The organism is Roseateles sp. GW821-FHT09H10 (assembly GCF_059415865.1).
On sequence record NZ_JBWKOB010000002.1, the window covers coordinates 56049 to 112115 of the forward strand.

Below are 56067 nucleotides of genomic sequence, written 5' to 3' on the forward strand. Positions count from 1 at the left end.
GGGCCGGCTGGCCGTCGCTTTCGAGCGCCAGGCCGATGGGCACCTTGCGGATGTCCAGCGACACCGCATAGGCGAACAGGAAGAGCAGCACGACGGGCAGCACGAAGGCCACCAGCAGCGTGGACGGGTCGCGCAGCACCTGGCGGCTCTCCTTGGCCACGATGGCGGCCAGCCGATTGACGTTCATGCGGCCTCCTTGAGGGGCTGCTCGCCGGGTTCGTCGAAGCGGCGGATCAGCTCGATGAAGGCCTCCTCCATCGTCGGCTCGTGCGCCGGGCCGCTGGCGACGCGGCGCTTGAGCGCGTCCGGCGTGTCCAGCGCGATGAGCTGCGAGCGGTACATCAGCGCGACGCGGTCGCAGTACTCGGCCTCGTCCATGAAGTGGGTCGTCACCATGACGGTGACGCCCTTGCGCACCAGGCCGTTGATGTGGGTCCAGAACTCGCGCCGCGTGATCGGGTCCACGCCCGAGGTCGGCTCGTCGAGGAAGAGCACGGACGGCCGGTGCATCAGCGCGCAGGCCAGCGCCAGGCGCTGCTTGTAGCCCAGCGACAGCGAGTCCGGCGCCGTGTCGAGGAAGTCATCGAGCTCGAAGGTCTCGATCATCTCGGCCACGCGCTGGGCCTTCAGCGCGCCCGACAGGCCGTAGACGCCGGCCGAGAACTCCAGGTTCTGGCGCACCGACAGCAGGCCGTAGAGCGAGAACTTCTGCGCCATATAGCCCAGGCGGTTCTTGGCCTGGCTGGCGGCCCGCGCCAAGTCCAGCCCGACGACCTGGGCCTGGCCCTCGCTGGGCTTGAGCAGGCCGCACAACATCTTGAAGGTGGTGGACTTGCCGGCGCCGTTGGGGCCGAGCAGGCCGAAGATCTCGCCCTTGCGCACGTCGAAGCTGACGCGGTCGGTGGCCGTGAAGTCGCCGAAGCGCTTGGTCAGCTCGCGGCAGGAGACGGCCACGTCGCTGTCCAGCCGCACCGGGTCCATGCGCTCGGCGATGGCGGAGCGGCCGCCGGGGCCACCACCCAGCAGGTCCACGAAGGCATCCTCGAAGCGCGGCGCCACGGCGCGCAGCTCGCCGCCGCTTTGGAGCGCGGCAGCTTCGAGTGCGGCGCGGCCGGCGGCGGCGTCCTGCTCGCGCAGCACCAGGCGCAGCGCGCTGCCGTGAATGACGCCGTCACCCACCTGGGGCAGGTCCAGCAGCGTCGCCAACAGCTGACGGCGGTCGCCCTGCGGATGCTCGAGCAGGAAGCTGCGAGCGGCCAGGCGCTCACTCAAGCGCGCCGGCGGGCCCTCGAACCGGAGCTGGCCGTGGTCCAGCAGCAGCACCGTCTCGCACTGCTCGGCCTCGTCCAGGTAGGCGGTGGACCAGACGACGGCCATGCCCTCGCCGGTCAGCGCGCCCACCATGCGCCACAGGTCCTGGCGGCTGACGGGGTCGACGCCGACGCCGGGCTCGTCCAGCAGCAGCACCTGCGGCCGCGCCATCAGCGCGCAGGCCAGGCCGAGCTTCTGCTTCATGCCGCCGGACAGCTTGCCCGCCAGCCGCTCGGTGAAGGGCCCCAGGCGCGTGAACTCCAGCAGCTGGTCGAAGATGCGCTTGGTCTCGGCGGCCGGCAGCGAACGCAGCCGCGCATACAGGCGCAGGTTCTCGAGGACCGTCAGGTCTTCATACAGGCCGAAGCGCTGCGGCATGTAGCCGGTCAGCTGGGCGAGCTCGGCCTGCTGCCTGACCGTGTCGCGGCCGAGCACGGAGATGCGGCCTTCATCGGGCTTGAGCAGCCCGGCCATCAGGCGCATCAGCGTCGTCTTGCCGGCGCCGTCGGGGCCGACGAGGCCGGTCAGCCGGCCCGGCTGGATGGCGGCGCTCAGGCCCTGCAGCGCCGTGACGCCGCCGGGGAAGCGCTTGATGACGCCGTCGATGACGACGCTGGCGGAGGAAGTGGCTGGCATGGTGAGCGCCTTCAGGACTTGGCGGCGGGTTCGGCCAGCTCCACCGTCACCGGCATGCCCTGGCGCAGCACCTGGGCGGCGCCGGGCACGGCGATGCGCAGGCGATAGACCAGCTCGGTGCGCAGTTCGGTCGTCTCCACCGACTTGGGCGTGAACTCGGCCTTGGACGCGATGAAGCCGACGGTGCCGCTGAAGGTCTTGTCGCTGCCATCGGCCTTGACGCGCACGGCGCGGCCGGGCTGCAGCTGGGCCAGCTGCGCGGCGCTGGCGTAGGCGCGCACGTAGACGGGGTCCTGCAGCGACAGCGTCAGCACCGTCTGCCCGGCATTCACCATGCTGCCGGCCTCGCGCACGCGGGCCGACACCAGGCCGTCGGCCGGGGCCAGCAGGCGGGCGTCGGCCAGGGCCGTCTCGGCCTGGGCGACCTGGGCCTCGGCCAGCGCAAAGCGTGCCTGGGCCACGGCGATGTCCTCGCGCCGGCTGCCTTCCAGCTTCAGCGACAGCCCCTCGCGAGCGCTGCCGAGGGCGGCATGAGCCTGATCGCGCGCGCTGCGAGACGACTCCATGGCCCGCTCGCTGATGGCGCCGCTGTCCAGCAACTCGGCCTGGCGCCGGTACTGGCGTTCGGTCTCGGCCACCACGGCCTCGACCTGGTGGACGGCTTCGCGGGCCTGGGCGATCTCCTGCTTGCGGCTGCCGCGGCGCAGCTTCTCCAGCTCGGCCAGCGCCATGCCGCGGTTGGCCATGGCGGCGGCCAGCGCGTCGCGCAGACTCTTGGCATCCAGTTCGGCCAGTGCATCGCCGGCCTTCACGAGGCTGCCCTCGTCCACGGCCAGGCGCAGGATGCGGCCTGGTTGGCGGAAGCCCATGTCGACCTCGCGGATGTCGACATTGCCGAACAGCTGCAGGGGGCGGGCGTCGGCGGGGCCGCGGTCCCACCAGGCGTAGGCGGCACTGCCGAGCGCGAGACTCAACAGGACGACGGGGGCGATCTTCTTGCGGTTCATCGAGCGGTCCTTGGCATGCAGCGGGGGCGGTGGCGGGCCGCATCGCGCTGCACTGCGCGGCCCTGCGTTCTCATGCCGCTCATTGCAAGGCCCGGGCGCAACCGGCGCGTTTCAGCGCCCGGCGCCGTTGTTTCCGTTGAAACACGGTGGGTCGCCCGAGGCTCGGTTTCATTTGTAATTCGCGGACATCGCCGGTTAACCGCCAAGCGGCGGCAGCAAAGCGACACTGGATCGACACCGACTTCCACCCCCGCCCGTGTCCAGCTCAACCCCCACCGCCACGCGCCATGCGCAGTTCGTCGACGTCGGCCGCGACACGGCGGAGCTGTTGACGCTCTGGCTGGCCGAGGCCGGCCTGCAGGTCGGCGCCGGGCAGCCGCCGCAACTGGTGTTCGCCGAACGCGCCTATCTCAAGCATGGCGAGCGCGACTGGCTGCACGCCATCACCGCGCGCTGGCCGGGCGTGCCCGTCGTGCTGCTGTCGCCCACCCTCTTTCCCAGCGTGCCGGCGCGGGGCGACGTGGCGCGCGAGCTGGGCGTGGCCGCCGTGCTCGCCACGCCACTGGGCCGCGAGCAGCTGCTGCAGACCGTGCGCGAGCTGTTGGCCGCGTCATGAAGCGCATCTCGCCCTCCGTGAGGCAACTGGCCTGGGCCGGCGGCCTCGTCATCGCCGCGCTGGCGGGCCAGGCGGTCTACGAGATCTGGCAGGGCTACAACGAGGCGCTGCGCTGGACGGAGCGCGAGCTGTCGGCCCAGGCCCGCGTGGTGGCCGAGCAGACGGCGCGCAGCGTGCAGGCCATGGACGTGACGCTGCGCAACATCGCCGAGCGCATCGTCGAGCGCCCGGCGCTGATGCAGGACACGGCCACCATGCAGCGCCTGCTGCAGGACAAGGCGCAGGGCCTGGTGCAGTCCGACGGCCTGGTGCTGATCGACCCGCAGGGCAATCTGAAGAACGTGTCGCAGGCCAAGCCCGAGGCGATCAGCCATTTCAACGTGGCCCATCTGTCGCCGTTCAACCAGTTGAGTGTCCGGCCGGGCGGCGAGCTGCTGATCGACCAGGTGCGGGCCAGCCCCGGCACCGGGCGCTGGGTCTTCCCCATCGGCCTGCGCATCGAGGCGCCGGACGGCCGCTTCCTCGGCGTCGTCGGCGCCCAGGCCAAGGTCGACTACTTCCAGGACTTCTACCGCGAGGGTTTCGGCACCCAGCGCATGCGCATCGCCCTCGTGCACCGCAACGGCTGGCTGCTGGCCCGCAACCCGCCCGCGCCGCAAAGCCTGGGCAAGAGCCTGGACGTCGTGCACCGCCTGCTGCCAAGGGACGCTGCCATGCAGTCGGCTTTCGAGCGCCTGCCCAGCCCGGTGGACGGCGACGACCATTTCGCCGCCCTGCACCGCGTGCCCGACTACCCCCTCATCGTCGTCGCCGCGCGGGACTACACGACCGCGCTGGAGCCCTGGCGCAAAGGCGCCGTCGTCACGGCCCAGCGCACCGCCGCGCTGTGCCTGCTGGCCAGCCTGCTGCTGTGGCTGGCGCTGCGCCAGCTCTCCCGGGCTCAGCGCGCGCGGCAGGCGCTGCAGGTGTCGGAGCAGCGCTATGCCCTGGCCGCCGCCGGCTCCGACATGGGCCTGTGGGATTGGGACCTGGACAGCGGCACCGCCTTCGTGTCGCGCCGCGCACGCCAGCTGCTGGGACTGGCGCTGTCGCCCGAGCTGGAGCCCATGGCCGACGTGCGCGACCGCCTGGCCATCCACGCCCAGGACCGCGCCGCCTTCGACGCCAGCCTGGAGGCGCATCTGCGCGGCCACAGCCCCGCCTTCGACATCGAGTACCGCGTGCCCGAAGCCGAAGGCGAGGCCTACCGCTGGGTGCATGTGCGGGCGCTGTGCACCCGCGGCATCGATGGTCGCGCGCAGCGCCTGGCCGGCTCGGTCAGCGACATCGACCAGCGCAAGCGCGCCGAGCAGGCCCTGCAGCAGAGCGAGGAGCGCTATGCCCTGGCCATGGCCGGCTCGCGCGCCGGCCACTGGGTGTGGAATGTCGCCAGCGACGAGCTCTTCGTCTCCGAGCAGTACCACGAGCTGGTGGGCCTGCCGCCCGACAGCGCGGTGCGCTCGCGCGATGACTTCTTCGCAGCGGTGGACGCCGCGCCCGAGGACATCGCCCGCGTGCGCGAGCTCAGCATCGAGCTGGTGGCGGGCAGCCGCGAACAGGCCGACCACGAGTTCTGCATCCGCACGCCGCAGGGAGAGCGCTGGGTGCTGACGCGCGCCAAGCGCTTTGCCGATGCCGCCGGTGGCCTGCGCGTGGCCGGCGTCAGCGTCGACGTGACCGAGCGCAAGCTGGCCGAGCTGGAGCACCAGCGCCTGGAGGAGCAGCTGCGCCAGGCGCAGAAGCTGGAAGCCATCGGCACGCTGGCCGGCGGCATCGCCCACGACTTCAACAACATCCTGGCCGGCATCCTCGGCTACGGCGAGATGGCGCAGAAGGAGGCGCCGCCGGACAGCCGCCTGCGCCGCCACATCGACGCCGCCCTGGCCGCCGGCCTGAGGGCGCGGTCGCTGGTCGAGCGCATCCTGGCCTTCAGCCGCAGCGGCCTGGGGCAGCGCGTGCCGGTGCATGTGCAGTCGGTCGTGCGCGAGGCCCTGGATGCGCTGGAGACCTCGCTGCCCGCCGGCGTGCGGCTGCAGGCTCGGCTCGAAGCCGGCGACGCCGGCGTGATGGGCGACCCGACGCAGATCCACCAGGTCGTCATGAACCTGTGCCTGAACGCGGCCCAGGCCATGAAGGCGGGCGGCAGCGTGAACGTGGGGCTGGACGTCATCACGCGCGGCGAGCCGCTGGCCGTGGCCACCGCGCGGCTGGCGCCGGGCGACTACCTGCGCCTGAGCGTGGAGGACAGCGGCGCCGGCATGCCCGCCACGCTGCTGGAACGCATCTTCGACCCCTTCTTCACGACCAAGGAGATCGGCGTCGGCACGGGCCTGGGCCTGTCGCTGGTGCATGGCATCGTCGGCGACCTCGGCGGCGGCATTGACGTCAGCAGCCGGCTTGGCGAGGGCAGCTGCTTTACGGTCTACTTGCCACTGCGCGCGGAGGGCGGCGTGGCCCGCCCAGCGCCACGGGCCGCGGCCGTCGAGCCGGGCCAGGGCGAATGCGTGATGGTGGTCGACGATGAGGAGACCCTGGTGCGGCTGGCGGAGGAAATGCTCGCGGAACTCGGCTACGAGCCGGTCGGCTTCACGTCGGCCCAGGCCGCGCTCGACGGGCTGCGCGCCGACTCCACGCGCTTCGATCTGCTGCTCAGCGACGAGGCCATGCCCGGCATGACCGGCACCCAGCTGATCGCCCAGGCGCGCGAGCTGGCGCCGGACCTGCGCGTGCTGATGATGAGCGGCTTTGTCACGCCGGGCCTGCAGCAGCGCGCGCGGGAGCTGGGCGTGCTGCAGGTGCTGAACAAGCCGTTGCTGGCCGCAGAGATCGCCGCCGCGCTGGCGGCAGCCTTGCGCGCGAGCCGCAGGAGGACGAATGAACGGCAGCCCTGATACCGCCCGGCCGCTGATCGCCGCGGTCGACGACGACCCGACGGTGCGCGACCTGCTGGTCGACTACCTCAGCGACAACGAGCTGCGCGTGCGCGTGTTCGAGAGCGGCGCCGGCCTCTACGATCTGATCGAGCGCGACACCGTCGACCTGGTGGTGCTGGACGTGCGCCTGCCCGGCGAGGACGGCATGCAGATCGCCCGCCGCCTTCGCGAGCAGCTGCCCACCCTGCCCATCCTGATGCTGACCGGCCGCGTCGACGAGGCCGACCGCGTCATGGGCCTGGAGCTGGGCGCCGACGACTACCTGACCAAGCCCTTCTCGCCGCGCGAGCTGCTGGCGCGCATCCGCGCGCTGCTGCGCCGCGCCCAGGCCCAGGCCAGCGTGGCCGACCAGATGAACCGCGTGCGCGGCTACCGCTTCGCCGGCTGGGAACTCAGCACCGGCCTGCGCCGGCTGAAGGACCCGCAAGGCCAGGACGTGGAGCTGACCAACGGCGAGTTCAGCCTGCTCGTCGCCTTCCTCAGCGCGCCGCGGCGCACGCTCACGCGCGACCAGCTGCTGGACCTCTCGCGCCTGCACAACGCCGAGGTCTACGGCCGCTCCATCGACGTGCAGATCCTGCGGCTGCGCCGCAAGATCGAGCCCGACCCCAGCCACCCGGCCTTCATCGTCACGCAGCGTGGCGAAGGCTATGTGTTCAACGCCGACGTCGGCCTGATCCGCTGAGGGCAGGCGCCGCGCGGGCGGCGCTTCTGTTGCAAACGCAATCGGCCGCGGCGGCGGCGAAACCTGGCATCAACCGGGGCGCGCGGAAATGAGGGCCTCGAAGCCCTCAACGTGCCAGGAGCCCCGATGCGATCCGCCCCCCGACCGACCCTGAGCGCCCTGGCGCTGTCACTGGTCCTGCTCACCGGCTGCGCCACCACCGTGACGCCCCCCGCACCGGCCGTGCAGGCCGAGCAGCAGGCACTGCCCATCGCCCCCTGGTGGCTGGGCCTGGACGATGCGCTGCTGGCCGCCCGCATCGAGCTGGCCCTGCGCCGCAACGCCGACCTCGCCGTGGCCGCCGCGCGGCTGCGCGAGGCACGCGCGCAATTGCAGGAAGCCGGCGCGGCGCGGCTGCCGCAGCTGTCGCTGGAGGTAGCGGCGGGCCGCAGCCGCGGCGCCGACGTGCCGCCCATGCCCGGCACGCAGACGCGGTTGAGCGCGGGGCTCGTCGCCGGCTATGAGCTCGACCTTTGGGGGCGGCTGGATGCAGGCGATGCCGCCGCCCGCGCGCGCCTGGCCTCCGAGGGTTGGGCGCGCGCCGCCATGGCCTGGAGCGTCAGCACCCAGGTCGCCGAACTGCACACCAGCCTGGGCGCGCTGCAGCGCCAGCTCGAGATCGGCGCTGCCGTCGTCGACGGGCGCCGCCGCACGCTGGCCCTGCGCGAACGCGAACTCCGCGCCGGCGCCGGCAGCGAGTTCGAGCTGCGCCGCGCCGAGGCCGAGCTGGCCGTTGCCGAGTCGACGCTGGCCACGCTGAAACGCCAGCAGCTCGCGCGCAGCGGCGCCCTGGCCCTGCTGCTGGGCGATGCCGCCGCCGACCTCAGAACGCCGGCCCTGCCTGCCAGTGTCGCCGTCGCCCCGCTGCCGAGCGGCGAGTTGAGCGATCTGCTGGCCCGCCGGCCCGACGTGCAACAGGCCGAGGCGCTGCTGACGGCCAGCGCGGCCGAAATCCAGGCCGCGCGCGCCGGCCTGCTGCCCTCGGTGCGCCTGAGCGGGCGGCTGGGGTCGGACGCCCACGAGCTGTCGCAATGGTTCAGCGGCCCCGGCCTGGCCTGGTCGCTGGCCGGCAGCCTGGTGCAGTCGCTGTTCGATGGCGGCCGCAACGCCGCCCGCGTCGAGCAGGCCGAGGCAAGGGGTGATGCCCAACGCGCCCGCCATGCCCAGGTCCTGCGCCAAGCCGCCGTCGAAGCCAGCGAGGCCCTGGCGGCGCTGGCGGTGCAGCAGCAGTCGCTGGAGGCCGGACAGCGCCGCAGCCAGGCCATGGCCCGCGCGCTGCAGCTCGCCCAGCGCGGCCGCGAGGCCGGCGCCTTGAGCCAGCTCGATGCACTGGACGCCGAGCGCCAGCATTTCCAGGCCCAGCTCGATGAAGTCGAGGCGCTGCGCGCCCGGCGCGTCGGGGAGCTGGTCGTCTTCAAGGCACTGGCTGCCTCCGGAGGTGAAGCATGACGCCGCGATCCTCCCGGCTGACGCTGCCCGGCGGCCGCCAGCTGGGCTATGCCATCTACGGTGCGCCCCATGGCCGCCCGGTCTATTTCTTCCACGGCTTCCCCGGCAGCCATGAGCAGGCCGCGCTGGTGCACGAGCAGGCCGCCGCGGCCGGCATCGCGCTGGTGGCCTTCGACCGCCCGGGCTTCGGCGACTCCAGCCCCGCGCCGGACGCCGAGGTCGAGGACATCGTGGCCGACGTGGACGCGCTGTCCCGCCATCTCGGCCATGGGCGCTTCGCGGCGCTGGGCATCTCCTGCGGCGGTCCCTACGCGCTGGCCACGGCGCGCCTGCTGCCCGAGCGCGTCGCCGGCGTGGGGCTGCTGGCCGGCATCGCGCCGATGGACCGGCCGGAGCTGATCGCAGGCCAGCACCCGATGCTGCGCCTGATGTTCCGCCTGGCCCGGCACTCGCCCTGGCTGATCAGTCCCCTGCTCGGCCTGGACTGGCTGATGTTCCGCACCCGGCCCGAACGCGCCGTGAAGGCCCTGGCCGGCATGCTGACGCCACCCGACCGCGCGCTGCTGGCGGCGGATGCGGTCGTGGGCCGGCGCTTCGGCGTCAGCCTGTCCCGCGCCTACGCCCAGGGCATCGCCGGCGCCATGCACGAGGCCAGACGCATCGCGCGGCTGCGCAGCGATTCGCTGGATGGCATCAGCGCGCCCGTGCATGTCTTCCAGAGCGGCCACGACCGCAACGTGCCGCCCGCCATGGGCGCCTGGCAGGCCCAGCGCCTGGCGCTGGCGCAGCTGCATGCCTGCCCCGAGGACGGCCATCTGAGCATCGTCGTCAACCGCTTTGCGGAGTGCATGGCCCGGCTGCTGCGCCGCGACATGCTGCGCATGGAGTCCTGGCGGTGAAGCCCTGGCTGCAGGGCTTGCGCGGCACGGCCACGTCGGTCGCGCTGGCCCTGTTCTCCCTGGCCGTCGTGGCCCTGCTGCTGAGCCGCAGCCGCCGGCTGTTGTTCAGCCTGCTGCCGGCCCTGCTGCTGGCCGGCCTGGCTCAGGTCTGGCTGGCGCGGCAGCGCACGCCGCTGCCCGTGGCCGAGCCGGCGCAGGCGGCCTCCCATGTGCTGCTGGCCGCGCAATTGCCACGGGTGGCGGAAGAAGTGCTGGGGCGCGGCTGGGATGTGCTGCCGGCCCTCCACGGCGATGCGCCCATGGGCCCGGCCGCCTTCCTGGGTGTGCATGTGCTGCTGTACGCAGCCGGCGCGCTCGCCTGCCACGGGGTCTTCGAGCGGCGCTGGCGCTCGGCCCTGCTGCCCCTGCTTTTCCTCGTGCTGGCGGGCGGCTGGGGCAGCGTGCTGCTGCACAGCTTCTGGGCCTGGCGCACGGGCAGCCATGTGCCGGGCCTGCTGTCGGCACAGCTGCAATGGCTGCTCGCGCCCTGGGCACTGCGCCAGCTCTGCGGCTCCAGCGTGGCAGCTCTGCGCCTGGCAGCACTGTGCACGGTGGCCTATCTGCCGGCGATGCTGTTCATGGCCTGAGCCCGATCCGCCTTCGGCGACTCAGGGGAAGTGAGTCACCGTCGGCGTGCCCGCCGCGTTGCAGCTGGTCTGGCCGCCTGTGTTGTTGATCGGGTGGACGATGCCCCCGTTCGACCCCAGGCAGACCGAGATGATGCTGTGGAAACGCACATTCGGATTGACCGGCGTCTCGACCGCGCGCTCCAGGAAGATGTTGGGGTTGGTGAACACGCTGTAGACCCCCAGGCCCCAGGCCTCGTGGCTGGTGACCCAGTCGGACACCTTGTAGGAGGCGTAGCCGCGGCCGGTGGCGCTGTTCCAGCCGGCCTGGCTGGGCGGGTCGTAGGGGATCTCGGACTGGTAGAAGTAGACCCGGCCGCCGTTGCCGTTCCAGACCACCTGGTGGTTCTGGAAATGCTCGACGAAGAGGCCGTAGATGGTCACGTTGTTGCCATTGACCCAGAGGCCATGGGCCGACGGGTTGGTGCCCCAGCCCACGCCCGCGCCATGGTCGGCGCGCCACAGCCAGGTGTGGTCGACGATGGTGTTGTGGGCATTGATGCTCAGGCCGAAGGCCGCCCGGCCCGCCGCCGCGCCGCCGACGCGGAAGAACAGGTCGTGCAGCACGATGGGGTTGGCCGCATGGCTGGCGCTGGCGCCGTTGGGGCCGACCTCCATCAGCACGCCGGATTCGGCCGCACCCGCATCCAGGAACAGGCCCGAGATGGTGAGCCCGTCAACGTCAGCCGTCTTGATGAGGGGCTGGCCGTTGTCCGAGCGCAGCGTCGGGAAGCCGATGCCCAGCACCACGGTGTTGGGGTTGTTGACCTGCAGGGTCTGCGTCAGCACATAGATGCCGGGCGTGAAGAGGAGGTGCCGGCCGGCGGCGAGCTGGGCGTTGATCGTGGCCGCGCTGTCCGTCGGCTTGGCGATGAAGAACTGGCTGATGGGCAGGGTCGTGCCCGGCGTGGTCGCACCGTTGGACCAGGTGATGCCCGCGCTGTTGGTGCGCAGCGAGGGCACCCGCACGGCATAGCCGCCATTGCTGTCGATGAAGAGATAGGGCTTCTCGCGCACTACCGGGGTCTCGTTGACCTTGGTGTAGCGCTGGCCCTGGGTCGGGAAGTTGCCGGCCGGCGCATTGGGCACGCCGACGAAGACCATGTTCCAGCCCGAACCCGTCCAGCTGCCCCACTGGCTGTTGCGCGAGATCCATTGCTGCTGGCTGGCCGAGTTCACCTGGCCGTCGACCAGCACCTCGGAGAACCAGCCGCCGCTGGACCAGCCATTGTTCTGGTTCAGCTTGATGTTGCCGCGCACATGCATGCGCCGGAAGGGAATGGCCTGGGACACGGCCCATTGCATGGTGTTGTTGCCGATGCCGAGGCTGGGCGTGACGGAGAAGTTCTCGGCGCCGCGCCAGAAGTTCTGGGTCGCGTTGTCGCCGCCCAGGAAGGCATCAGAGCGCAGGTCGCCGTTGACATGCACCTGGTCCGGGTGGCTGCCCAGGCCCAGCACCTGGGTGTAGAAGCCCACCGGGATGCGCAGGCCGTTGTAGGTGCCCGGCGTCAGCAGGATGGCGTCGCGGCGATCGCCGAAATGGTTGCCCTGCTGGGCGTTGTAGACCTCGTTGATGAGGCCCTGCAGATTGGGTGTCGACGGATTGACGATGCGGACGTTGGGCCCGAAATCGGGCGCCGGCCCGGGACCGGGATTGGCGATGACGAACTGCTCCCAGGCGCCGACGGTCTGGCGGTTCGCCACCAGCGCGCCGCCGATGTTCAGGTCGGCGCTGACATAGAGATTGTTGGCCGCCGCACGCAGCGCAACCGTGCCATTGGATTGGGGCACCAGCGTGAACTGCTCCCAGCCGCCGATGCTGCCGCGGTTGGCGATCAGCCGGGCCGCATTGGGCGCAGCCAGGCCGATGTCTGCCGCCACGAAGTTGCCGCTGGCGGTTGCCCGCAGGGAGACGGTGCCGTTGGCGTTGCTGACGATCTCGAACTGCTCCCAGGCATTCGCGGCAGGTGCCGTCGCCGTCAGATAGGACGTGCCCGTCGCCGTCGCGCTGACGAAGCTGTTGTTGGCGACGGCCTGCAGCGTCGCCGCGTCGGCCAGGGTCAGGCTGCTCAGCAGCGCGGCCAGCATGCCGCCCTGCAGGATTCGCCCGAGGGCGGTCTGTCTCATCCCGATCATTGCTTGTCTCCTGTTGTTTGGCGGTTCCGCCATGGCGGGCGCCCTGTTGTCGCCATGTAGACCGGCGGAAAACTGGAACCGGTTCCACAGACAGGCGCGAGTTGAGCATTTCCGGGCCGGGGATGGCCTAGGGTTAGCCCGCCGACAGCGCGATCGGTCGCGCGGCCACGCCGGCGATGTGTCGCCGGAACATGTGTCAGCCTGCGCATCGGAGGCGACGCCATCGACGGCGAGCCCGCCTCCTACACGGCCTCCCAGGTCACGGTCTGACACTCATCGCATAGCAACTGAATCGGGCGGTGTCCCATGAGCATCGTCGTCAATGCCCTCATCGGCGGCCTGCTGGCTACCGCCCTCGCCGCCGCTGCCCAGCCGGTCGCTCCGGCCTCGGCGCCGGCTTCCGCACCCGTGCCGGCGACGGCCGCCTCCCGGGCCATGCCGGCACGCAGTCCAGCCATCGTGGCGGCCGAGAACGCCAAGGAGCCCGGCGTGCAGCGGCCCGAGGAAAGGGTGATTCCCCAGGTCTCGATTCCGCTGAAGTCCAGGAAGAGCGTTGTGCCGGTCGCCGCGGCCAGCGCCACCGTCCCCGGTGGTGTCAACGAGGCGGCGGCGCGCTGCAAGGCCGCCGAGGACCGCGCCGCCTGCGAAGCCGTGAAGCGTTGACCGATCAGTTGGGTTGCGGGAAAGCCACCCACTGCCCCATGGACGCCACCGCGCGCTCGACGAAGCGCACGCCGCGCACGCCATCCTCGACGCGCGGGTAGTCGCCAGCCCGCGTACCGGCCCGCAGATCGGCCGCCAGCTCGGTATAGAGATTGGCGAAGGCCTCGATGAAGCCCTCGGGATGGCCGGGCGGCAGGCGGCAGGCGCGGCGAGCGGCTTCGCTGAGATTCGCCGAACCGCGCGTGAGCCGGCGCGGTGCCTCGTCCAGCGGTGAGTGGATCAGCACATTGGGATCTTCCTGGCGCCAGTCCAGGCTGCCACGATCGCCGAAGACGCGCAGGCGCAGGTCGTTCTCGTGGCCGACGGCCATTTGCGAGGCCAGCAGCACGCCGCGCGCGCCGCCGGCGAGGCGCAGCAGGACGCTGGCGTCGTCGTCCAGTTGCCGTCCCGGGCCGAAGCTGCTGAGTTCGGCGCAGAGTTCGTCGATGGCCAGGCCGGTGACCGTGTGCAGCAGGTTCTCGGCATGCGTGCCGATGTCACCCAGGGCACCGCCGGGGCCGCTCTGTGCAGGATCGAGGCGCCAGCTCGACTGCTTGTTGCTCGTGCTCTCCAGCGCGCCGGCCAGCCAGCCCTGGTGGTACTCGACGATGACCTTGCGGACCCGGCCGATGACGCCGGCGCGCACCAGCTCGCGGGCCTCGCGCACCAGGGGATAGCCGGTGTAGTTGTAGGTGACGGCAAAGGCGGTACCGCGCGCCTGGACCAGCGCCGCCAACTCCTCCGCCTGGGCGACGCTGTGCACCAGCGGCTTGTCGCAGGCGACATGAAAGCCCGCGTCAACGAAAGCGCGAGCCACATCGAAGTGCATGTGGTTGGGCGTGACGATGACGATCAGGTCCACCCGCTGCTCGGGCGGACGGCGCTGTTCATCGGCCAGCAGCGCGCGCCAGTCGGCGTGGATGCGGTCTTCGGCCAGACCCAGGTCACGGCCCGAGGCCAGGGCCTTGTCGGGCGTGGACGACAGCGCGCCAGCCACCAGCTCGTAGCGGCCGTCCAGCGCCATCGCATGGCGATGCACGGCGCCGATGAAGGCGTCGCGGCCGCCGCCCACCATGGCGACTCTGAGCTTTCTGTTCATCCCGCCATGCCTTTCGAGAAGGCCGCGTCGAAGGCGCCGTGCGCGGGCGGAAAGTCCAGGCGGCGGCAGAAGGCCGCGCTCTCCGTCGCGCCATGCACGCGGTCCATGCGGCTGTCCTCCCATTCGACGGACAGCGGGCCCTGATAGCCCACGTCGTTCAGCGCGACGATGATGGATTCGAAGTCGATCATGCCGCGGCCGACGCTGCGGAAGTCCCAGCCGCGCTTAGGATCGCCGAAGCTGGTGTTGCCGCCGAAGGTGCCCACCGTGCCGTCGCCACGGCCCCACCAGACGTCCTTCATGTGGACGTGGAAGATGCGCGGGCCGAACTGGCGGATGAAGCGCACATAGTCCACGCCCTGGTAGGCCAGGTGGCTGGGGTCGAAGTTGAAGCCGAAGCGCGGATGGCCATTCAGCGCTTCGATGGCGCGCTCCGAAGTCGCGATGTCGAAGGCGATCTCGGTGGGATGCACTTCGAGCGCGAAGTTGACGTCCTGTTCCCCGAACACATCGAGGATGGGCGTGAAGCGGCGGGCGAAGTCGGCAAAGCCGGCGTCCCAATAGGCCTGCGACGTCGGCGGGAAGGCATAGGCGGCATGCCAGATGGAGGAGCCGGTGAAGCCGGTCACGCGCTGCACGCCGAGCAGCTTGGCCGCGCGCGCCGTGTCGGCCAGCTCGGCGGCGGCGCGCCGGCGCACGCCCTCGGGCTCGCCATCGCCCCACACATGCGCTGGCAGGATGGCCTGGTGGCGCGAGTCGATGAGGTCGCAAACCGCCTGGCCGATCAGGTGGTTGCCGATGGCGAAGACCTGCAGCCCATGCCCGGCCAGCAAGGCGCGCTGGCCTTCGGCATAGCCGGGCTCGTTCAAGGCTCGCTGCACGTTGAAGTGGTCGCCACCGCAGGCCAGCTCCAGGCCGTCATAGCCCATGCGCTTCGCGAGCGGAGCCAGCTCGGCCAGCGGCAGGTCGGTCCATTGGCCGGTGAAGAGGGTCAGGGGTCGCATGATCAGAACGGACTGTCGGGGAAGTAGAAGTCCTTGGCGTTGTCCTTGGTGATGAGGACCGAAGGCACGATGGTCTTGGCCGGCAGCTTCTCGCCCTTGAGCCGCGCTTGCGCCGTGAGCTTGATGGCGTCGTAGATGAACTTGGGCGAGTAGGACACATTGGCCTGGATGCGCGGGTCGCTGCCGTCCTTCAGGATCTTGACCATGCCCTTGGCACCCGCGCCGCCGAAGACCAGCTTGATGTCGGTTCGCTTGGCCTGGTCGATGGCCTTGAGCACGCCGAAGGCCATTTCGTCATCGGCGGCCCAGACGGCGTCGATCTTCTTGAAGCGCGTCAGGAAGTCCTGCATGACCTTGAAGGCGTCGTCGCGGTTCCAGTTGCCATGCTTGGCGTCCAGCAGCTTGATGCCGGGGTTCTTGGCGATGACGGCCTTGAAGGCGTCCATGCGCTCGTTGTCGATGGTGGTCGGGATGCCGCGCAGGGCCACGATGTCGCCCTTGCCGCCGAGCTGCTTGGCGATGAACTCGGCCGGCACCGTGCCGAAGGCGGTGTTGTCGCCGGCCACGTAGGCGTCCTGGGCCGAGGCATCGGTCAGGCCGCGGTCCACCACCGTCACATAGACACCCTTGTTGTGCAGCTGCTGCACGGGCTTGGTCAGCGCGGCCGACTCCTGCGGCAGGATGACCAGAGCGTTGATCTTGTTGGTGCTCAGCAGGTCCTGCAGCTGGTTGGCCTGCTCGCCGGCCGAGGCAGCGGCCTTCACGGTGATCTTCAGGCCGGGGTGGGCCGCCTCCAGCTCCTTCTTGGCCTGGTTGGCCCACCAGACGATGCCGGCGGTGAAGCTGTGCGAGGCCGCCGGGATGGCGACGCCGAGATGCACGGGCGTCTGGGCCTGGGCGGAGAAGCCGGCGGCCAGGGACAGGGCGAGCAAGAGTCTGCGATTCAACATGCGGGAGTCTCCTTGTCTATCGTTGCCGCCGCTGCATGAAGGCGACGGCGATGATCACGGCGCCCTGCACCGCGGCGTTGAGGTGGATGCTGATGAAGCTGGTCAGGTTGAGCGCATTGCTGATGACGGACAGCAGCAGGGCGCCCACCACCGTGCCGGCGATGCTGCCCGAGCCGCCCTTGAGGGCCGTGCCACCGATGATGACAGCGGCGATGGCTTCCAGCTCCCACAGCAAACCCGTGGTCGGCGAGGCCGAGCCCAGCCTGGGCACATAGAGCAGCGTGGCGACGCCCACCAGCGTGCCCAGCACCACATAGCTGCCGAGCTTGACGGCATCGACCCGCACCGCCGCATAGCGCGCCACCTGCTCGTTGCTGCCAATGGCCTGCACATGGCGTCCATAGGCCGTGCGCTGCAGCAGGGCCGCCGCCGCCAGCGCGACGACGGCAAACACCCAGACCGGCACCGGCACGCCCAGCAGCGTGCCGTAATAGACCGGGGCATAGGCGTCGGCGAGGTCGTTGTCCAGCGTGATGGCGCCGCCGTCGGCCAACCAGGTCAGCACGGCGCGGAAGATGCCCAGGGTGCCCAGCGTGACGATGAAGGGCTCGATGCGGCCGCGCGTGATCAGCCAGCCATGGGCCAGGCCCAGCACGCTGCCCAGCAGCACCGCGCCGCTGGCACCCGCCGCCACGGCCCATACCGGCGAGACGCCATGGGCGCCCAGGGTGTTCATCAGCAGGATGACGCAGCCGGCGATGAGGGCCGCCATCGAGCCCACCGACAGGTCGATACCGCCGCCGACGATGACGAAGCACATGCCCACCGCGATGATGCCGGTGAAGGTGGTGCGGGTCAGCACATTGAGGGCGTTGTCGACCGTCGCGAACTCGGGGTTGAGGAAAGCGGCCAGCAGGCAGAGCGCGACCAGGCCTGTCAGCGGGCCGAAGCCGCGCAGTCGCGCGGTGAGGGAGTCAGTGCGTTCCGGTGGCATGGGCAATGAGCAGGTCTTCGGTGGCCTCGACAGCATCGAGGATGGTTTGCATGCGTCCGCCGCGCATGACGGCGATGCGGTGGCACAGCCCGATGAGTTCCATCAGCTCCGACGACACCACGATGACGGCCAGGCCTGAGGCGGCCAGGCGCTGGATGAGGCCGTAGAGCTCGCGCTTGGCGCCGACGTCCACGCCGCGCGTCGGCTCGTCGAGGACGACGACACGCGGCCCCGGGTGCAGGACCTTGGCCAGGGCCAGCTTCTGCTGGTTGCCGCCCGACAGCGAGCGCGCCGCAACGTCCAGCGAGCGGGCGCGGATGCCGAACTCGTCGACCGCACGCCTCAGCGCCGCGACTTCGTCGGACGGGCGCAGCCAGGGCCGGGCATAGCGCGCCAGCGTCATCAGCGTCAGGTTCTGGCGCAGGCCGAAGTCCAGGTGCAGGCCCTTGCCCTTGCGGTCCTCGCTCAGATAGGTGAGGCCCAGGTCGGCGGCCTCGCGCGGGCTGGCGATGCTCACCGCGCGGCCACCGATTTCGACCTGCCCGGTCGCGCCCGGCCGCAAGCCGATCAGGCCCTCGAACAGCTCCGTGCGGCCCGCGCCGACGAGGCCGGCGAAACCGAGGATCTCGCCCGGCGCGACCTCGAAGCTGATGTCCCGCGCCCAGCCGGGCACGCTGAAGGCTTGCACTTTAAGAAGCGGCTCTGCACCGGGCCGGGCGGTCTTGGACGGGAACAGGTCGCTCAGCTCGCGCCCCACCATCAGGCTGGCCATCTGCGCACGGCTGAGGCTGGCCGTCGGTGCGCGCGTCACGAAGCGGCCGTCGCGCATGACGACCACCTCGTCGGTCAGGCGTTCGATCTCCTCGAGCTTGTGGGAGATATAGACCAGGGTCACGCCCTCGGCCTTGAGGCCGTCGACCAGGGTGAAGAGCTGCAGGCCTTCAGCGCGTGTCAGCGTCGCCGTGGGCTCGTCCATGACCAGCACGCGAGCGCGGCGCTGCAGGGCCTTGGCGATCTCGACGCGCTGCTTCTGCGCCAGGCTCAGTGCGCGCACCGGCGTGTCGGGCGAGCAATCCAGGCCCACCTGGGCCAGCAGCTGTCGTGTCGTGGCGCGCATGGCGCCATCGTCCAGCCACCAGCCGCGCTTGATCTCATGGCCGAGGAAGATGTTCTGCGCCACCGTGAGGGCCTCGGCCAGCGCGAACTCCTGGTGGATCATCGCGATGCCCTGGGCCTCGGCCGCACGCGGGCCGTCGAAGCGCACGGCCGCGCCATCCAGGCGCAGCTCGCCGCCACTGGGTGCCTCGTAGCCGGCCAGGATCTTCATCAACGTGCTCTTGCCCGCGCCGTTTTCGCCCAGCAGGCCAACGGCGCGGCCGGCGGTCAGCTCGAAGCTGACGTCATGCAGGACGGCCACGGGGCCAAAGGACTTGGCGATGGCGTGAAAGCCCAGGCTGCGGCCCACGCTCATGGCGAGTTGCTGATGCTGACCCGAAACGCAACCATCCCTAGCCCCTGACCCGGATTCGAGGCGGCGATCATCACATGCTGGAGCCACTTGGCCTTGCGCCGCATGGAGCCACTTGGGGCATCCCCCCACCCTAAGATGCGCCGCGTGCTGGCCCGACCGCAGGGAGACCTTGTGCGCAGAATCGTGACGATAGGCTTGGCCGGCATGGTGGCCGGTGCGCTGGACATCCTGGCCGCCTTCGCCAGCTATGTGTCGCACGGCGCCACGGTGCAGGGCATCCTGAAATACATCGCCAGCGGCCTGATCGGCGGCGCGGCCATGAAGGGCGGAATGGAGATGGCGGCCCTGGGCCTGCTGTGCCACTTCGCCCTCACCACCGCGATGGCGGCCATCTATCTGTTCGCGGCGCTCAGGCAGCAGGCGCTGGTCGCCCGCCCCTGGCTGTGGGGCAGCGTCTACGGCGTGCTGACCTGGCTGGCCATGGTCTATGTCGTCGTGCCGCTGTCCGCCGTCGCGGCCTGGAAGCTGCCCGAGGGCTGGAACATCGTCGCCGGCCTGCTGGCCCACATCTTCTACGTCGGCGTGCCCATCGCCCACATCACCCAGCACGGTCTGCGACGATAGCCGGCGTGAAATCAACGCCCCTGCCCTTCATCGCGCCTCCTGATTCGCCCTTCGAAGCCGAGTGGCTGGCCGCGCTGCGGGCGGCCATGCCCGACGAGAACGTCCTGCCCTTCGCCGCGGTGGACGAGGACGCGCGCCAGGCCTGCACGGTCGCCATCGTGGCCAACCCGCGCCCCGAGGACCTGCGGCTGTTGCCGAATCTGCAATGGGTGCACAGCGTCTGGGCCGGCGTGGAGCGCATGCTGGCCGACCTCGGCGACATGGAGCTGAAGATCGTGCGCTTGGTCGACCCGCAGCTGGCCGACACCATGGCCGAGGCCGTGCTCGCGTGGACCCTCTATCTGCACCGCGACATGCCGCGCTATGCCCGCCAGCAGCGCGAGCGTCTCTGGCAGGCCCTGGACTATGTGCGGCCGCAGCACAAGACGGTGGGCCTGCTGGGTCTCGGCGCCCTCGGCGAAGCGGCGGCACGCCGGCTGGTGGCGGCAGGCTTCAAGGTGCAGGGCTGGAGCCGGAGTCCGCGCGAGATCGCCGGCGTGAACTGCCTGGCCGGCGACAGCGGGTTGACCGAGATGCTGGCCAGCAGCGACATCCTCGTCAGCCTGCTGCCGCTGACGGCCCAGACGCGCGGGCTGCTGAACGACGCGACCCTGGGCCGATTGCGTGAGCAGGCCTCGCTGATCAACTTCTCGCGCGGCGCCGTCGTCGACGATGACGCCCTCAGGCGCGCCCTCGACCAGGGAAGCCTCGCCCATGCGGTGCTCGATGTGTTCGCCACCGAACCCCTGCCGGCCGACAGCTGGCATTGGAGCCATCCCGCCGTGACGGTGCTGCCCCATATCTCCGCGCCAACCGACAGGCAGACGGCATCGCTGATCGTCGCGCAGAACATCGCGGCCTATCGCGAGCGTGGCCTCATTCCCGAGCCCGTCGATCGCGTCCGCGGCTATTGAGCCTCGAGCCTGCAGCCATGACCCAGCCCTCCACCGCCCGCGGCGCCTGCTATTGCGGCGCCGTCTCCGTCATCGTTGCGGCGCCATTGCGCCGCCCGGGCAACTGCCATTGCGGCGAATGCCGCCGCCTCAGCGGTGCCGCCTTCACGACCTGGATCACCGCGCCGCGCGACCAGGTCGTCGTGAACAACCCCGAGGGTTTGTCCACGTTCAGCCCGACGCCCAATCTGCAGCGCTCCTTCTGCAGGCAGTGTGGCTCGCATGTCTTCACAGCGGACCAGCGGCTGCCCAGGGTCTATGGGTTTCCGGCCGGGCTCTTCGAAGGCGAAGCCATAGCACCGCCGAGGGAGGACTATTTCCTCGAGGACAAGGCCAGCTGGTACGGGCCGGCGGCTTGAGCATCGCGGGTGATCGGAGGACAGTTTCAGGCTGAATGCGGTCCTCCGCCTTGGCGCGTCCGGCCGATGGGCTCTGATCCTAAGCCGACCTCGGATGGATCCGTCCTCGGCGTCAGTTGTCACCCCGATCCAACGGTGGCGCTGCCGCCGCACCCTCGTCAGGATCCTGCCTCGATGTGGCCGCCTCGACTATGAACCGGCTTCTCTCGTAGAGCTCATCGAACGTCAGAATGTCGACGTCGGAAATGATATTTCGATAGAGTTCGAACGACCTTACTTGCTCTTCGTTGACACCGTGTTCGGTCACGAACTGACCGAGTGAGCCGACCACGATGAATGTGCGCGGCCGAAAGTTGAAAACTTCTTCGCCCGTGGGCGAGCCACGATCGTGTTTTGGCCCTTGGTAGCCTTCGCTTGGTCGAAGCAGTCTCGTTCGAATAGCAAGCGTCTGAAGGACCAGCGCTGACGCGCCCGAAGGGCCTGCAGGCGATCCCGCCTCTCATTCGTTCTTGAACAAGCCCTTTTCCTTCATGCGCATCAACCGCGAGCGCGTGGCCGTCTTGCGCGAGGGCGCCAGTTCGTGGATCTGGGCTACGCCGGGCATCGTGTCGCCGCGGTCAGCATGTCCCGCGCCGAGCAGGGCTTCGTTCTCCAGCCCGACAACGGCGCCTATGCCGGGCAGTTCGACCGTACCGACCACTTCGGTCAGAACGGGCAGCTCTTGCACCACGCTGCGGATCTCGTGCAGCGGCAGCAGCTCCGGCATGTCGCCCCCGGGCTGCAAATGCGCCGCGGCGATCTGCACCGCCGGGTCCACGTTCTCCGCACTCACGACATCGTGACGGGCAGCGTGCGGTCCGGATCGGCCATCGTCTGCGTCGTTCGGACCAGGAGCATCCAGCTGCGTCAGATCCACCGTATCACTGAGATCGACGAAGCCCGTCAGTTCGACGCGCCGAGCCGTCGTGGCATCGCCCCGCGGCACTGCCAACACCGAGGCTGCCGTGGGCAGCTGGGGCAACGAGCCGCTGCCTTCGCCCGCAGCTGCCGATTCGGTGCCCAGGTCTGGCACTTCCATGTGGCCATAGGCCTGCAGGCGCAAGCGCTCCCAGACCAGCCCCGTCGCCGCCAACTGGCGCAGCCGCTCCGCCTGCGACAGGCTGCTGCCGATCGACGAGAGCATCGCGTGCAGTTCGGGATGGAGCTCGCTGTCGACGTCGAACTGCAGGTGAAGAAGGGCCATGGTTCCTTGCCCTGCGCGCGGGTCAGGCCGTGGCCGCTTGTTCCTCCGCCATGGCCTCGCCGATCATCTGGAAGCCGCGCACGTTGGCCGCCATGGGGTCGGGCATGATGAAGACCGGTATCGCCGGAAACCGCTTGACGAGAACGTCGCGGTAACGCTCAGGGTGGCCGCCCACCAGCACCATCAGATCGATGATTTCGTGGGCGTCGCGCAGGCCGTCGATCATGCGGTTGATCGAATCTTCGATCACGGACATGATGACCGGCTCGAAGGGCTGCAGGTCGTGGGCCACACCGGCCAGCTTGACCGGGCTGCCGCTGCGCAGCGCATCGTTGACGCGCGGCATGACCGCGGGGCCGAGCGGCCGGCCGACCTCGGCCACCAGCGAATCGACCACGGAGCGCACGACGCGGTGGCGCCCGGCATCGGACGCCGCGCCGCTGGCGCGCGGATTGATGCTGCCCTGCTGAATCAGCAGCCAGTCCAGCGTGTGCTCGCCGGGGTCGATCATCAACACCGACAGGTCGTCCAGGGCTTCGCCGCTGGCCAGCGGCTTGAGTGCCCCTGGTGTCCTGGCGATGACCTCGTTGAGCTCGTCCAGGTGGGCGTCCAGCGCGGCGTAGCCGCCCATCGGCTGGGCCTGCACCAGAACCTTCTTGACCCTGATCCTCCTGTCGTCGCCGACCGGGATGTCGCCTTCATAGCGCGAGCGAAGGTAGTCGCGGCGTTTGCTGTCGTTGTACTGGTTGACGGGCAAACCGAGAACGAGCACATCGATCACCGAGTCGCCGGCTTCCAGCATGTAACGCAGCGCACCTTTGGTCAGGGCTTCGTAGATAACACCGCGGTAGAACTCGTCCGTCACGTCGCGCCCGAAGCTGCCGCCGGCCTGTGCCAGGCCGACGTCGCGGCCCACCTCGTAGCTGGCGTCGTTCACCGGCACGTCGAACGTGTCGCGCCGGCGCGTCCCCAGGGTGCGCACCGCGCTGGCATCGGCCGGGATCGCCATCGACGGAAAGTTGATGAAGGTCAAGTCGGCGCCCTTGCGCACACTCAGTTTGACGAGGCCAAAACCGACATCGATGGCGCGCACCACGGGCGCCTTGTTCGACGAGCCTCGTTTCGTATCGGCATTGACTTCGCGCAGATTGGAATTGGACGCGTTGGGCATGTGGTTTCTCCAGTTGGGCAGCGGTTGGGCATTTGAGACTCGGGAATGCCGCAGCAATTCCGTCGAGCGAGCACTGTCTATGAGTCTGGACGCCACGGCCCGCCATGGCTGTTTCCAAGCGTATACAGGCGGGCCGGTGCGCTTGAACTCGGTGTTCGGATCCCCTTGGTGCCCTACCTGCAGCCTTGCGCTCGGACAGGGATCGACGCCGGATCTATCGCCGTCGGCCGATCGCGGTCTCGACGGGTTGGTGAACCGGACCTCCGAAGCAAGAGCTACGCCTGTCGCTCGGCATCAAAGAGGCGTACCCGTGACACCCCGCAAACACCGCGCGACTGACTGCAATGGGTCGTTAGCTGGCGGCGGTCAGACCCGCCGCGCAGGGCGGCTCACAGCCTGAAGCCGAACTCGCCTTCTGGCTGCGTGCTGCCGCTCCCAACATGCCTGACACCCGACTGCTATCGCCCCATTGCGGCGCTTGGTATGAATGGCATCTCCACCGCCGGTCGAGTGTCAGAGGGAGCAAGTCAGAAGACTTAGATTGGATTGAACTCTGATGCGCGACGTGGCGCGCCGTTTGCCCCGCACTCAGGGCGAGCAAAGGGGTAAGCGATGAACCATCCATCGACAGGTATCCGTACCGCAACAGCCGAGGATATGCCGCATGCGGTGGCGGTCATCGTGGCCGCCTTTGCGGTTGACCCAGCCGCGCGCTTCGCGTGGCCCGCACTGCGCGACTACCTGGAAGCCATGCCCTCGGCCGCGCGCGAGTTTGCGGGCAACAGCCTGGAGTGCGGAACCGCCTACCTCGCGGCAGACCTTTCCGGCGCAGCCCTCTGGCTGCCACCGGGCGTGAGCACCGGTGGCGATGCAGTCGACAAGGTCTTTCGCGAAACTGCCAAGCCCGAGCACCTCAGCGACTTGCTGTCCACCTTCGAACAGATGGAGCGGTGGCACCCGCAGGAGCCGCATTGGTACCTGGCCATGATCGGCGCCGACCCGAAGGTACAGGGCACGGGCATCGGCTCACAGCTCATGCGAACTGCTCTGGCGCGCTGCGACGACGATGCCGCACTGGCCTACCTGGAAACCGCCAACCCGCGCAACGTTCCGCTCTACCGACGATTCGGTTTCGAAGTCATTGGCGAGATCCAGGTCAGCAGGGCACCGCGCATGTTCCCGATGTTGCGGCGCCCCCGTAGCTTGGCAAAGGATTGCTAGACAACGGGCGACCAGCGGGCTGCTGCATGACAGCTCTGCGCTACCTCCAGGGTTGTCTGCGCCACGCTGATTGCTGTCGCTCACCAACGACTGCTTTGCGGTTCCTCTGCTCCAGGCAGCGAGTCCAGGGGGCTGCGCACGGCACTGCCGCCCATCCTGAGCACATGGGTGTAGATCATGGTCGTCGCCACATCGGCGTGCCCGAGCAACTCCTGCACGGTGCGGATGTCGCTACCCGCCTGAAGCAGATGGGTCGCAAAACAGTGCCGCAGCGTGTGAGGCGTGGCGGGCTTGTCGATGCCTGCGGCCTGAACCGCGCGCTTGAACGCCCGCTGAAAGGTCTCGTCGTAGAGATGGTGCCGACGAACGACGCCGCTGCGGGGATCGGTGGAATGATGGTCTTGAGGGAAGACCCAGAACCATCCCCAGCTGGCACCGGCCCGGGGGTACTTGCGCTCAAGCGCATGCGGCAACTCCACCCCCGCATGCCCTGACTCCACATCGGCCGCCCAAACCTGGCGAACCCGGCCCAACTGCTCTCGCAACGGCAAGACCAAGGATTGGGGCAGCATCACCACCCGATCCTTGCCGCCCTTGCCCTGACGCACGTAGATCGCGCGTTGCGCGAAGTCGATGTCCTTGACCCGCAGGCACAAGGCCTCGGTGATGCGCAACCCCGTGCCGTACAGCAGTCGCGCCAGCAATTGATGCTCGCACTGCAGTCTGGCAAGCACCGCCAACACCTCTTCGACGCTGAGCACCACCGGCAAGCGCCGCTTGGGCACCGGGCGGCCAATCTCCTGCATCCAGGGCAACTGCAGCCCCAGCACCTTGCCGTAAAGGAACAGGAGTGCAGACAAGGCTTGGCGATGGCTAGACGGAGACAGCCCGCGGTCGGATGCCAGATAGGTCAGGAAGGCCTCGACCTCGGGGCCGCCCATCTCCGCCGGATGGCGCAGGCCGTGGAACCGGATGTAGGCTCGAGACCAGTACAAGTACGCCTGCTCGGTCCGCCGGCTGTAGTGCAACACTGAACGCGCTCACGCAACTGGTCGAGCAGCCTAACGGCACGCAACGGCGGTAGATTGACAGGGGTGGTCGGGCGCAAAGCTGCGCGAGGGATGGCTGGACGCACGACGGCAGGCAGCATGGCAGCCTCCACTTGGCGGTGCCGCGAACCGGCCAAGCAGGTTTGTAGCGGATGCGGCTTTTGGTCTGAAATTTAGTACTGTATGAATGAACAGTTAAATGGGATGAAAGTCCAGTCTCGACAAGCACTTGGATCGCGCGCGGGGCGACCCGTTACTGCGCGGCCTGCCGTGATAGGCCGCGCCGCCCTGCGGTCTACAACACGTTATGCCGCAACGTAAGTACCGCGTGGTGCCGAGACATCTAAAGCCCTACCCAGGCTGTCTGGCTCGCATGCAGCCGGAGAGATTCCGTGGTGTCATCCGTAGCTGTTCCGTCCGGGTTAGAAACACATCTGGCGCTGCAAAGCGCATCCTGGCCCGTCGGTTAGAGCGATATGTGCACGCATACGTCCGCCGGTTTGGAATCGACGCCTTCGTTGAAAAGGCTCACGACTTACTTAGGCCGGTACGTCGTCGCAACTGGTTGCCCGGCGGGTATGCCCACTGGAGAGCGCAAAGAAGGGGAGCGGGCAGCAGTGGCCATGCGGCATAACAGGTTCTTCGACACGGACGCGCGGGTGCGTTCGCTCTCTCCGGTCACGCCCGTCGCGCGCGCCGGTCAAGTCCAACGTTAGCCTCGTGCCTTGCACCTATGCGTCTGCTCCCCTCGCTGATTGCTCTTGCCGCATTCGCTTCGCTATCGGCAAGCGCCGCAGAGCCTGCTCTCACTGCAAAGGAACGAGCGAGTATTCAGCAGCTGGCTCAATCCGTTGAGCGATCGTGTCTCGCCCAACGCTCGGACATCCTTGTTCAAGTCGAGCGAATGCTTCCGGGGACTCGCGTGCTCGCCAAGTCGATGGACTTCGCTGGCTATTGCGGGTGCATGCGTCAGGGGGTCGAGGCTCGAATTACTCCTGATCTTGTTAGGTACGGAACCGAAGCCCAGGCCGGAGTGCTCATGCAGCAGGTGGGCGGATCGTGTGCAGCAGGCGCGCTCAAAGCCGCCTTTGAAGCGGGAAGCTGTGACGAATGGGTTCACGCGCTTGGCCCAGATCGTCCGTTGTCGGAAGAGGCGGTCAAATCGGTGTGTCGGTGCACCAGCGAATCGACCGTCCTATTGAGCGGCAGCGCCTTTGCCGTCGCAATGGAACAAACAGCCCAGGACCTCCAAGAAATTCAGCGCGTCGGCAAGCCGCAAGTCGCACGATCTGCGTCCCTGCTACCAAGAATGCAAGCATGCATTCGTGCCGGTCAACTCCAACGTTAGGCAGCAAAACTCGTGTCCAAATACTCGCTGCTCTTCGTCATCGTTGTCTTTGTGACGGTGCCGTGCGTTTTTGTCTGGCGAGGCGTAGTACACAGCCGCAAGCTCGAGAGGGCACGACAAGCAGCGCTCGAAGCCTTTCGAGTTTCATGCGTCACGTCCACAGATCCGAAGTTTGGTTTTACCGGCGCAACTGCCACCATCGTCAAGATCGAAGAGCCATCGAATCCGCACCGTGAGCCGGCTTCTTGGTTCACCCTCACAGTTTTCGCGCGCAATGAGTTTGGTGAGTACTTCATGTTCAAGTCCACCAAGCCAGCGCCCTTCCTTAAACACATCACTCACGTCATTGCGAAACAGGTTCTGAAGCATGAGTACACCCCACCAGCGCATGACGCCTAACCATTCGCTGCAGCGGACGGCTTCGCCGCCCGCTGAGCTTTGACGTTAGGGCGCGATGTTCGACGACCGTTCTCTGCGACGCGCGCTTGCCTCACCAATTGTTCAGTGGCTCGCGTCCCTGACGCTGTCCGCCATGATTGTTCTTGTGGCGGTTTTGGCAGTTTTGGGATTGGTGGATCACGCCTACATTCAGCGCAACCCCGTCGCCGCTATCGAAGAAGATCTTGGCTATGGGCTCGTTATGGTGGGCTCGCTCATCGCTTGCGCGGCAGTGGCGCTGCCTGTTTGGGGTCTACTGTCCTGGCGGATCAAGCGAGCTTTTGGGCGAAGACTTCGTTGAGCATGCCGCGCCCTAACCTGCCATTGCAGCTGACAGCTACGCCGCCCGCTGAACTTCAACGTTAGACCGCAATGTTGAGACTCTTGGCCGCCTTTGTCGCCGCCCCACTTCTGGCCGCGTTCCTTCGCCACTTGCTTCTTGGTGGCGCCCAGTTCCAAACGTCAGCGCTCGGCGCCCTTGTCGAAGCAGCCTATGTCCTGCTATTGGCGGTTCCTCTTGGATTGGCGCTATTTGCGATCGCGTGGAAATTCGGAAAGTTTCAGTGGTACTGGGCTGCCGCAGCCGGGGCCTTCGTCGGTCTAGTCTTCTTCGTTCCAGTCGCTCTGTCTACGCTGGTTGATGAGAGGCTCCGGGATTGGAAGAAGATCGAAGCGCTCACTGATCTGGGGACTGTAGTGCTCTACTGCACTGGAGTCGCGTTGCTCACGTGGGTGTTGGGCGTGTGGCGCAACCCTGCCCTCTGGCAGAAACGTCGCGGGGCAGGTGGTGTTGCGGTCTAACAGGTCGTTCGACGCGGACACGCACCAGCAAGGCGCCGCGAGCCGCGTGGTTAATCATGCGTCTCGCGGCGCCTTGCCGGTGCGTGCCGGTCAACTTCGACGTTAAACAGAAATGGCAACTCTCGTTTGGCGCGCACCGATGCACTACCTGTCGCAAGGCGATGAGGCGGCGTTCTTTTCGTGGCTGAGCTCCGTGCCAGGTGTTGTGTCGGTGGCCGGTTCCGGACGTGAACTTCATATCCGGCTCCGCTCTACCCGCTTGTCGCAGCAAGGTTTGCGAGAGTTGATCGCGCTGTACACCCGATACCAAGGCCATATGGGCGAACTCGCACAGTTCGCAACGGAGGCCAACGCCGCATGGTTCAAGGCGCCAAATGCTGTGTGGCATCGCGCCGTGTTTGGAGCGGAGAATGCGGTTTAACCTTTTGGTCAAGCGGATCTGCGCCAGCTACGCTGGCTGGTCCGCTTACCGCGATCGTTGAACGGTCGCTTTTCGGCGCTGAGTTCGTCAAGCCGAAGGACCGGACCCGCTGCAAAGCCGACGTAGGACCGGTCAAGCTATCGAAGGACGGCTTCAGGCTGTGAGCTGCCGTTCATAGCAACCTAAGAACCGCCAGCATCACACCGAGGAAGGGCCGCGTCGAGCCCGCCTTTTCTTCGCCTGGCTTCTTCTGACAGGTACTGTTGAAAGGGCATAAGCCGATAGCGTGCCATCGGAGCGGTAGCCGGCACAGCCTTTAGTGATTGCACCGCTCCGTTCACCATGGCGATGCCGAAATCCCTCCGGTCCGACACATTGGAAGCTTGTTGCCACACTGACCAACTGTCGTACTCGATCCGCGATGGCGGCTGAAAAACAAAATTGGCAATCAGCGTACCGTCTTGCTTCAGTTCTCTGACCAGGACGGCACGAAGCTGCGTTGGATGAGCCGTGTGGAACTCAAACACCGGCTGGCCGGTGCTTGTTCGTCCAGTGAGTGCTTCTACGCCGCCACCCGTCGAGTCGGGTGTGACGGTTTCAACACCAATAGAAGTCCTATCAAGCCCTGCAGGAAAGCACACCTGGGCGATGACATAAACCCCCTGTGGCACCGGACCGCGCGTAATTGGACCGTGCGACGTGGTGGTTGCACATCCGGCCAGCGTGGAGACGATGCACGTCAACAGCGTTGTCCACCCTTCCACGCCCGAAAGGGCTCTCCTAGTACGAGCACGACGTGATCTCATGAGAGCCTATCGTAGGTCTTGGTTGTCCGTTCCCGCTGCAAAGCAGCCCGCCACCGGCCAAGGATGGCTTCAGCTGGGCGTCGTCCACCGCCGGGTGCCCAGTGACTGACCGCTACTGGCCCGCAAGTTGAGGCTCAGCCACGCTCGATATCGCGCAACAAGCTCATCACCTTGGTGGTGATGATGTCCACCGCCGGACCGTTGGCACCATGCGGCAGGATCACGTCGGCGTTGCGCTTGGTGGGCTCGATGAACTGCTTGTGCATGGGCCGCACGGTTTCCAGGTACTGGGTCACGACGGACTCGGTGCTGCGGCCACGCTCCGAGATATCGCGCTGCAGCCGACGGATGAAGCGCACGTCCGAGGCCGTGTCCACATAGATCTTCAGCGACATCATGTTGCGCAGCTTGGCGTCGTACAAGGCGAACAGGCCTTCGACCACGATCACCGGTGCGGGCTTCACGGCAATGGTGTCGCTGGAGCGGTTGTCGGCCGAGAAGTCATACACCGGCATCGCTATCGCCTCACCCTTGCGCAGCGCGGCCAGGTGCTGCGCCATCAGCGGCCAGTCAAAGGCATCCGGATGGTCGTAGTTCTGCTTGCGCCGGTCCTCCGGTGCCATGTGGGACTGGTCCCGGTAGTAGTCGTCCTGCATCACCACCGCCACCTTCTCCGACCCGATGGCGGCCAACACCTGGCGCGTCACCGTCGATTTGCCGCTGCCGCTGCCCCCTGCGACGCCGATGACGAAAGGTTTGTGAGAGGTTTTGGGCATGAGGTCGTGGTGCAGGTGTGAGCGATGCCTGCGAATTTGCAAGCGGGCGAGCGTATTTTGAGCGCTCTCGGGGTCCGCTTCAGGCGGGGAGCAGTCTCCAACGCTGCGAAGCACGCGCTCCCATTGCCTTTGCCTCCCCCGCTGTGCATCATCAGCCTCAGCGCCCGCCACTCACTGGCGGGCGCACGCCACCAAACCGGGAGGTCACCATGGGAATGCAAGTCGCGACGCTGGCGGGCAACGCCGAGCCTGAAGCCCTGATGGAGGTCAACACGACGCCACTGATCGATGTGATGCTGGTGCTGCTGGTCATGCTCATCATCACCATCCCGACCCAGCTGCACGCCATCAAGCTGGACATCGGGCTGGGCGGCGCGCCAACGCAAAAGCCGGTCGTCCACACCGTCGCCATCGACTTCGACGGCACCGTGTCCTGGGACGGCCAGGTGCTGGCCGACCGGGCCGCCGTCGACGCCAGGATGCAGCAGGTGGGCGCGCTGGCCGAGGCGGCCCAGCCCGAGGTGCACATCAAGCCCAACAAGCTGGTGGACTACAGCGCCGTCGCCGCCGTGATGGCCTCGGCGCAGCGCCACAGCGTCAGGAAGATGGGCGTGGCCGGCAACGAGCAGTTCCGCAGCTGAGCCGTCCCGCCTCGTCCTTGCCCCGGGCGTACTCGTCGCCCGGCAGCCGGTTTCGTCGCATGCGGCTGACGCCCGGCCGCGCCTCTCCTAGATTCCACGACCTTCAACGCAAGTGGAACTCCGATGGACGAGACAACCGGCCGCAGTTCACGGCGCCTCCTGCTCGGCATGCTGGCCCTGGGCGTCGCAGCGCCTTTGCCCACGCTCGCCGCGGAGCGTGGCGAAGTCTTCATCGTGTCGACGCTGTATTCGCGGCACAAGCAGGTGCCCGCCTATGACCTGGCGACGCTGAAGCGCCTGCTGGAGGCCGTGAAGCCCGACGTGCTGGTGCTGGACGTGACGCCCACCGAACTGCGCACGCGCAAGGTCTGGCCTGGCAAGGTGGAGTACACCGAGGTCATCTTTCCCTGGCTCGACGCGAACCGCATCGCCGCCTACGGCTCGGAGCCGGACGAGGCCTTGTTCAAGCAGCTCACCGGCGCGGGCGGCGAAAGCTACAAGGCCTTCAACGAGGGCAGTCCCGCCGGTGCCCAGGCCCTGGGGGAGCTGAAGCAGGCCACCTACCTGGCCCTGTCCGCGAGCTGGAAATCGGCCGCGGACGTCAACAGCGCCCGGACCGATCACATCGTGGCCGGCCTGCGCGAGATCGAGGAAGGCCTGGTGGGCGGCAGCGTGGCCCGCGTGCAGAAGCAATGGGACGAGCACCATGCGCTGCGCCTGCAGGACGCCGTGCGCGCCCACCCCGGCAAACGGGTGCTGATGCTGGTGGGCATCGAGAGCCGCTACCGCGTGCTGCAGGAACTCAGGGCCGCTGGCGGCCTCCAACCCGTGGAGAGCGAGGCCTGGCTGAAGCAGGCTGGCTTGTGAGGCGCGGCTAGGCCACCGCGCCCCGCGTGTTCACATACAGCGCGTACAGCGAATGCGTGCTGGCCATGAAGAGGCGGTTGCCCTTGGCACCGCCGAAGCAGAGGTTGGCGCAGCGCTCGGGCAGGTGGATATGGGCCAGCGGTTTGCCGGCGGCGTCATAGACCTTGACGCCATCCAGCCGCGATGCATCAGCGCCGGCGCTGCCGTCGCTGCCGAAGCCGCACCAGAGATTGCCCTGCACGTCGACGGCCATGCCGTCGAAGGCACCGGGGCCGCCAGCGTCGACGAAGCGGCGCTTGTTGCTCAAGGCGGCACCGTCGACGTCATAGGCCCAGATGCAGCGATGCGGTTTGGCGCGGCTCTCGATGACGTAGAGCACCTTGCCATCCGGGCTGAAGGCCAGGCCGTTGGGGCCGTTGAGGTCGTTCAGCTGCTGCGTGAGCGCGCCTGTCGCGCCATCGATGCGATAGACGCCCTGGGCCAGCTCGGCTTCAGCCTTCTCGCCCTCGAAGTCGCTGAGGATGCCGAACAGCGGGTCGCTGAACCACAGGCTGCCATCGGGCGCGCAGGTGATGTCGTTGGGCGAGTTCAGGCGCTTGCCATCGAAGCGATCGGCCAGCACGGTGATGCGGCCGTCGTACCCGGTGCGCGTGATGCGCCGCGTCAGATGCTCGCAGCTGACGAGGCGCCCCTGCAGGTCGCGCACATGGCCGTTGGCGTTGTTGCTCGGGTTGCGGAACTCGCTGATGGCGCCGGTCGTCTCGTCCCAGCGCAGGATGCGGTTGTTGGGAATGTCGGAGACCAGCAGATAGCGGCCGTCGCCGAACCACACCGGCCCTTCGGCCCAGGCCAGTCCGGTGGCGAGCTGCTCGACGCCGGCGGCGAACAGGCGCAGGGGCAGGAAGGCCTCGTCCAGCACCTCGATGGCCGGATCGGGCCGGCGTGCATTCGGCGTGAAGGCGATCTTCATTCCGGATCTTTCTCGAAGGGCCCCAGCGTGACGAACTGGCCGCCCTGGCAGCGCACTTCGGGCTTGCTGGGGTCGACATGGGGCTGGGCCGCCTCGACCTCGGCGCGCCAGGGCTCGGAGCTGTCCTGGGGTTTGAAGCCGATGTGGCTGGAGGAGGCGTTGTTCCACCACACCGAGCGGTTGTCGCTCATGCCGTAGATGATGCTGTGGCCGACGACAGGTGCGCTCAGCGCGGCCACCATCAGGCGCTCCAGGTCGTCAAAGCTCAGCCAGCTCGACAGCATGCGCCGGTCCGTCGGCACGGGCCAGCTGGAGCCGATGCGCACCGACACCGTCTCCAGGCCATAGCGGTCGAAATAGAACTGGGCCAGGTCCTCGCCGAAGGCCTTGGACAGGCCGTAATAGCTGTCCGGCCGCGGGGCGGCCTGCGGCGTCAGCGTCTCGCCCTGGCTGTAGAAGCCGGTCACATGGTTGGAACTGGCAAAGACGATGCGCTTGACGCCGCGCTGGCGGGCCGCCTCGTAGACGTTGTAGGCGCCGACGATATTGGCCGGCAGCACGACATCGAAGGGCTTCTCGATGGACACGCCGCCGAAGTGCAGCACGGCGTCCACGTCCTTCAGCAGGGACTGCATGGCGGCCAGGTCTTCGAGCGGCGCCTGCACGACTTCCTCGCCGTCGCCGGCAGGGTCCATCGCGGCGAGGTCGGAGACGCGCAGCACGTCGCAATAGGCCTTCATGCGCGGGCGCAGCACGCGGCCCAGGTTGCCGGCGGCGCCGGTCAGGAGGAGGCGCTTGAAGCGCGGGGCGGAAAGTGGCGTCATGCAAAAGCGGCCCACGCGGGGCCGGGGTCAAGCTTTGCGCAATGGGGGGCGCAGCCGGGGGGCTGCGTCGGACTGGCGTCGGACCAGTTCGAAGTCCATGAGCTCGTGCTCGCAGGGCAGAGGCTCTCCGGTGCGGCGCGCGCGGATATGGCGCACCAGCAGGTCCACCGCGGCGCCGGCCATCTCCATGATGGGCTGGCGCACGGTGGTCAGTTCGGGCCAGATGGTCGTGGCCAGCGGCGCATCGTCGAAGCCGACGACGGTCAGGTCGCTGGGCACGTCCAGGCCCATGCGATGGGCGATGGCGACGGTGGCCGCGGCCATGTCGTCGTTGCTGGCGAAGATGGCCGTTGGCCGCTGCTCCTGGGCCAGCAGGAACTCGGCCGCGTCCAGGCCCGAGCGGTAGGTGAACATGCCCTGGGCGACGACCTCTTCCTCGGCGATGTTGAGGCCGGCATCGGTCATGGCGGCATGGAAGCCCGCGAGACGGCGCGAGCTGCTGCTCTGGTAGGGGTCGCCGATGATGAAGCCCAGGCGGTGGTGGCCCAGGTTCAGCAGATGGCGGGTCATCTCGTAGGCGGCCTGGTAGTCGTCGATGCCGACGGCGCAGACATCCTCGGGCGGCTGGCCGGCGGAGACGACGACGGCCGGCGTGTCGGTCTCGGCGACGAGCTTGAGCAGGGGCTGGGAATCGCAGAAGGGCGGCGGCAGGATGAGGCCGTCGATGCCGTTGGCGATCATCTCGGCCACCGGCTTTTCCTCGCCCTCGCGCGCGGCCTCGCAGCGCTGCACGACCAGCTGCACATGGCGCAGGCTGGACTTGTTCAGCAGGCCGATGAGGAACTCGTTCAGATAGCCCGCCGTCGGATCGATATAGAGCATGCCGATGCGGATGGGCTCGGAGCCGGCCAGGTGGCGGGCCGCCTGGTTGGGCACGTAGTTCAGCTCGGCGACGGCGGCCTGCACCTTCTCGCGCGTGCCGGGCCTGACGTTCTGCTCACCGTTGATGACCCGCGACACCGTCATCGGCGACACGCCCGCGAGCTGGGCCACGTCGGCGATGGTGGCGACCTTGGTGCTGCGTCCAGCACGGGCGGATGGCTTCAAAGGGATCCCTCGAATGATGATGGGGCTGTTTGCGCAATCATATTTGGAGAGGCCTCAGCCGCCGCGGCCTGGGGCGAAATTGAAACGCTGGGCCTTGTACTCATCCAGCGTGCGTGCCGGCGGGCGCGTGCCGGCTGGCAGCGGCAGGCCCGACACCGACTGGAAATAGGCGATGCAGGCGTCGCGCCACCAGCGCGCCTCGGCCTCCTGCACGGCCAGGTGGGCCGCCACGTCGGCATGGCGAGCCGGGTCGATATCGGCCTTCAGCGCGGCCCATTGGGTACGCATGCCGGCCACACTGGCCACGCCGAAGTCATAGCGCGCGACCAGCTCGGCCCACAGGCTGCGGCCCGAGGCCATGCGGTGCTCCCAGGGCAGATGGTGGAACCACAGCAGCCATTCCTCGGGCGTGGTCTCGGGCCTGGCGAGGCGGGCGGCCCATGGCGGCGCGTACTGGGCCACCGCATTGCTGCCGCGCGGTGAGCGGTCGAACCCAATGCCATCGCGGCCGGCACGGTGGAAATAGACCGGGTTCCAGTCGGCGCGCTCCAGGTTGTCGACCCAGGGCGCCGGGCCGTGGTGATGGCCGGTCCCCATCAGGTGGTGCAGGCCCAGCGGCGTCATGTAGTCGACGACGGCCTCGCGCGAGGCCAGCATCATCTTCACGATGGCGTCGACCGCGCGGGGCTGGGTCGTGAAGCTCTGCTGCACCCACTCGCGGGCCACGTCGGCCGAGGCCAGACCGGGGTTCCAGGCCATGCGGCCATAGGCATACCAGTTGGCCTGGTCGAAGTGGGAGCCGCTCCAGTTGCGGTCGCTGCCGATATTGGCGACGCCGGCGATGGCCTTCACATGCTGCGCCACCGTCCTGTCGTCGGGCCGGGCGCGCAGCGCCTCCTCGAACAGCGGCCCCAGGTAGACCAGATGGGTGGAGAAGCCCAGGTACTCCTTGGTGATCTGCAGCTCCAGCGCCAGCGGCGTTTTCGGCATCGCGCCGAACAGCGGATGGAAGGGCTCACGCGGCTGGAAGTCGATGGCGCCGTTCTTGACCTGCACGATGACATTGGGCGCGAACTGGCCGTCCAGCGGCTGGAATTCGTCAAACCCCTGCTTGGCGCGGTCGCTCGCATCCGGCGCGTAGACAAAGGCCCGCCACATGACGAGGCCGCCATGCGGCGCCAAGGCTTGGGCCAGCATATTGGCGCCGTCGGCATGGTGGCGGCCGTAGTCTTGAGGCCCCGGCTGGCCTTCGGAGTTGGCCTTGACGAGGAAGCCGCCGAAGTCCGGGATGGCCTGGTAGATCTCGTCGGCCTTGGCCTTCCACCAGGCCCGCACGGCCGGGTCCAGCGGATCGGCCGTCTTCAGCCCAGCCAATTCCCGAGGCGCCGAGAAGCGTGCTGACAACCAGACCTTGATGCCATAAGGCCGCAGCACGTCGGCGACGGCAGCGGCCTTGGCAATGAAGGGCGCGGTCAGCGAATCGGCCTTGGCGTTGACGTTGTTCAGCACCGTGGCGTTGATGCCCAGCGACGCATTGGCGCGGGCGTAGTCCACGTAGCGGGCATCGCGGATGTCGGGCAGCTTCCACCAGTCCCAGATCGACGCGCCGGCATAGCCGCGCTCTACCGTGCGGTCCAGGTTGTCCCAGTGGTTGAGCAGGCGCAAGTCCAGCTGGGGCGTGGAGCGCTGGTCGAGCCCGGACAGGTCGGCACCCGTCTGCGCCGCGCGCAGCCAGGCAAAGCTGCCATAGAGCAGGCCGATGTCCGTATTCGCCGCAATCAGCGTCACCGCCCGGCCGCCCAGCTTCGCACTGCGCAGGGCATAGCCTTCGCGGCCCAGTTGGCCCCAAGGCAGCGTGATGCCGGCCGGCGCGTTGGCCGGCGTGACGAGCATCAGCGTTCCGCTCCCTGGCCGGGCCGAGGGTTCATGCCCCGTCATCCCAGCCACGCCGCGCTTCAGCTCGGCGACGGCGGCCTGCACAGTCGGCGAGGCCGGCTCCGCATGCACGACGCTGCGAGCCTGGGCCAGCACCTTGGCCTGGCTGGCGGCAGGCAGCCCGCGGTAGCGCAGCCACAGGTCATAGCCGTCTTCCACCGGCGCACTCCAGGCAGGCAGCAGCAAAGCCGCCAGCAGCCAGCCGGCCAAGGCTCGGGCCCATGTCTTCATTTGGTCTCCTGTGATCGGGCCCGACCCGGCGGCGTAGAACCCCGGAATCGCGGGAATGTTAGGTATTTCTCGCTTGCACAAAGCAAAATGGTAGCGCTACATTTGAGTCCACAGCAAGCGCCATCGAGCGCTCTTTCCCTGGAGACAAGCCGTTGACCCCTGACCTCGCCATCCCGGCTCCCTCGACCTCCGCCCGCGCCATCGCGCCCCGGGCGGCAGCGTTCAAGGGGGCGTGATGGCCGGGGGAGTCACCGCGCCGCTGGGCCGCCAGCGCTGGGTCATCTGCGCCCTGCTCTTTGTCGCGACCACCATCAACTACATCGACCGCAACGCGCTGTCGGTGCTGAAGACCAGCCTGCAGCAGCCCTTCGAGGCCGGCGGCCTGGCGCTGACCGATGCCGACTACGGCTGGATCACCTTCGCCTTCACGGCCGCCTATGCCGCCTTCCCGCCGCTGATCGGCATCGCCATCGACCGCTTCGGCGTCAAGCGCAGCCTCGCCGCCGCCCTGCTGCTGTGGTCGGCCGCCGCGGCCCTCCACGGCGTGGTGGCCTCGGTGCTGGGCCTGGTCATCGTGCGCTTCCTGCTCGGCATGGCCGAGGCCGCCCACTTCCCGGCGGCCATCAAGGCGGTGGCGATGTGGTTCCCGCAGCAGGAACGGGCCCTGGCCACCGGCATCTTCAATTCGGGCACGGCCCTGGGCATCATCGCGTCGCCCATCACCGTCTGGCTGGCCGTCAGTTTCGGCTGGCAGTTCGCCTTCATCGCCATCGGCGTCATCGGTCTGGTCTGGCTGATCTTCTGGGAGAAGGGCTTCCAGGCCCCCGAGAAACACGCCCAGGTGTCGGCCGAGGAGCTGGCCCATATCCAGGCCGGCCAGCCACCGCAGCAGGCGACGGTCAAGCTGCCCTGGACGGCCCTGCTGCGCTTCAAGGCCATCTGGCCCTTCCTCATCGGCAAACTGCTGACCGACCCGGTCTGGTGGTTCTTCCTGTTCTGGCTGCCGTCCTATCTGGAGCGCGAGCGCGGCCAGAACCCGCTGAAGAGCGCCGGCCTGGTCGCGCTGATATATCTGGGCTCCAGCGTCGGCTCCATCGCCGGCGGCTGGCTGTCGAGTGCCCTCGTCAAGCGCGGCTGGGCCATCGGCCGCGCCCGCATGACGGCCATGGGCGCCGCCGCCATCTGCATGCCCGGCGCCATCCTGGCCTACACGAGCGACAGCTTTGCGCTGTGCATCGCGCTGATCACGCTGGCCACGGCCTGCCACCAGGCCTGGTCGGCCAATCTGCTGACCTCGGCCACCGACCTCTTCCCCACCCAGGTCTCGGGCGCCGTCATCGGCCTGGGTGCGACGGCCGGCGGCATCGGCGGCATGTTCATCGCGCTGCTGGCGGCCCTGGCCGTGCAGTGGACGGGCACCCAGCAATGGGTCTTCGTCTTCGCCGGGCTGATGCATCTGACCAGCCTGGGCCTGTTCTGGCTGTGGTTCCACGGCCGCTTCGAGCGCGTGGACCTGGGCGCAGGCGTGGACATGCGTGAGGCCCATCGCGGCCTGCTGACGGCCGGTGGCTTGCTCGCCAGCACAGGCGCCTTGCTCGCCTGGCTGATCGCGGCGAACTGGGAAGCCTGCATCGCCGCGGCCAAGTTCTCCGGCGCCGCCCAGGCGCTGACCGCTGCCATCGGCCTGGTGCTGATCGGCCTCGCCCTCCTTCACGCCGGCCGCCCGCGCGCCGGTGTCGTGCTGCAAACGGCCTGAACATGCAACTGACCGCCGACCAGCATCTGCTCAAGGACCTCAACCGCATGGCCATCGTGCGGCAGTTGAGCGCCTGCCCGGGGCAGTCGCGCGCGGCTCTGGCTGAGACCCTGCAGCTGACCAAGTCGACCGTCAGCACGCTGACCAGGGAGCTGATCAAGGAGGGCTGGCTGCTGGAACGCGAGGTGGTCGCCACCGGCGAACTGGGCCGCCGGCCGACGCCGCTGTTCGTCGACCCCGGCCGTCTGGTGCTGCTGGGCGCCGAGCTGGGTGTGGACGGCGTCAACGTCGTCGCCACGTCGCTGACCGGCGATGTGCTGGCGCGCGCCCGCTCGCCGCTGGACGCCAGCCGCGATGCTCATCTCGCCCTGGTGCGCGCAGCCAAGCTGCTGATGCAGCTGCATGCCCGGCTGGACACGCCGGCCCAGCGCGTCATCGGCATCGGCATCGGCATCCCCGGCGCCGTCGACGAGGCGCGCGGCCATCTGCACTTCGCCCACAACCTCGGCTGGCGCAACCTGCCCGCCGGCCGCATGCTGGCCGAGCATCTGCGCGGCACGCCGCTGCAGGCCGTGCCCCTGTTCGTGCAGAACGACGCCGACATGGCCGTCATGGGTGAGCTGGAGTTCGGCGCCTGCAACGAGACCACGCCCGACCCGCTGATCTACCTCAGCCTGGGCACGGGCGTCGGCGCGGGCATCGTCGTCGAGGACAGGCTGCTGACCGGTGCCCACGGCCTGGCCGGCGAGGTCGGCCACACGACGCTGGACATCGACGGCCCGCGCTGCAGCTGCGGTCGCCGCGGCTGCGCCGAGGCCCTGATCGGCTTGCGAGCCATGCTGCCCGAAGTGGACGCGAGCTGCGGCGTGACCGAGGTGCAGCGCCGCCTGCACACGCGCATGCCCGGCAGCGCCGAGGCCGTGGCCCAGGCCGGCCGCTACCTCGGCATGCTGCTGGCCAATCTCTGCGCCGCCTACGACCCCGGCCGCATCGTGCTCGGTGGCCCGGCCGTCGAACTCGGCGCGCCCTTTCTGCATGCCGCCTTCCAGACGCTGGAAGGTTTTGCGGCCGCCGCCAACGTGGCCACGCCGACCGTCACCCTGACCCGCTTCGGCAACGACGCCGTCCCCGTCGGCGCTGCTGCACTGGCGCGCTACCGACTCACCCGCCCCTTGATCGCCGCCCGCCGCCTGGCCGCGGCCGCCTGAAACTCATGATCACCAATCCCATCCTGCCGGGCTTCCACGCCGACCCCTCGATCTGCCGCGTTGGCGACGACTACTACATCGCCACCTCCACCTTCGAGTGGTGGCCCGGCGTGCGCATCCACCATTCGCGCGATCTGAAGCACTGGCGCCACCACAGCTATGCCTGCACGCGCAAAAGCCAGCTCGACCTGACCGGCCACCCCGACTCGGCCGGCGTCTGGGCGCCCTGCCTGAGCTACGCCGGCGGCCAGTTCTGGCTGATCTACACCGACGTGCGTTCCACCATCGGCGCCTTCAAGGACACGCACAACTACCTCATCACCGCGCCCAGCATCGACGGGCCCTGGAGCGAGCCCATCTATCTGAACAGCTCGGGCTTCGACCCCAGCCTCTTCCACGATGAAGACGGTCGCCACTGGCTGGTCAACCAGCAGTGGATCCACCAGCCCGGCAAGCACCACTTCAACGGCATCCTGCTGCAGGAATACGACCACGAAGCGAAACGCCTGGTCGGCCCGGTGAAGAACATCTATGCCGGCACCGAGCTGCAGGTCGTCGAAGGTCCGCATCTGTACCGCCGCAAGGGCTGGTACTACCTGCTGACGGCCGAGGGCGGCACCTTCTACGAGCATGCCGTGACGCTGGCGCGCTCGCGCAACATCGACGGCCCGTATGAAACCCTGCCCGGCAACCCGCTGCTGACGGCCTGGAAGCAGCCCACCGACGGCCTGCAGCGCAGCGGCCATGCCAGCCTGGTCGAGACGCAGCACGGCGACTGGTACCTGGCCCACCTCTGCGGCCGACCGCTGGAATGGAGCGGTCCGAACGCCGACATGCAGAACGGCGTCTACGAAGGCCTGCACTGCCCGCTGGGCCGCGAGACCGGCATCCAGCGCATCCACTGGCGCGACGACGACTGGCCCGAGATCGAGGGCGGCGGCAGTGCGCCGCGGCTGCGGGTGGCCGAGCCCGGCCTGCCCGAACATGTCTTCGCCGCCGAGCCGGCGCGCGACGACTTCGACGGGGTGAACCTGAACCACGACCTGAACTCGCTGCGCGTGCCTTTCGACGAGAGCTGGATCTCGCTGACCGAGCGCCCCGGATGGCTGCGCGTCAAGGGCCGCGAGTCGCTGATGAGCCTGTTCGACCAGAGCCTGGTCGCGCGCCGCCAGCAGCACTTCAACTGCCGCGTCGAGACGCGCCTGGAGTTCGAGCCCGAGCTGTTCCAGCAGATGGCCGGCCTGGTGGCTTACTACAACACCAGCAACCACGCCTATCTGCACGTCAGCCGCGACGTCGACTCCAACCAGCGCGTGCTGCGCCTGACCGTCAACCGCGATGCGGCGCTCAGCGAGCCGGCGACGGCTGTCGAGCTGAAGGACGGCCCAGTCGACTTGGCCGTCGAGTTCAAACACGACCGCTACCAGTTCCAGTTCGCCCAAGGTGGGGCCTGGCAGGACATCGGCCCGGCCCTGGACGCTGCCATGCTCAGCGACGAGTTCGCGACCCAGTTCGTCAACGGCTTTGCGCGCAGCTTTGGCTTTACGGGCAACTTCATCGGCATCGCCTGCCAGGATCTGTCGGGTCAGCGGCTTGCAGCGGACTTCGACCATTTCTCTTATGAAGCCAGGCCCTGACGCCTGACCCATCCATAACAAAAGACGAGACAAACATGGCCACCACCCACCATCGCCTCTCCTTCATGGAGAAGGCCGGTTACAGCTGCGGCGACGCCGCGGCCAACCTGGTCTTCATGTCCATGATCCTGTTCCAGCTGAACTTCTACACGGACGTGTTCGGCCTGAGCGCCAACACGGCCGCGGCGATCCTGCTGTGGCCGCGGCTGTGGGACGCCATCTTCGACCCCGTCATGGGCGTGCTGGCCGACCGCACCAACACGCGCTGGGGCAAGTTCAGGCCGTGGGTGCTGTGGACCTCGGTGCCCTGGGCCATCGTCATGGTGCTGGCCTACACCGCGCCGGACCCGGCCTGGGGCTGGAGTACCGGCATGGTCATCGCCTATGCCGGCATCACCAACACGCTGCTGATGACGCTGTACAGCATGAACAACATGCCCTACTCGGCCATGAGCGGCGTCATGACCGGCGACCTCAACGAGCGCACCAAGCTCAACTCCTTCCGCTTCGTGTCCGTCAACGTCGCGCAGTTCGCCGTCGGCGGCCTCACGCTGCCGCTGGTGGCCAAGTTCGCCCAAGGCGCCGACCGTGCGCATGGCTGGCAGGTCACGATGAGCATCTGGGCCGTGTGCTGCCTGGTGCTCTTCCTGGTCACCTTCTTCACGACCCGGGAGCGCATCAAGCCCATCGTCGAGACCCACAGCTCGCCCAAGCAGGACTTCAGCGACCTGCTGAAGAACGGCCCCTGGATCGCGCTGGCGCTCTACACGCTGTTCCAGTTCGCGATGCTGTCGCTGCGCGGCGGCGCCCACTACAACTACTACCACCACTACGCCGACAAGGGCGCGATGTTCGACTTCGTCGCCGCCCTGGGCCTGACGACGCCCGATGCCGCCGGTACCGGCAGCCTGGCCGACAGCCTGGGCTACATCGTCCACGGCACGCGCGACCAGCTGGCCAGCTCCAACGTTGCCGATGTCTTCAACAGCATCATCAACATGGCCGGCACGGCGACGACCATCGTCGTCATCATGCTGTCCATGGGCCTGTCGGCGCGCTACGGCCGGCGCGCCATCGGCATCGTCTGCTTCGGCCTGTGCACGCTGACGGCCTGCGCCATGTATCTGCTGCCGCCAACCGCCGTCTGGGCCATGCTGGGCCTGCATGTGCTGAGCGCCATCGTCTACGCGCCGACCGTCGCCGTCATGTGGTCCATGTACGCCGACGCCGCCGACTATTCCGAATGGCAGACCGGCCGCCGCTTCACCGGCATGGTGTTCGCCACCATCGGCTTCACGTTGAAGGCCGGCCTGGCGCTGGGCTCGGCCAGCCTGCTGTGGATGCTGGCCGGCTTCTTCGGCTACGACACGCAGCTGCCCACGGCGCCCAACGCCATCGAAGGCTACCGCGTGATGTCCAGCTTTGTCGTCGGCGCGCTGTTCGCCGCCTGCACGGTCTGCCTGATGGCCAACAAGCTGGACAAGGAGACCACGCTGCGCATGGCCGACGAACTCGACCAGCGCCGCCGCAAGGCTGGCGTCAACCCCGATGACGACGCAGGCTCGGCCAACGCCGTTCCAGCCACCGCCTAACACTTCACCCACACCCACCTGATCCCGCTGTAAGGACCCTGCCATGAGCACCGCCTATTCCGACCTCCCCACCGTCAAGTACGAAGGCCCCAACTCCACCAACCCGCTGGCCTATCGCTGGTACGACGCCAAGCGCGTCGTGCTGGGCAAGACCCTGGCCGAGCATCTGCGTCCGGCAGTCTGCTACTGGCACAACTTCTGCTGGAAGGGCGAGGACGTCTTCGGCCTGGGCGCCACCGCCTTCCAGCGCAACTGGTTCGCCGAGAGCGATGCCGTCAAGTCGGCCCAGCTGAAGCTGGACGCCGCCTTCGACTTCTTCGGCAAGCTGGGCCTGCCTTACTGGTGCTTCCATGACCGCGACGTGGCCCCCGAAGGCGCGACGCTGGCCGAGTCCAACCGCATCCTGGACGGCCTGCTCGAAGCCGCCGCCAAGAAGATGCAGGACCAGAAGATCGGCCTGCTGTGGGGCACGGCCAATCTGTTCTCCAACCCGCGCTTCATGAGCGGCGCGGCCACCAACCCCGACCCGGAAGTCTTCGCCTACGCCGCCGCGCAGGTCAAGCATGTGCTCGAGTGGACGAACCGCCTGGGCGGCCAGAACTATGTGCTGTGGGGCGGCCGCGAAGGCTACGAGACCCTGCTGAACACCGACCTCAAGCGCGAACTGGCCCAGTACGGCCGCTTCCTGAGCGCGGTCGTCGAGCACAAGCACAAGATCGGCTTCAAGGGCGCCATCCTCATCGAGCCCAAGCCCCAGGAACCCACCAAGCACCAGTACGACTACGACAGCGCCACGGTCTACGGTTTCCTGAAGACCTATGGCCTGGAGAACGAGGTCAAGGTCAACCTGGAGGTCAACCACGCCACCCTGGCCGGCCACAGCTTCGAGCATGAAGTGGCGACCGCCTGCGCCCTGGGCATCTTCGGCTCCATCGACGCCAACCGCGGCGACGAGCAGCTGGGCTGGGACACCGACCAGTTCCCCAACAACCACGCCGCCCTCGTGCCGGCCATGCTGGAGATCATCCGCGCCGGCGGCTTCACGACAGGCGGCACCAACTTCGACGCCAAGGTGCGCCGCCAGTCCATCGACCCCACCGACCAGCTCGAGGGCCATATCGGCGGCATGGACACCATGGCCCGCGCTTTCCTCAGCGCAGCGGCGCTGTATGAGAGCGGTCAGCTGGAGAAGGCTGTTGGCGATCGCTATGCAGGTTGGGAGGGCGACCTGGGCAAGAAGATCCACGGCGGCGCCAGCCTGGATGATCTGGCTGCTGTCGTGCACGCTCAAGGCATCTCGCCCATTGCTCGCTCCGGCCGTCAGGAGCGCCTGGAAAACATCGTCAACAACTTCGTCTAGGCCTGTTGACCCCTCGCCCAGTCTCGCCCTGCTGCACGCGGGCGAGCCCAGTCGGTCCCCCGAGGGGACGGTGATGCTTGCCGGATCGACCGGCAAGCACATCACCAACGCGGGCCGGCTAGGGAGCGGCCCGGCGCTCGGCCCGCAAGCAATGCAAAGCTGACAACGAACTGCACATCATGTTTCTAGGCATCGACCTCGGCACCTCCGAGCTGAAGCTGCTGCTGCTCGACGAGCAGCACCGCATCGTCGCGACCACCGGCGTCGCGCTGACCGTGCAGCGGCCCCAGCCGCTGTGGAGCGAGCAGGACCCGGCCGCCTGGTGGGAGGCGCTGGACCAAGGCATGGCCAAGCTGGCCAACAGCCACGGCCCGGCGCTGGCCCGCGTGCGCGGCATCGGCTTGTCTGGGCAGATGCATGGCGCCGTCACGCTGGATGCAGCCGACCGCGTGCTGCGGCCGGCCATCCTGTGGAACGACGGCCGCAGCAGCGCCCAGTGCGCCGAGATGATGGCCGCCTGCCCCGAGCTGCCGGCCATCACAGGCAACCTGGCGATGCCGGGCTTCACCGCGCCCAAGCTGGCGTGGATGCGCCAGCATGAACCCGAGCTGTTTGCCCGCGTCGCCAAGGTGCTGCTGCCCAAGGACTGGCTGCGCCTGCAGCTCAGCGGCTCCTACGTCAGCGAGATGAGCGACGCGGCCGGCACCCTGTGGCTGGACGTGGCCAGGCGCCGCTGGTCGCCCGAGGCGCTGGCGCTGACGGGCCTGACCGAGGCCCAGATGCCGCGCCTGGTGGAAGGCAGCGAGCCCAGCGCCGGCCTCAAGCATGAGCTGGCCGAGCGCTGGGGCTTGCGCGCCGGCATTGCTGTCGCGGGCGGCGGCGGCGACAACGCGGCCAGCGCCGTCGGCATGGGTGTCGTCAAGCCGGGCCAGGGCTTTCTGTCCCTCGGCACGTCGGGCGTCATCTTCCTTTGCAACGCCGCTTTCAGCCCCAACCCGGATCGCGCCGTCCACGCCTTCTGCCATGCCCTGCCCGACACCTGGCATCAGATGAGCGTCATGCTCAGCGCGGCGAGTGCGCTGCGCTGGGTCACGCAGACGCTGGGCGAGCCCGACGAAGCGACGCTGATAGCCAAGGTCGCCGCGCTCAGCGACACGCAGCGCCAGCAGGCGCCCCTCTTCCTGCCCTATCTCAGCGGCGAACGCACGCCGCACAACAACGCCCATGCGCAAGGCGTGTTCTTTGGCCTCACGCACGAGCATGGCGCGGCGGCCCTGGGCTATGCCGTGCTCGAAGGCGTGGGCTTTGGCCTGCTGGACGGCTGGCAGGCGCTCCAAGCCGGCGGCGGTACGGCGGAGTCGTTGTGGCTGGTGGGCGGCGGTGCGCGCAGCGAGTGGTGGGCCAAGCTGCTCGCATCGCTGTTGAACGTGCGCCTCGTCAACGGTGTCGGCGCGGAAGCCGGCGGCGCCCTCGGTGCCGCGCGCCTGGCTTGGCTGGCCTGCGGCGGCAGCGTCGACGAGGTTTGCCGGACACCCGAGATCGCCCGCGTGGCCGAGCCCGATGCCGCCCTCGCCGCACGACTGAAGCCGCGTCACGCGCGCTTCCAGCGCCTCTACCAGGCCGTGCACGGCGAGTTCCAGGCCTAGGCCGCAGGCGCGCCGGCTGCCATGGCCATGGGGCGGCGCCAGCGGTCTGCGGCCACCTCCTTTCGGTGGCATCACACTTGCTTAAGCCGACTATCAGCGCGTTACAAAAGATGCGCCTTTCAGACGGAGCAAGAGGAGAGAAGCCATGCCGAAGGAGGACATCCGCGTCGTCCTGGTCGATGACGACCTGGACGCCTGCGAAGCGTTGAGCGAGCTGCTCAAGGACGATGGCTACAGCGTGCGCTTCGCCACCACGGCGGAGGACGCCATCACCGCCGTGGCCGAGTACCAGCCCGTCTGCGCCCTGCTCGACCTCGGCCTGCCCGACCTCGACGGCGTCGAGCTGTCCAAGCGCCTGCGGGCCCGCTACGGGTCCGATCTCGTCCTCATCGCCGTCACCGGCCGCTGTGGCGCCAAGGCCCACGACGAGGCCATGGAAGCCGGCATCGACCATGTGCTGAGCAAGCCCCTGTCAGTCGAGAGGCTGAGGCGTTTCTTCCCCCCACGCGGATAAGTTGACGGCAAATTTTTCCGATTGCCGCCTTCTCCGGCCCACGCCAGGCCACGCCCCCACTGAACGCCAGATGCCCGCCGCGCGCGGCATGCGTCTTGCGTTCCGCCAGGGTTTCGCAGAGCAGAGCCACTCACCCAAGGGCCAGCGATGACCGACATCCGCGCCGAAGACACGAGTCAATTCAACCGCATCCTCACCCGCAACGTCGCCATGCCGCTGGCGATGGGCTTGATCAGCATCATCCTCTTCGCAGGCCTGCTGTGGCGGCTGATGGACCTGCTCAACTGGGTGGACCACACCCATCGCGTGGTCGCCAAGGGCCATGAACTGTCGACGCTGATCGCCGACCAGGAAAGCGGCATGCGCGGCTTCCTGATCTCCGGTGAAGAGGCCTTCCTCGGTCCCTATCTGCTCGGCCAGTCCAAGTTCGGCGCCGAGTTGCTGGGCGCGCAGCAGATGGTGGGCGACAACCCCTCACAGGTGGAACGGCTGCGCCGTGTCGGCGCGCTGTCGCAGCGCTGGAACGAGTTCGCGCAATCCGTCATCGAGATGCGCCGTCGCGGCGAATCGGTGGAGAAGGCCGTCCGCATGCAGACGGGCAAGCAGCTGGTGGATGAGATGCGCCGCGAGCTGCGGACCTTCGGCGAGAACGAGCTGCGCCTGCTGCGCGATCGCAATGAGGATGCGCAGCACGGCACCTGGACGACGGTCGGCGTCTTCACCGTGGCGCTGCTGGTTTTCAGCGGCCTGATCGCCTGGGCCGGCCGGCGCGACGTGCTGACGCTGTCACGCGAGTACGGAGACGCCCTGGCCGAAACGCGCAAGACCGCGCAGGACAACGAGGACCGTGCCTGGCTGCGCGGCGCCCAGGCGGAGCTGAGCCAGCAGCTGGCGGGCGAGCCCGCGCTGGCCGGCATCGGCGGCGTCACGCTGGCCTTCCTGGCCGAGCGCGTTGGCGCGGTCGTGTCGGCCGCCTTCGTGCGCGGCGACGATGGCCATCTGCGCCGCGTGGCCGCGCATGGCCTGCCGGCCGACGGCGCCGAGCCCATCGACGCCGAGAGCGGCCTGCTGGCCCAGGTGTGGCGCGACGCCCGCGCCATGCGCCTGCCCGATCTGAAGGCCGACTTCCTGAAGGTGGCCACCAGCCTCGGCGAGGCCGTGCCGCAGGAAATCATGCTGGTGCCCGCCATCAGCGAGGGCCGCGTCAACGGCGTGCTGGAGCTGGGCTTCATGAACGCACCGGACGCCCGCACGCTGGCCTTGCTGGAGCAGCTGCAGCCCATGCTGGGCGCCGCGGTGGAAGCTGCCCATTTCCGCAACCGCCTGCAGCTGTCCGTCGAGGAGACCCGCCAGCTCAACGAGGAACTGCAGGTGCAGCAGGAAGAGCTGCGCTCGGCCAACGAGGAGCTCAGCGAGCAGGCCCGCGTGCTCAGCGAATCGCAGCTCAACCTGGAAGAGCAGCGCGCCGAGCTGGAGCAGACCAATGTGCAGCTCGGCGAGCAGGCGGAGACCCTGTCGCGCCGCAATGCGGCCCTGGGCCAGGCCCAGGCCGACCTGAAGGAACGCGCCCAGGAGCTGCAGCGCGCCAGCCGCTACAAGAGCGAGTTCCTGGCCAATATGTCGCACGAGCTGCGCACGCCGCTGAACAGCTCGCTGATCCTGTCCAAGCTGCTGGTCGAGAACCGCCCCGGCAATCTGACGGCCGAGCAGCTCAAGTTCGCCACCACCATCCACTCGGCCGGCCAGGACCTGCTGACGCTGATCAACGACATCCTGGACCTGTCCAAGGTCGAGGCCGGCAAGCTGGAGATCGCACCGCGCGCCGTCGACCTGCGCGCCCTGGTCGACGGCCTGCGCCGCATGTTCCTGCCGCTGGCCCAGGACAAGCAGCTGCGCCTGGAAACCCGCCTCGCCACCGGCCTGCCCGCCGCCATCATCAGCGACAGCCAGCGCGTCGAGCAGATCCTGCGCAATCTGCTGTCCAACGCCATCAAGTTCACCGAGAAGGGCACGGTGACGCTGAGCATCGAACCGCGTGGTCCAGCGTCGGAGGGCCGCATCGGCTTCGTCGTCACCGACACCGGCATCGGCATTCCGGCCAGCGACCAGCAGCGTGTCTTCGAAGCCTTCCAGCAGGCCGACGGGGCGCTGAACCGCCGCTTCGGCGGCACCGGCCTGGGCCTGTCGATCTCACGCCAGCTGGCCAACCTGCTCGGCGGCGAACTGCACCTGAGCAGCGTCGAAGGCCAGGGCAGCCAGTTCACGCTGATCCTGCCGGCCGAGCTGCAGGGGGCCGGTCCGGCCGAGGCGCCGCCGGTGGCGCCACCGCCGCCGGCGGCCTGGCTGGCGCCGCTCGCCCCTCCTGCAGCCGATGAAGCGCGAAGCATGCCCGCCTTCGCCGACGACCGCGCCGAGCTGACGCCCGACGCCGCGCCGCAGCGCCTGGCCCTGGTCGTGGAGGACGACGAGAGCTTCGCCGGCATCCTCTTCGACCTGGCCCACGAGATGCAGTACCGCTGCCTCGTCGCCACGCATGGCCGCGAGGCCCTGGAGCTGGCCAGCGCCCACCTGCCCCAGGCCATTCTGCTGGATGTGCGTCTGCCGGACGGCTCGGGCCTGTCGGTACTGCAGCGTCTCAAGGAAGACCCACGCACCCGCCACATCCCCGTGCACATCATTGCGGGCGAGGACTTCCGCGACGTGGCCCTGCCCATGGGCGCCGTCGGCACGGCCATCAAGCCGACGACGCGTGACGAGCTCGTCGACATCTTCCGCAAGCTCGAGCGCCACGGCACCGAGCAGGTCCGCCGCCTGCTGCTGGTGGAGGACGACCAACGCCAGCGCGAGAGCGTCGCGCACCTGATCGCCGACGATGACGTCGAGGTGGTGGCCGTCGAGCGCGGCGAGGAGGCGCTGAAGCTGCTGGACGAGCAACACTTCGACTGCATGATCATCGACCTCAAGCTGCCCGACATGGACGGCACCGAGCTGCTGTCGCGCATGGCCGCGCGCAGCGTCGAGAAGACGCCGCCGCCCGTCATCGTCTACACCGGCCGCAACCTCAGCCGCGAAGAGGAGGCCGAGCTGAACCGCTATTCGCGCTCCATCATCATCAAGGGCGCGCGCTCACCCGAGCGCCTGCTGGACGAGGTGACGCTGTTCCTGCACAAGGTGGAGTCGCGCATGCCCGCGGAGCACCGCGACATGCTGCGCACGGCGCGCAACCGCGAGCTGGTGTTCGAGGGCCGCAAGGTGCTGCTGGTGGACGACGACGCCCGCAACATCTTCGCGCTGACGAGCGTGCTCGAGCAGCGCGGCCTGATGGTGGAGCCGGCCCGCAACGGCGTCGAGGCCCTGGAGAAGCTCGAGACCCACGCCGACATCGACATCGTGCTGATGGACGTCATGATGCCCGTCATGGACGGCCTGGAAGCCACGCGCCGCATCCGCGCCGACGCGCGCTGGCAGAAGCTGCCCGTCATCGCGATCACGGCCAAGGCCATGCGCGACGACCAGGAGCAATGCCGCCGCGCGGGCGCGAATGACTACCTGGCCAAGCCGCTGGATCCGGACCGATTGATGTCACTCCTGCGCGTGTGGCTGCCCAGCCTGGAGCGGCACTGATGCCCCAGGCCGTTGTCGACCTGGAAGTGCGCCTGCTGATGGAGGCCATCTACACGCGCTACAGCCACGACTTCCGCGAGTACTCGGGGGCCTCGCAGAAGCGCCGCGTGCTGCACGCCGTGCAGCAGCTCAAATGCGACTCCATCTCGGCCCTGCAAGGCCTGGTGCTGCGCGATCCCAAGGCCTTCGCCCAGCTGCTGGAGATGCTGACCATCCCCTTCACGGAGATGTTCCGCGAGCCCGAGTTCTTCCTCGGGCTGCGCCAGCATGTCATGCCGGTTCTGCACACCTATCCGTCGCTGAAGATCTGGGTGGCCGGCTGCGCCAGCGGCGAGGAGGTCTATTCCCTGGCCATCCTGCTGCAGGAGGAGGGCCTGCTGGAGCGCAGCCTCATCTACGCCACCGACATCAACCCCGCCGCGCTGGAGCGCGCCCGCCAGGGCATCTTCCCCATCGCCGACCTGCAGCAGTACACGCGCAACTACCAGGCGGCCGGCGGCAAGGAGAGCTTCTCCAACTACTACACGGCGGCCTACGACGCCGCGCGCTTCGACCGCGAGCTGTGCCGCCACGTCACCTTTGCCGACCACAGCCTGGCCACCGACCACGTCTTCGCCGAGACCCACCTGATCTGCTGCCGCAATGTGCTGATCTACTTCAACCGCAAGCTGCAGGACCGCGCCCTCGGTCTGTTCTCGCAGTCGCTGTGCCACCGCGGCTTCCTCGGCATCGGCAGCAAGGAGAGCCTGGACTTCTCAACCCACGGCTCCGACTTCGAACCCGTGGTGCTGCGCGAGCGCCTGTTCCGCAAGAGATGACCATGCGCCGCCCCGCCTCCATCGACCTCATCGTCGTCGGTGCCTCGGCCGGCGGCGTCGCGGCGCTGCTGGCCCTGCTGGCGCCGCTGCCGGCGGGCTTCGCCCTGCCCATCGTCACCGTGCTGCACCTGCTGCCCCGCCACCGCAGCCGGCTCGAGAACGTGCTCGGCCACCGCCTCGCCCTGCCGGTGCGCGAACCCGAGGACAAGGAAGCCATCCGCGCTGGCACCGTCTATGTCGCGAGCGCCGACTACCACCTGCTGGTCGAGGCCGATCGCAGCTTCGGCTTCAGCAGCGAGGCGCCGGTCAGCTTCGCCCGCCCCTCCATCGACGTGCTGATGGCCTCGGCCGCCGACGCCTATGGCCCGTCGCTGGCCGGCGTGCTGCTGACCGGCGCCAACATGGACGGCGCCGAGGGCATGGCTGCCATCCATGCGCGTGGCGGCCTCACGATCGTGCAGCAGCCTGGCGACGCCGACGTGTCCACCATGCCCGAGGCGGCCATTGCCCGCAGCCGGCCCGATCACATCCTGCCCTTGAAGGACATTCACGCGATGCTGCTGCGCCTGGGCGCCCACGGAGCGGCGGCATGAACGCGCGCATGAGCGACGACGTCGCCAAGATCCTCCTCGTCGACGACCTGCCCGAGAACCTGCTCGCGCTCAGAGCCCTGCTGCGCGACATGGACCGCCTGGAGGTGCACACGGCGACGTCGGGCGACGAGGCCCTGTCCCTGCTGCTGGAGCATGAGTTCGCGCTGGCCCTGCTGGACGTGCAGATGCCCGGCATGACGGGCTTCGAGCTGGCCGAGCTGATCCGCGGCAGCTCGCGCACCATGCATCTGCCCATCGTCTTCGTCAGCGCCGCCGACCGCGAGCCCACCTACCCCTTCCGGGGCTACGAGAACGGCGCCGTCGACTTCCTCTACAAGCCGCTGGACGGCCATGCGGTCAAGAGCAAGGTGCGCGTCTTCACCGAGCTGCACCTGAAGAGCCGCGAGCTGCGCCGCCAGCTCGTCGAGCTGGAAGCCGCCCGCGTCGAGCAGGAGCGCCTGCTGGCCACGCTCACCCAGACCCAGGCCGAACTGCAGCGCGCGCTGGCCATGCGCGACGAGTTCATGTCCATGGTCTCGCACGAACTGCGCACGCCGCTGAGCGTGATGACGCTGGATTCGGTGATGCGCCAGGAGAAGCTGAAGAAGGGCGACCTCGCCTACTTCGGCCCCGAACGCCTGCAGTCCATGGTGGCCCGCGACGGGCGCCAGCTGCGCAGCATGACCCGCCTCATCGAGGACATGCTGGACATCTCGCGCATCCAGCACGGCAAGCTGTCCATCCGCCCGGACCGCACCGATCTCGGCGAACTGGCCCGCCACATCGTGGCCGACTTCGACACCCACTACCGCAAGGTGCCCCTGCAGGTGCAGGCGGCCGAGGGCATCGTCGGGGACTGGGACGACAGCCGCATCGGCCAGGTCCTCGTCAACCTGCTCAGCAATGCGCTGCGCTACGGCGACGGCAAGCCGGTGCAGGTGGAGGTCGGCCGCACGCCCGAGGGCATGGCCTTGCTGGCCGTGACCGACCAGGGCGGTGGCATCGCGCCCGAAGACCAGCAGCGCATCTTCGAGCAGTTCGAGCGCGGGGCCGGCGCGCAGGGATCGCCCGGCATGGGCCTGGGCCTCTTCATCAGCCGCTACTTCGTGCAGGCCCATGGCGGCAGCCTGACGGTGCAGAGCACGCCGGGCGCCGGTGCGCGCTTCGAGGTCAGGCTGCCGCTGGCCTGAGCGCGCCCGCGGCTGGCCTCGGCTTTGCGCTTGCGCATCGCCGAGACCTTGAACCGACTCAGCGGCGGCGGCGTGCCGCGCCGGCCGCAGCGGCCAGCGCCAGCCCGGCCAGCGCGAAGGACGCCGGCTCCGGCACGGTCGAGGCGGGCAGCAGCTGGTTCAGCTGGGTCATGCGGAACTGCGTCTCGCCATTGAAGCCCGAGTAGGAGAAGTCGTTGGCCGAGGTCCCGTTCTGGCCGACCCGGATCCACCATTGCGAAGAACCGCTGCCGATGCTGCAGCCGCCGGCGTAGCAGTTGTTGCCGAAGTGCGCTTCCAGGATGTTGCCCACGGCGTCGACCCAGAGCCAGCCGCTGTTCGCCGTCGTTTCATCGAAGCTGAAGCCGCCGAAGGACACGTCGAGGTCCACGAACAGGCCGAGGCCGCCGACGAAGCCGCCACCGCTGGGAACCACGGCATCGTCGTAGGTGAACGAACCGATCTGCGGGCCGAAGGTCAGCGCGCCTGCGGTCGAGCTGAACTCGAACTGTCGGGTCACCAATCCGGCTTCGGCGCAGAGGGGCAGCAGCGCGGTGGCGGCAAGGGCCAGAGCGGTGGTCAGACGGCGAACCTGGGTCATGAATTCCTCCTGTGAAATGACCAGCGGCTGCAAGCAAGTGTTGCGCCACCGCTTGAACCGCAAGCACCTGGGCGGGTCGTAGTCCTGGGTTGTAAAGCCTGCCGACACCCTGCGCTCGCGGCGCCAGCGCGGCCTGACGCCGGATCAGAAGCTCTCCCAGTTGCCCCCCTCGTCGGCGGCCATCGCGGGCCGGGCCGTCGTCAACGCCGGCCTGGGCGCTGGCCGGGGCGCCGCGGGACGCGCCGCGGGGGACGCCCGCCTGGGCGGCGGCGCCTGCACCTCGGCGCCGAGCTTGAACTGATCCACCACCTCGGCCAGGCGTGCGGCCTGGTGCTTGAGGCTCTCGGCGGCAGCGGCCGACTCCTCCACCAGGGCGGCGTTTTGCTGCGTGACCTGGTCGAGCTGGTTGACCGCCTCGCTGACCTGGCCGATGCCCTTGGCCTGCTCACCACTGGCCGCATCGATCTCGCCGATCAAGTCGGCCACTCGCTTCACCTGGGCCACGATCTCGCCCATGGTGCTGCCGGCCTCGGCCACCAGCTGAGAGCCGACGTCGACCCTCTCGACGCTCTGACCGATCAGGCTCTTGATCTCCTTGGCGGCCTCGGCCGAGCGCTGGGCCAGCACCCTCACCTCGCCAGCCACGACCGCAAAGCCCCGCCCCTGCTCGCCGGCACGCGCCGCTTCAACGGCCGCGTTCAGCGCCAGGATATTGGTCTGGAAGGCAATGCCGTCGATGGTCGCGATGATGTCGACGATCTTGCGCGAGCTGGTCGTGATCTCGTCCATGGTGCTGACGACACGGTCCACCACCTCGCCGCCCTTGGCCGCCACGCCACTGGCACTGGTGGCCAGCTGGGTGGCCGTGCGCGCGATATCGGCGTTCTGCCTGACCGTGGCGCTCATCTCCTCCATGGAGGCCGCCGTCTGCTGCAGATTGGACGCCTGCTCCTCGGTGCGCTGCGACAGGTCGGCATTGCCGGTCGCGATCTCGGAGGAGCCGGTGGCGATGGAGTCCGAGCTGTGGCGCACCTGGCTGACGATGCGCGCCAGGTTGTCGTTCATGGCGGCCAGCGCGCGCAGCAATTGCGCCACCTCGTCCTGGCCGCGCACCGTGATGCTCTGGCGCAGGTCGCCAGCGGAGACGGCCTCGGCCAGCTGCACGGCGACGGCCACTGGCTGGGTGATGGAGCGTGTGATCAGCCAGGCCAGCACCACGCCCATGCCGATGGCGAAGACGGCGGCCGACAAGGTGATCCATTCGGCGCGGCGCTGCACGGCCTGGGCCGCCTCGAACTCCTGCTGGGCCACGCGCACCTGCAGGGCCTGCAGCTGCCCGAGGCTTTCGGCCACCTGCGGCGCCATCTCGGCCACCTTGCCTTCATACAGGGCACGCGCCGCCTCCGCATCGCCCTTCAGCAGGGCGGCCCGCGCTGGTGCCAGGCCTTGCTGGGCATAGCTGGTGCGCGCGGCGACGAAGCGGTCGGCCAGCTGCTTCTCCTCGGCCGTCAGCCGGGTGGCCAGGTACTTCTTCTGCAGCTCGTCGATGGCCTTGATGTTGGCCGCCATCTCCTGCGTGTGCTTCTCGACGACGGCGGGCTCGGGCTTCAACATCATGTCGGCCAGCAGGAAGCGATTGCGTATCGTCAAGCGGCTGATGTCGCCCAGCTGGGCCAGCGGCACCGTGCGGTCCTGGTAGACCGTCTCCAGGCCCGCCGCCACCTGGCCCAGGCTGGCCCGCCCCAGCAGCGCGACCAGGGCCAGCAAGGCCAGCACGACGCCGAAAGCGAGGCCCAGGCGAGGGCCGATCTTGATCTGCTTCAACCAATCCATCGCGTTCTCCCGTTAGGAGACCGACTCTAGGCAGGGGCTGACTACGCTGTCAAAGGATTTGTGCGGCGCAACATGCGAGCAAGTGCCGGGTTCGCCGGGCAGGGCGTCCGGCAAACTATGGCACAGCCATGCGCCCGCCATCCCCACAGCCCCAGCCGCCCTCCCTCTCCTTGGAACGCCGCCGCTGGACGGCGGTGTTCTCACTGCCCTTTGCCTTCGTCATGGCATTCAGCGGCCTGTATTCCTTGCTGTGGCTGCCGCAGCTGCTGGGCCCGAAGCTGGGTTGGGCGATGGGCCTGCTGGGTGCGCTGACTTGCCTGGCCGTGGCGGCAAGCCTGGCCGTGCCAGCCTGGAAGGCCTTGCGTCAGACCGGCCCGGCCCTGGTCGTCGACGCGCGCGGCATCACCGACAACTTCCACCTCAACGCCCACCTGCCCTGGCACGTCATCGCGTCCGCCAGCGTGGAGCTTTACAAGGGAGGTGCGTTGGTGCTGGTGCTGCGTCCCGGAGCCCGCCCGCGCGACGGCGAGGTGGTGCGCGCGAGTTTCTGGCGCCGCCTCTTCAGTGGCGGGGATCTGAGCATCCCCCTGGGCAGCCTGGCGCACAACCCCCGGCGCCTTAGCGAGGCCTTGCAGGCCCACCTCGCGCAGCAGCGCCGCGGCGCCTCAGACAAAGCGCGTTGACAGCCTGACCACCAGCTGGGGCTCGGGCGCCACGGCGCGGGGCCGCCTGTGCGCCAGCAGGTCCAGCATGGCCGCGACCGCGCGGCGGCCCAGTTCGGCCGGCGACAGATTGACCGTCGTGCGCGGCGGGCAGGCATGGGCCGCAGCCAGCAGGTCGTCGAAACCGACGACGGAGACATCCTCGGGCACGCGCAGGCCATGGCCGTAGAGCGCCTGGACGGCACCGGTGGCCATCTGGTCGTTGGCGGCGAACAGGGCCGAGAACTCGATGCAGCGGCGCAGCAGGTCTTCCACGCCGCGTTCACCGCTGGACTCCTGGTAGTTGCCGCGCACCACCAGGGCCCGGTCCAGGGCAATGCCCGCCTCCTCCAACGCAGCCTTGTAGCCCTGCTCACGCTCGACGGCGTCCGGATGGGTCGGGTCGCCCGTGATATGGGCGATGCGCCGGTGGCCGCGCTGGATCAGATGCCGCGTCGCGGCACGCGCGCCCTCGAAGTCGTTGGAATGCAGGCAGTGCAGGCCCGGCGCCCGCAGC

51 protein-coding genes (2 of these 51 running past the window's edge) are annotated in these 56067 nt (G+C 68.5%); 29 read left to right on the forward strand and 22 right to left on the reverse strand.

Annotation, left to right across the window (positions count from 1 at the left end; translation table 11 throughout):
- The 3 genes in view from AC07OY_RS08120 to hlyD are tightly spaced (at most 11 nt apart) and all read right to left on the reverse strand, a layout consistent with a single transcriptional unit that may run on beyond the window.
- Nucleotides 1-187, reverse strand: partial view of an ABC transporter permease gene (locus tag AC07OY_RS08120; RefSeq protein ID WP_495042046.1) — the start only. 920 nt of this gene lie to the left of the window's left edge; only the first 187 of its 1107 coding nucleotides appear in the window; it begins with the start codon at nucleotides 185-187; its stop codon lies off the left edge, out of view.
- The gene (locus tag AC07OY_RS08125; protein ID WP_495042047.1) at nucleotides 184-1947 is read right to left on the reverse strand and encodes an ATP-binding cassette domain-containing protein; all 1764 of its coding nucleotides are present in this window, start codon (nucleotides 1945-1947) and stop codon (nucleotides 184-186) included. Before AC07OY_RS08125 ends, AC07OY_RS08120 begins: the two co-directional genes overlap by 4 nt.
- 11 nt (nucleotides 1948-1958) lie before the next feature.
- Nucleotides 1959-2954, reverse strand: coding sequence for a secretion protein HlyD (gene hlyD, locus AC07OY_RS08130; protein WP_495042048.1), 996 nt, complete (start codon nucleotides 2952-2954; stop codon nucleotides 1959-1961).
- Nucleotides 2955-3210: 256 nt separating this feature from the next.
- Here hlyD and AC07OY_RS08135 point away from each other — a divergent pair, with 256 nt between their 5' ends.
- The 6 genes from AC07OY_RS08135 (at nucleotide 3211) to AC07OY_RS08160 (ending at nucleotide 10240) form a co-directional block, all read left to right on the forward strand.
- On the forward strand, nucleotides 3211-3570 hold the full coding sequence (locus AC07OY_RS08135) for a hypothetical protein (protein ID WP_495042049.1): 360 nt from the start codon (nucleotides 3211-3213) through the stop codon (nucleotides 3568-3570).
- Nucleotides 3567-6500, forward strand: a complete 2934-nt coding sequence (locus AC07OY_RS08140) for an ATP-binding protein (RefSeq protein WP_495042050.1) — start codon at nucleotides 3567-3569, stop codon at nucleotides 6498-6500. The genes AC07OY_RS08135 and AC07OY_RS08140 overlap by 4 nt, the downstream gene beginning before the upstream one ends.
- Nucleotides 6484-7227, forward strand: coding sequence for a response regulator (locus AC07OY_RS08145; RefSeq protein ID WP_495042051.1), 744 nt, complete (start codon nucleotides 6484-6486; stop codon nucleotides 7225-7227). Before AC07OY_RS08140 ends, AC07OY_RS08145 begins: the two co-directional genes overlap by 17 nt.
- Before the next feature lie 126 nt (nucleotides 7228-7353).
- Nucleotides 7354-8715, forward strand: a complete 1362-nt coding sequence (locus AC07OY_RS08150; protein WP_495042052.1) for an efflux transporter outer membrane subunit — start codon at nucleotides 7354-7356, stop codon at nucleotides 8713-8715.
- On the forward strand, nucleotides 8712-9614 hold the full coding sequence (locus AC07OY_RS08155; RefSeq protein WP_495042053.1) for an alpha/beta fold hydrolase: 903 nt from the start codon (nucleotides 8712-8714) through the stop codon (nucleotides 9612-9614). Before AC07OY_RS08150 ends, AC07OY_RS08155 begins: the two co-directional genes overlap by 4 nt.
- Nucleotides 9611-10240, forward strand: coding sequence for a hypothetical protein (locus tag AC07OY_RS08160; protein WP_495042054.1), 630 nt, complete (start codon nucleotides 9611-9613; stop codon nucleotides 10238-10240). The genes AC07OY_RS08155 and AC07OY_RS08160 overlap by 4 nt, the downstream gene beginning before the upstream one ends.
- 21 nt (nucleotides 10241-10261) lie before the next feature.
- Here AC07OY_RS08160 and AC07OY_RS08165 read toward each other — a convergent pair whose 3' ends face one another.
- A complete protein-coding gene (locus AC07OY_RS08165) occupies nucleotides 10262-12415 on the reverse strand; it encodes a pectate lyase-like domain-containing protein (protein ID WP_495042055.1) in 2154 nt (717 codons plus the stop codon).
- 306 nt (nucleotides 12416-12721) lie between these two features.
- Here AC07OY_RS08165 and AC07OY_RS08170 point away from each other — a divergent pair, with 306 nt between their 5' ends.
- Nucleotides 12722-13078 (forward strand): hypothetical protein, encoded by a 357-nt coding sequence (locus tag AC07OY_RS08170; RefSeq protein ID WP_495042056.1) that lies wholly within the window; start codon nucleotides 12722-12724, stop codon nucleotides 13076-13078.
- Between the two features lie 4 nt (nucleotides 13079-13082).
- Here AC07OY_RS08170 and AC07OY_RS08175 read toward each other — a convergent pair whose 3' ends face one another.
- Genes AC07OY_RS08175 through AC07OY_RS08195 form a run of 5 tightly spaced genes read right to left on the reverse strand, consistent with a single transcriptional unit; the run spans nucleotide 13083 to nucleotide 18635 of the window.
- Nucleotides 13083-14216: a Gfo/Idh/MocA family protein gene (locus AC07OY_RS08175; RefSeq protein WP_495042057.1), complete on the reverse strand. Its 1134-nt coding sequence runs from the start codon at nucleotides 14214-14216 to the stop codon at nucleotides 13083-13085.
- Nucleotides 14213-15220 carry a sugar phosphate isomerase/epimerase family protein gene (locus AC07OY_RS08180; RefSeq protein WP_495042058.1) on the reverse strand — a complete coding sequence of 336 codons (1008 nt, stop codon included), beginning with the start codon at nucleotides 15218-15220 and terminating at the stop codon, nucleotides 14213-14215. Before AC07OY_RS08180 ends, AC07OY_RS08175 begins: the two co-directional genes overlap by 4 nt.
- Nucleotides 15221-15222: 2 nt before the next feature.
- A complete protein-coding gene (locus AC07OY_RS08185) occupies nucleotides 15223-16170 on the reverse strand; it encodes a substrate-binding domain-containing protein (protein ID WP_495042059.1) in 948 nt (315 codons plus the stop codon).
- A 16-nt stretch (nucleotides 16171-16186) separates the two neighbouring features.
- A complete protein-coding gene (locus AC07OY_RS08190; RefSeq protein WP_495042060.1) occupies nucleotides 16187-17164 on the reverse strand; it encodes an ABC transporter permease in 978 nt (325 codons plus the stop codon).
- The gene (locus tag AC07OY_RS08195) at nucleotides 17145-18635 is read right to left on the reverse strand and encodes a sugar ABC transporter ATP-binding protein (protein WP_495042061.1); all 1491 of its coding nucleotides are present in this window, start codon (nucleotides 18633-18635) and stop codon (nucleotides 17145-17147) included. Before AC07OY_RS08195 ends, AC07OY_RS08190 begins: the two co-directional genes overlap by 20 nt.
- A 171-nt stretch (nucleotides 18636-18806) precedes the next feature.
- On the opposite strand from AC07OY_RS08195, the gene AC07OY_RS08200 reads away from it, so the two are divergent.
- From AC07OY_RS08200 to AC07OY_RS08210, 3 genes are read left to right on the forward strand one after another with little or no spacing between them, the layout of a single operon-like run.
- Nucleotides 18807-19259 carry a hypothetical protein gene (locus AC07OY_RS08200; RefSeq protein WP_495042062.1) on the forward strand — a complete coding sequence of 151 codons (453 nt, stop codon included), beginning with the start codon at nucleotides 18807-18809 and terminating at the stop codon, nucleotides 19257-19259.
- Nucleotides 19260-19264: 5 nt separating this feature from the next.
- On the forward strand, nucleotides 19265-20212 hold the full coding sequence (locus tag AC07OY_RS08205) for a 2-hydroxyacid dehydrogenase (protein WP_495042063.1): 948 nt from the start codon (nucleotides 19265-19267) through the stop codon (nucleotides 20210-20212).
- Nucleotides 20213-20229: 17 nt separating this feature from the next.
- Complete coding sequence (locus AC07OY_RS08210; RefSeq protein WP_495042064.1) at nucleotides 20230-20610, forward strand: GFA family protein; 381 nt, start codon at nucleotides 20230-20232, stop codon at nucleotides 20608-20610.
- A gap of 112 nt (nucleotides 20611-20722) precedes the next feature.
- On the opposite strand, the gene AC07OY_RS08215 is transcribed toward AC07OY_RS08210, so the two are convergent.
- From AC07OY_RS08215 to AC07OY_RS08225, 3 genes are read right to left on the reverse strand one after another with little or no spacing between them, the layout of a single operon-like run.
- The gene (locus AC07OY_RS08215) at nucleotides 20723-21070 is read right to left on the reverse strand and encodes a Shedu anti-phage system protein SduA domain-containing protein (RefSeq protein ID WP_495043515.1); all 348 of its coding nucleotides are present in this window, start codon (nucleotides 21068-21070) and stop codon (nucleotides 20723-20725) included.
- 39 nt (nucleotides 21071-21109) lie between these two features.
- Nucleotides 21110-21853, reverse strand: coding sequence for a hypothetical protein (locus AC07OY_RS08220; protein ID WP_495042065.1), 744 nt, complete (start codon nucleotides 21851-21853; stop codon nucleotides 21110-21112).
- A 22-nt stretch (nucleotides 21854-21875) separates the two neighbouring features.
- Nucleotides 21876-23024: a ParM/StbA family protein gene (locus tag AC07OY_RS08225; protein WP_495042066.1), complete on the reverse strand. Its 1149-nt coding sequence runs from the start codon at nucleotides 23022-23024 to the stop codon at nucleotides 21876-21878.
- Nucleotides 23025-23636: 612 nt separating this feature from the next.
- On the opposite strand from AC07OY_RS08225, the gene AC07OY_RS08230 reads away from it, so the two are divergent.
- The gene (locus AC07OY_RS08230) at nucleotides 23637-24245 is read left to right on the forward strand and encodes a GNAT family N-acetyltransferase (protein ID WP_495042067.1); all 609 of its coding nucleotides are present in this window, start codon (nucleotides 23637-23639) and stop codon (nucleotides 24243-24245) included.
- A gap of 80 nt (nucleotides 24246-24325) precedes the next feature.
- Here AC07OY_RS08230 and AC07OY_RS08235 read toward each other — a convergent pair whose 3' ends face one another.
- On the reverse strand, nucleotides 24326-25240 hold the full coding sequence (locus AC07OY_RS08235; protein ID WP_495042068.1) for an integron integrase: 915 nt from the start codon (nucleotides 25238-25240) through the stop codon (nucleotides 24326-24328).
- Between the two features lie 1414 nt (nucleotides 25241-26654).
- Between AC07OY_RS08235 and AC07OY_RS08240 the strand changes: the two genes are divergently transcribed.
- The 4 genes from AC07OY_RS08240 (at nucleotide 26655) to AC07OY_RS08255 (ending at nucleotide 28302) form a co-directional block, all read left to right on the forward strand.
- Nucleotides 26655-27041, forward strand: a complete 387-nt coding sequence (locus AC07OY_RS08240; RefSeq protein ID WP_495042069.1) for a hypothetical protein — start codon at nucleotides 26655-26657, stop codon at nucleotides 27039-27041.
- A gap of 55 nt (nucleotides 27042-27096) precedes the next feature.
- On the forward strand, nucleotides 27097-27381 hold the full coding sequence (locus AC07OY_RS08245; RefSeq protein WP_495042070.1) for a hypothetical protein: 285 nt from the start codon (nucleotides 27097-27099) through the stop codon (nucleotides 27379-27381).
- Nucleotides 27382-27452: 71 nt separating this feature from the next.
- On the forward strand, nucleotides 27453-27881 hold the full coding sequence (locus tag AC07OY_RS08250; RefSeq protein ID WP_495042071.1) for a hypothetical protein: 429 nt from the start codon (nucleotides 27453-27455) through the stop codon (nucleotides 27879-27881).
- A gap of 112 nt (nucleotides 27882-27993) precedes the next feature.
- The gene (locus AC07OY_RS08255; protein WP_495042072.1) at nucleotides 27994-28302 is read left to right on the forward strand and encodes a hypothetical protein; all 309 of its coding nucleotides are present in this window, start codon (nucleotides 27994-27996) and stop codon (nucleotides 28300-28302) included.
- 182 nt (nucleotides 28303-28484) lie between these two features.
- Here AC07OY_RS08255 and AC07OY_RS08260 read toward each other — a convergent pair whose 3' ends face one another.
- Nucleotides 28485-29045 carry a hypothetical protein gene (locus AC07OY_RS08260; protein ID WP_495042073.1) on the reverse strand — a complete coding sequence of 187 codons (561 nt, stop codon included), beginning with the start codon at nucleotides 29043-29045 and terminating at the stop codon, nucleotides 28485-28487.
- Between the two features lie 197 nt (nucleotides 29046-29242).
- Complete coding sequence (gene udk / locus AC07OY_RS08265) at nucleotides 29243-29884, reverse strand: uridine kinase (protein ID WP_495042074.1); 642 nt, start codon at nucleotides 29882-29884, stop codon at nucleotides 29243-29245.
- A 209-nt stretch (nucleotides 29885-30093) separates the two neighbouring features.
- Between udk and AC07OY_RS08270 the strand changes: the two genes are divergently transcribed.
- The gene (locus AC07OY_RS08270; RefSeq protein ID WP_495042075.1) at nucleotides 30094-30525 is read left to right on the forward strand and encodes an ExbD/TolR family protein; all 432 of its coding nucleotides are present in this window, start codon (nucleotides 30094-30096) and stop codon (nucleotides 30523-30525) included.
- 123 nt (nucleotides 30526-30648) lie between these two features.
- Nucleotides 30649-31392, forward strand: a complete 744-nt coding sequence (locus tag AC07OY_RS08275) for a hypothetical protein (RefSeq protein WP_495042076.1) — start codon at nucleotides 30649-30651, stop codon at nucleotides 31390-31392.
- Nucleotides 31393-31399: 7 nt separating this feature from the next.
- Here the strand turns inward: AC07OY_RS08275 and AC07OY_RS08280 are convergent, their stop codons facing one another.
- Genes AC07OY_RS08280 through AC07OY_RS08295 form a run of 4 tightly spaced genes read right to left on the reverse strand, consistent with a single transcriptional unit; the run spans nucleotide 31400 to nucleotide 36459 of the window.
- Entirely contained in the window at nucleotides 31400-32362 is a 963-nt protein-coding gene (locus AC07OY_RS08280) for an SMP-30/gluconolactonase/LRE family protein (protein ID WP_495042077.1), read from the reverse strand.
- The gene (locus AC07OY_RS08285; protein ID WP_495042078.1) at nucleotides 32359-33186 is read right to left on the reverse strand and encodes an NAD-dependent epimerase/dehydratase family protein; all 828 of its coding nucleotides are present in this window, start codon (nucleotides 33184-33186) and stop codon (nucleotides 32359-32361) included. Before AC07OY_RS08285 ends, AC07OY_RS08280 begins: the two co-directional genes overlap by 4 nt.
- A gap of 27 nt (nucleotides 33187-33213) precedes the next feature.
- Complete coding sequence (locus AC07OY_RS08290) at nucleotides 33214-34293, reverse strand: LacI family DNA-binding transcriptional regulator (protein ID WP_495042079.1); 1080 nt, start codon at nucleotides 34291-34293, stop codon at nucleotides 33214-33216.
- A gap of 54 nt (nucleotides 34294-34347) precedes the next feature.
- Nucleotides 34348-36459 carry an alpha-glucuronidase family glycosyl hydrolase gene (locus AC07OY_RS08295; protein ID WP_495042080.1) on the reverse strand — a complete coding sequence of 704 codons (2112 nt, stop codon included), beginning with the start codon at nucleotides 36457-36459 and terminating at the stop codon, nucleotides 34348-34350.
- Nucleotides 36460-36694: 235 nt separating this feature from the next.
- Between AC07OY_RS08295 and AC07OY_RS08300 the strand changes: the two genes are divergently transcribed.
- The 11 genes from AC07OY_RS08300 (at nucleotide 36695) to AC07OY_RS08350 (ending at nucleotide 52397) form a co-directional block, all read left to right on the forward strand.
- On the forward strand, nucleotides 36695-38215 hold the full coding sequence (locus AC07OY_RS08300; protein WP_495042081.1) for an MFS transporter: 1521 nt from the start codon (nucleotides 36695-36697) through the stop codon (nucleotides 38213-38215).
- Between the two features lie 2 nt (nucleotides 38216-38217).
- Nucleotides 38218-39423 (forward strand): ROK family transcriptional regulator, encoded by a 1206-nt coding sequence (locus AC07OY_RS08305; RefSeq protein WP_495042082.1) that lies wholly within the window; start codon nucleotides 38218-38220, stop codon nucleotides 39421-39423.
- 5 nt (nucleotides 39424-39428) lie between these two features.
- Nucleotides 39429-41060: a glycoside hydrolase family 43 protein gene (locus tag AC07OY_RS08310; RefSeq protein ID WP_495042083.1), complete on the forward strand. Its 1632-nt coding sequence runs from the start codon at nucleotides 39429-39431 to the stop codon at nucleotides 41058-41060.
- A gap of 35 nt (nucleotides 41061-41095) precedes the next feature.
- A complete protein-coding gene (locus AC07OY_RS08315) occupies nucleotides 41096-42652 on the forward strand; it encodes an MFS transporter (protein WP_495042084.1) in 1557 nt (518 codons plus the stop codon).
- A gap of 43 nt (nucleotides 42653-42695) precedes the next feature.
- Nucleotides 42696-44012, forward strand: a complete 1317-nt coding sequence (gene xylA, locus AC07OY_RS08320) for a xylose isomerase (protein WP_495042085.1) — start codon at nucleotides 42696-42698, stop codon at nucleotides 44010-44012.
- 179 nt (nucleotides 44013-44191) lie between these two features.
- A complete protein-coding gene (gene xylB / locus AC07OY_RS08325; protein WP_495042086.1) occupies nucleotides 44192-45658 on the forward strand; it encodes a xylulokinase in 1467 nt (488 codons plus the stop codon).
- A gap of 145 nt (nucleotides 45659-45803) precedes the next feature.
- Nucleotides 45804-46172 carry a response regulator gene (locus tag AC07OY_RS08330; protein ID WP_495042087.1) on the forward strand — a complete coding sequence of 123 codons (369 nt, stop codon included), beginning with the start codon at nucleotides 45804-45806 and terminating at the stop codon, nucleotides 46170-46172.
- A 147-nt stretch (nucleotides 46173-46319) separates the two neighbouring features.
- Nucleotides 46320-49796: a response regulator gene (locus AC07OY_RS08335; RefSeq protein WP_495042088.1), complete on the forward strand. Its 3477-nt coding sequence runs from the start codon at nucleotides 46320-46322 to the stop codon at nucleotides 49794-49796.
- On the forward strand, nucleotides 49796-50614 hold the full coding sequence (locus AC07OY_RS08340; RefSeq protein WP_495042089.1) for a CheR family methyltransferase: 819 nt from the start codon (nucleotides 49796-49798) through the stop codon (nucleotides 50612-50614). Before AC07OY_RS08335 ends, AC07OY_RS08340 begins: the two co-directional genes overlap by 1 nt.
- Nucleotides 50615-50616: 2 nt before the next feature.
- Nucleotides 50617-51207, forward strand: coding sequence for a chemotaxis protein CheB (locus AC07OY_RS08345; RefSeq protein WP_495042090.1), 591 nt, complete (start codon nucleotides 50617-50619; stop codon nucleotides 51205-51207).
- Nucleotides 51204-52397: a hybrid sensor histidine kinase/response regulator gene (locus AC07OY_RS08350; RefSeq protein WP_495042091.1), complete on the forward strand. Its 1194-nt coding sequence runs from the start codon at nucleotides 51204-51206 to the stop codon at nucleotides 52395-52397. The genes AC07OY_RS08345 and AC07OY_RS08350 overlap by 4 nt, the downstream gene beginning before the upstream one ends.
- 58 nt (nucleotides 52398-52455) lie before the next feature.
- Here AC07OY_RS08350 and AC07OY_RS08355 read toward each other — a convergent pair whose 3' ends face one another.
- A complete protein-coding gene (locus tag AC07OY_RS08355; RefSeq protein ID WP_495042092.1) occupies nucleotides 52456-53016 on the reverse strand; it encodes a PEP-CTERM sorting domain-containing protein in 561 nt (186 codons plus the stop codon).
- A gap of 144 nt (nucleotides 53017-53160) precedes the next feature.
- Nucleotides 53161-54849 (reverse strand): methyl-accepting chemotaxis protein, encoded by a 1689-nt coding sequence (locus AC07OY_RS08360; RefSeq protein ID WP_495042093.1) that lies wholly within the window; start codon nucleotides 54847-54849, stop codon nucleotides 53161-53163.
- A gap of 170 nt (nucleotides 54850-55019) precedes the next feature.
- Here AC07OY_RS08360 and AC07OY_RS08365 point away from each other — a divergent pair, with 170 nt between their 5' ends.
- Nucleotides 55020-55532 (forward strand): hypothetical protein, encoded by a 513-nt coding sequence (locus AC07OY_RS08365; RefSeq protein ID WP_495042094.1) that lies wholly within the window; start codon nucleotides 55020-55022, stop codon nucleotides 55530-55532.
- On the opposite strand, the gene AC07OY_RS08370 is transcribed toward AC07OY_RS08365, so the two are convergent.
- Nucleotides 55515-56067 carry the 3' portion of a LacI family DNA-binding transcriptional regulator gene (locus AC07OY_RS08370; protein ID WP_495042095.1) on the reverse strand. It continues 467 nt past the right edge of the window, so 553 of the gene's 1020 nt are visible here — the last part of the coding sequence; its start codon lies beyond the right edge, outside the window; its stop codon occupies nucleotides 55515-55517. The genes AC07OY_RS08365 and AC07OY_RS08370 overlap by 18 nt on opposite strands.

What these genes read in the sequence shown, in the direction of transcription:
- AC07OY_RS08270 (WP_495042075.1), top strand. Translation starts at nt 30,094, where the DNA reads ATGGGAATGCAAGTCGCGACGCTGGCGGGCAACGCCGAGCCTGAAGCC.
- AC07OY_RS08275 (WP_495042076.1), top strand. Translation starts at nt 30,649, where the DNA reads ATGGACGAGACAACCGGCCGCAGTTCACGGCGCCTCCTGCTCGGCATG.
- AC07OY_RS08245 (WP_495042070.1), top strand. Translation starts at nt 27,097, where the DNA reads ATGTTCGACGACCGTTCTCTGCGACGCGCGCTTGCCTCACCAATTGTT.
- AC07OY_RS08315 (WP_495042084.1), top strand. Translation starts at nt 41,096, where the DNA reads ATGGCCACCACCCACCATCGCCTCTCCTTCATGGAGAAGGCCGGTTAC.
- AC07OY_RS08180 (WP_495042058.1), bottom strand. Translation starts at nt 15,220, where the DNA reads ATGCGACCCCTGACCCTCTTCACCGGCCAATGGACCGACCTGCCGCTG.
- AC07OY_RS08255 (WP_495042072.1), top strand. Translation starts at nt 27,994, where the DNA reads ATGGCAACTCTCGTTTGGCGCGCACCGATGCACTACCTGTCGCAAGGC.
- AC07OY_RS08345 (WP_495042090.1), top strand. Translation starts at nt 50,617, where the DNA reads ATGCGCCGCCCCGCCTCCATCGACCTCATCGTCGTCGGTGCCTCGGCC.
- AC07OY_RS08350 (WP_495042091.1), top strand. Translation starts at nt 51,204, where the DNA reads ATGAACGCGCGCATGAGCGACGACGTCGCCAAGATCCTCCTCGTCGAC.
- AC07OY_RS08185 (WP_495042059.1), bottom strand. Translation starts at nt 16,170, where the DNA reads ATGTTGAATCGCAGACTCTTGCTCGCCCTGTCCCTGGCCGCCGGCTTC.
- AC07OY_RS08150 (WP_495042052.1), top strand. Translation starts at nt 7,354, where the DNA reads ATGCGATCCGCCCCCCGACCGACCCTGAGCGCCCTGGCGCTGTCACTG.
- AC07OY_RS08305 (WP_495042082.1), top strand. Translation starts at nt 38,218, where the DNA reads ATGCAACTGACCGCCGACCAGCATCTGCTCAAGGACCTCAACCGCATG.
- AC07OY_RS08225 (WP_495042066.1), bottom strand. Translation starts at nt 23,024, where the DNA reads ATGCCCAACGCGTCCAATTCCAATCTGCGCGAAGTCAATGCCGATACG.
- AC07OY_RS08340 (WP_495042089.1), top strand. Translation starts at nt 49,796, where the DNA reads ATGCCCCAGGCCGTTGTCGACCTGGAAGTGCGCCTGCTGATGGAGGCC.
- AC07OY_RS08300 (WP_495042081.1), top strand. Translation starts at nt 36,695, where the DNA reads ATGGCCGGGGGAGTCACCGCGCCGCTGGGCCGCCAGCGCTGGGTCATC.
- AC07OY_RS08190 (WP_495042060.1), bottom strand. Translation starts at nt 17,164, where the DNA reads ATGCCACCGGAACGCACTGACTCCCTCACCGCGCGACTGCGCGGCTTC.
- AC07OY_RS08195 (WP_495042061.1), bottom strand. Translation starts at nt 18,635, where the DNA reads ATGAGCGTGGGCCGCAGCCTGGGCTTTCACGCCATCGCCAAGTCCTTT.
- AC07OY_RS08220 (WP_495042065.1), bottom strand. Translation starts at nt 21,853, where the DNA reads ATGGCCCTTCTTCACCTGCAGTTCGACGTCGACAGCGAGCTCCATCCC.
- AC07OY_RS08125 (WP_495042047.1), bottom strand. Translation starts at nt 1,947, where the DNA reads ATGCCAGCCACTTCCTCCGCCAGCGTCGTCATCGACGGCGTCATCAAG.
- AC07OY_RS08175 (WP_495042057.1), bottom strand. Translation starts at nt 14,216, where the DNA reads ATGAACAGAAAGCTCAGAGTCGCCATGGTGGGCGGCGGCCGCGACGCC.
- AC07OY_RS08355 (WP_495042092.1), bottom strand. Translation starts at nt 53,016, where the DNA reads ATGACCCAGGTTCGCCGTCTGACCACCGCTCTGGCCCTTGCCGCCACC.
- xylA (WP_495042085.1), top strand. Translation starts at nt 42,696, where the DNA reads ATGAGCACCGCCTATTCCGACCTCCCCACCGTCAAGTACGAAGGCCCC.
- udk (WP_495042074.1), bottom strand. Translation starts at nt 29,884, where the DNA reads ATGCCCAAAACCTCTCACAAACCTTTCGTCATCGGCGTCGCAGGGGGC.
- AC07OY_RS08285 (WP_495042078.1), bottom strand. Translation starts at nt 33,186, where the DNA reads ATGACGCCACTTTCCGCCCCGCGCTTCAAGCGCCTCCTCCTGACCGGC.
- AC07OY_RS08360 (WP_495042093.1), bottom strand. Translation starts at nt 54,849, where the DNA reads ATGGATTGGTTGAAGCAGATCAAGATCGGCCCTCGCCTGGGCCTCGCT.
- AC07OY_RS08295 (WP_495042080.1), bottom strand. Translation starts at nt 36,459, where the DNA reads ATGAAGACATGGGCCCGAGCCTTGGCCGGCTGGCTGCTGGCGGCTTTG.
- AC07OY_RS08210 (WP_495042064.1), top strand. Translation starts at nt 20,230, where the DNA reads ATGACCCAGCCCTCCACCGCCCGCGGCGCCTGCTATTGCGGCGCCGTC.
- AC07OY_RS08330 (WP_495042087.1), top strand. Translation starts at nt 45,804, where the DNA reads ATGCCGAAGGAGGACATCCGCGTCGTCCTGGTCGATGACGACCTGGAC.
- AC07OY_RS08335 (WP_495042088.1), top strand. Translation starts at nt 46,320, where the DNA reads ATGACCGACATCCGCGCCGAAGACACGAGTCAATTCAACCGCATCCTC.
- AC07OY_RS08230 (WP_495042067.1), top strand. Translation starts at nt 23,637, where the DNA reads ATGAACCATCCATCGACAGGTATCCGTACCGCAACAGCCGAGGATATG.
- AC07OY_RS08155 (WP_495042053.1), top strand. Translation starts at nt 8,712, where the DNA reads ATGACGCCGCGATCCTCCCGGCTGACGCTGCCCGGCGGCCGCCAGCTG.
- AC07OY_RS08170 (WP_495042056.1), top strand. Translation starts at nt 12,722, where the DNA reads ATGAGCATCGTCGTCAATGCCCTCATCGGCGGCCTGCTGGCTACCGCC.
- AC07OY_RS08140 (WP_495042050.1), top strand. Translation starts at nt 3,567, where the DNA reads ATGAAGCGCATCTCGCCCTCCGTGAGGCAACTGGCCTGGGCCGGCGGC.
- AC07OY_RS08145 (WP_495042051.1), top strand. Translation starts at nt 6,484, where the DNA reads ATGAACGGCAGCCCTGATACCGCCCGGCCGCTGATCGCCGCGGTCGAC.
- hlyD (WP_495042048.1), bottom strand. Translation starts at nt 2,954, where the DNA reads ATGAACCGCAAGAAGATCGCCCCCGTCGTCCTGTTGAGTCTCGCGCTC.
- AC07OY_RS08250 (WP_495042071.1), top strand. Translation starts at nt 27,453, where the DNA reads ATGTTGAGACTCTTGGCCGCCTTTGTCGCCGCCCCACTTCTGGCCGCG.
- AC07OY_RS08165 (WP_495042055.1), bottom strand. Translation starts at nt 12,415, where the DNA reads ATGATCGGGATGAGACAGACCGCCCTCGGGCGAATCCTGCAGGGCGGC.
- xylB (WP_495042086.1), top strand. Translation starts at nt 44,192, where the DNA reads ATGTTTCTAGGCATCGACCTCGGCACCTCCGAGCTGAAGCTGCTGCTG.
- AC07OY_RS08310 (WP_495042083.1), top strand. Translation starts at nt 39,429, where the DNA reads ATGATCACCAATCCCATCCTGCCGGGCTTCCACGCCGACCCCTCGATC.
- AC07OY_RS08280 (WP_495042077.1), bottom strand. Translation starts at nt 32,362, where the DNA reads ATGAAGATCGCCTTCACGCCGAATGCACGCCGGCCCGATCCGGCCATC.